The organism is Synechococcus sp. MW101C3 (genome assembly GCF_002252635.1).
Classification (GTDB): Bacteria; Cyanobacteriota; Cyanobacteriia; order PCC-6307; family Cyanobiaceae; genus MW101C3.
The window spans coordinates 1-55,090 of sequence record NZ_NQKX01000011.1 but is presented as its reverse complement, the minus strand read 5'-3'; the positions used below and the strand labels follow the sequence as shown (position 1 = coordinate 55,090).

The 55,090-nt window shown below is 68.0% G+C and carries 57 protein-coding genes and 2 tRNA genes (1 of these 59 cut by a window edge); 25 read left to right on the top strand and 34 right to left on the bottom strand.

Annotated elements, in window-relative coordinates:
- The 5 genes from CJZ80_RS13980 to CJZ80_RS13960 form a co-directional block, all read right to left on the bottom strand.
- A protein-coding gene (locus tag CJZ80_RS13980; protein ID WP_094514555.1) for a GAP family protein crosses the window boundary here: on the bottom strand, positions 1-465 show its 5' portion. Its footprint begins 240 nt before the window's first position; 465 of the gene's 705 nt are visible here — the first part of the coding sequence; the start codon lies at positions 463-465; the stop codon falls past the left edge of the window.
- Positions 466-897: 432 nt separating this feature from the next.
- Entirely contained in the window at positions 898-1,563 is a 666-nt protein-coding gene (locus CJZ80_RS13975; protein ID WP_233133124.1) for a class I SAM-dependent methyltransferase, read from the bottom strand.
- A 332-nt stretch (positions 1,564-1,895) separates the two neighbouring features.
- Positions 1,896-2,978: a class I fructose-bisphosphate aldolase gene (locus tag CJZ80_RS13970; RefSeq protein WP_094514553.1), complete on the bottom strand. Its 1,083-nt coding sequence runs from the start codon at positions 2,976-2,978 to the stop codon at positions 1,896-1,898.
- A 164-nt stretch (positions 2,979-3,142) separates the two neighbouring features.
- Positions 3,143-3,215 (bottom strand) — tRNA-Ile (locus tag CJZ80_RS13965).
- Between the two features lie 10 nt (positions 3,216-3,225).
- Positions 3,226-3,711, bottom strand: a complete 486-nt coding sequence (locus CJZ80_RS13960) for an occludin/ELL family protein (RefSeq protein WP_233133122.1) — start codon at positions 3,709-3,711, stop codon at positions 3,226-3,228.
- A 251-nt stretch (positions 3,712-3,962) separates the two neighbouring features.
- Here CJZ80_RS13960 and pyrE point away from each other — a divergent pair, with 251 nt between their 5' ends.
- Together pyrE and CJZ80_RS13950 are read left to right on the top strand one after the other, a co-directional pair.
- Positions 3,963-4,574: an orotate phosphoribosyltransferase gene (gene pyrE / locus CJZ80_RS13955; protein ID WP_094514623.1), complete on the top strand. Its 612-nt coding sequence runs from the start codon at positions 3,963-3,965 to the stop codon at positions 4,572-4,574.
- A gap of 58 nt (positions 4,575-4,632) precedes the next feature.
- The gene (locus tag CJZ80_RS13950; protein WP_198948323.1) at positions 4,633-5,607 is read left to right on the top strand and encodes a folate-binding protein YgfZ; all 975 of its coding nucleotides are present in this window, start codon (positions 4,633-4,635) and stop codon (positions 5,605-5,607) included.
- Here CJZ80_RS13950 and CJZ80_RS13945 read toward each other — a convergent pair.
- A complete protein-coding gene (locus CJZ80_RS13945) occupies positions 5,604-7,127 on the bottom strand; it encodes a TM0106 family RecB-like putative nuclease (RefSeq protein ID WP_094514548.1) in 1,524 nt (507 codons plus the stop codon). The genes CJZ80_RS13950 and CJZ80_RS13945 overlap by 4 nt on opposite strands.
- Before the next feature lie 103 nt (positions 7,128-7,230).
- Between CJZ80_RS13945 and CJZ80_RS13940 the strand changes: the two genes are divergently transcribed.
- From CJZ80_RS13940 to CJZ80_RS13915, 6 genes are all read left to right on the top strand, one after another.
- A complete protein-coding gene (locus tag CJZ80_RS13940) occupies positions 7,231-8,718 on the top strand; it encodes a phosphoglucomutase/phosphomannomutase family protein (protein WP_094514545.1) in 1,488 nt (495 codons plus the stop codon).
- Complete coding sequence (rdgB, locus tag CJZ80_RS13935; RefSeq protein WP_094514543.1) at positions 8,715-9,368, top strand: RdgB/HAM1 family non-canonical purine NTP pyrophosphatase; 654 nt, start codon at positions 8,715-8,717, stop codon at positions 9,366-9,368. The genes CJZ80_RS13940 and rdgB overlap by 4 nt, the downstream gene beginning before the upstream one ends.
- On the top strand, positions 9,368-9,757 hold the full coding sequence (locus CJZ80_RS13930) for a YidH family protein (RefSeq protein WP_094514541.1): 390 nt from the start codon (positions 9,368-9,370) through the stop codon (positions 9,755-9,757). Before rdgB ends, CJZ80_RS13930 begins: the two co-directional genes overlap by 1 nt.
- Before the next feature lie 603 nt (positions 9,758-10,360).
- Positions 10,361-10,864, top strand: a complete 504-nt coding sequence (locus CJZ80_RS15375; protein WP_158217487.1) for a hypothetical protein — start codon at positions 10,361-10,363, stop codon at positions 10,862-10,864.
- Positions 10,865-11,160: 296 nt separating this feature from the next.
- Positions 11,161-11,787 carry a hypothetical protein gene (locus tag CJZ80_RS13920; RefSeq protein WP_094514535.1) on the top strand — a complete coding sequence of 209 codons (627 nt, stop codon included), beginning with the start codon at positions 11,161-11,163 and terminating at the stop codon, positions 11,785-11,787.
- 59 nt (positions 11,788-11,846) lie between these two features.
- Complete coding sequence (locus CJZ80_RS13915) at positions 11,847-12,011, top strand: Nif11-like leader peptide family natural product precursor (protein ID WP_094514532.1); 165 nt, start codon at positions 11,847-11,849, stop codon at positions 12,009-12,011.
- Here CJZ80_RS13915 and CJZ80_RS13910 read toward each other — a convergent pair.
- The 3 genes from CJZ80_RS13910 to hisB are packed head-to-tail and all read right to left on the bottom strand — an operon-like array spanning position 11,989 to position 14,860.
- The gene (locus CJZ80_RS13910; protein WP_094514528.1) at positions 11,989-12,549 is read right to left on the bottom strand and encodes a DUF1499 domain-containing protein; all 561 of its coding nucleotides are present in this window, start codon (positions 12,547-12,549) and stop codon (positions 11,989-11,991) included. The genes CJZ80_RS13915 and CJZ80_RS13910 overlap by 23 nt on opposite strands.
- Positions 12,546-14,168: a carotenoid oxygenase family protein gene (locus tag CJZ80_RS13905; protein WP_094514525.1), complete on the bottom strand. Its 1,623-nt coding sequence runs from the start codon at positions 14,166-14,168 to the stop codon at positions 12,546-12,548. Before CJZ80_RS13905 ends, CJZ80_RS13910 begins: the two co-directional genes overlap by 4 nt.
- 47 nt (positions 14,169-14,215) lie before the next feature.
- Entirely contained in the window at positions 14,216-14,860 is a 645-nt protein-coding gene (hisB, locus tag CJZ80_RS13900; RefSeq protein ID WP_094514522.1) for an imidazoleglycerol-phosphate dehydratase HisB, read from the bottom strand.
- An 85-nt stretch (positions 14,861-14,945) separates the two neighbouring features.
- On the opposite strand from hisB, the gene CJZ80_RS13895 reads away from it, so the two are divergent.
- Complete coding sequence (locus tag CJZ80_RS13895; RefSeq protein ID WP_094514519.1) at positions 14,946-15,566, top strand: carbonic anhydrase; 621 nt, start codon at positions 14,946-14,948, stop codon at positions 15,564-15,566.
- Between the two features lie 13 nt (positions 15,567-15,579).
- Here the strand turns inward: CJZ80_RS13895 and fabI are convergent, their stop codons facing one another.
- Positions 15,580-16,362: an enoyl-ACP reductase FabI gene (fabI, locus tag CJZ80_RS13890; protein WP_094514516.1), complete on the bottom strand. Its 783-nt coding sequence runs from the start codon at positions 16,360-16,362 to the stop codon at positions 15,580-15,582.
- A 68-nt stretch (positions 16,363-16,430) separates the two neighbouring features.
- Here fabI and CJZ80_RS15965 point away from each other — a divergent pair, with 68 nt between their 5' ends.
- Positions 16,431-17,888 (top strand): FAD-binding domain-containing protein, encoded by a 1,458-nt coding sequence (locus CJZ80_RS15965; protein ID WP_198948322.1) that lies wholly within the window; start codon positions 16,431-16,433, stop codon positions 17,886-17,888.
- Between the two features lie 98 nt (positions 17,889-17,986).
- Here CJZ80_RS15965 and CJZ80_RS13875 read toward each other — a convergent pair whose 3' ends face one another.
- Entirely contained in the window at positions 17,987-18,514 is a 528-nt protein-coding gene (locus CJZ80_RS13875) for a hypothetical protein (protein ID WP_233133121.1), read from the bottom strand.
- Here CJZ80_RS13875 and CJZ80_RS13870 point away from each other — a divergent pair.
- Positions 18,477-19,322, top strand: coding sequence for a thioredoxin family protein (locus CJZ80_RS13870; RefSeq protein ID WP_369803101.1), 846 nt, complete (start codon positions 18,477-18,479; stop codon positions 19,320-19,322). The genes CJZ80_RS13875 and CJZ80_RS13870 overlap by 38 nt on opposite strands.
- Positions 19,323-19,341: 19 nt before the next feature.
- Entirely contained in the window at positions 19,342-20,586 is a 1,245-nt protein-coding gene (locus CJZ80_RS13865) for a DegT/DnrJ/EryC1/StrS aminotransferase family protein (protein ID WP_094514503.1), read from the top strand.
- 49 nt (positions 20,587-20,635) lie between these two features.
- On the opposite strand, the gene CJZ80_RS13860 is transcribed toward CJZ80_RS13865, so the two are convergent.
- From CJZ80_RS13860 to CJZ80_RS15485, 4 genes are read right to left on the bottom strand one after another with little or no spacing between them, the layout of a single operon-like run.
- On the bottom strand, positions 20,636-22,135 hold the full coding sequence (locus CJZ80_RS13860) for an FAD-binding domain-containing protein (protein ID WP_094514499.1): 1,500 nt from the start codon (positions 22,133-22,135) through the stop codon (positions 20,636-20,638).
- Positions 22,136-22,156: 21 nt separating this feature from the next.
- The gene (locus tag CJZ80_RS13855) at positions 22,157-22,717 is read right to left on the bottom strand and encodes an NUDIX domain-containing protein (protein WP_094514496.1); all 561 of its coding nucleotides are present in this window, start codon (positions 22,715-22,717) and stop codon (positions 22,157-22,159) included.
- The gene (folK, locus tag CJZ80_RS13850; protein WP_094514492.1) at positions 22,695-23,381 is read right to left on the bottom strand and encodes a 2-amino-4-hydroxy-6-hydroxymethyldihydropteridine diphosphokinase; all 687 of its coding nucleotides are present in this window, start codon (positions 23,379-23,381) and stop codon (positions 22,695-22,697) included. The genes CJZ80_RS13855 and folK overlap by 23 nt, the downstream gene beginning before the upstream one ends.
- Positions 23,382-23,389: 8 nt before the next feature.
- Positions 23,390-23,830, bottom strand: coding sequence for a hypothetical protein (locus CJZ80_RS15485; protein ID WP_198948321.1), 441 nt, complete (start codon positions 23,828-23,830; stop codon positions 23,390-23,392).
- A 178-nt stretch (positions 23,831-24,008) separates the two neighbouring features.
- Here CJZ80_RS15485 and bchD point away from each other — a divergent pair, with 178 nt between their 5' ends.
- Positions 24,009-26,123: a magnesium chelatase ATPase subunit D gene (gene bchD / locus CJZ80_RS13840; protein WP_094514489.1), complete on the top strand. Its 2,115-nt coding sequence runs from the start codon at positions 24,009-24,011 to the stop codon at positions 26,121-26,123.
- 48 nt (positions 26,124-26,171) lie between these two features.
- Here bchD and CJZ80_RS13835 read toward each other — a convergent pair whose 3' ends face one another.
- Together CJZ80_RS13835 and CJZ80_RS13830 are read right to left on the bottom strand one after the other, a co-directional pair.
- The gene (locus CJZ80_RS13835; RefSeq protein ID WP_094514485.1) at positions 26,172-27,233 is read right to left on the bottom strand and encodes an MlaD family protein; all 1,062 of its coding nucleotides are present in this window, start codon (positions 27,231-27,233) and stop codon (positions 26,172-26,174) included.
- A gap of 6 nt (positions 27,234-27,239) precedes the next feature.
- On the bottom strand, positions 27,240-27,983 hold the full coding sequence (locus CJZ80_RS13830; protein WP_233133129.1) for an ABC transporter ATP-binding protein: 744 nt from the start codon (positions 27,981-27,983) through the stop codon (positions 27,240-27,242).
- A gap of 263 nt (positions 27,984-28,246) precedes the next feature.
- Between CJZ80_RS13830 and yvcK the strand changes: the two genes are divergently transcribed.
- A complete protein-coding gene (yvcK, locus tag CJZ80_RS13825; protein WP_094514478.1) occupies positions 28,247-29,617 on the top strand; it encodes a gluconeogenesis factor YvcK family protein in 1,371 nt (456 codons plus the stop codon).
- A 17-nt stretch (positions 29,618-29,634) separates the two neighbouring features.
- Here yvcK and CJZ80_RS13820 read toward each other — a convergent pair whose 3' ends face one another.
- From CJZ80_RS13820 to CJZ80_RS13810, 3 genes are read right to left on the bottom strand one after another with little or no spacing between them, the layout of a single operon-like run.
- Positions 29,635-30,210: an NAD(P)H-quinone oxidoreductase subunit J gene (locus tag CJZ80_RS13820; RefSeq protein ID WP_094514475.1), complete on the bottom strand. Its 576-nt coding sequence runs from the start codon at positions 30,208-30,210 to the stop codon at positions 29,635-29,637.
- Positions 30,203-30,976 (bottom strand): NADH-quinone oxidoreductase subunit NuoB, encoded by a 774-nt coding sequence (gene nuoB, locus CJZ80_RS13815; protein WP_094514473.1) that lies wholly within the window; start codon positions 30,974-30,976, stop codon positions 30,203-30,205. Before nuoB ends, CJZ80_RS13820 begins: the two co-directional genes overlap by 8 nt.
- A 13-nt stretch (positions 30,977-30,989) precedes the next feature.
- Positions 30,990-31,352, bottom strand: a complete 363-nt coding sequence (locus tag CJZ80_RS13810; protein WP_094514471.1) for an NAD(P)H-quinone oxidoreductase subunit 3 — start codon at positions 31,350-31,352, stop codon at positions 30,990-30,992.
- Between the two features lie 123 nt (positions 31,353-31,475).
- On the opposite strand from CJZ80_RS13810, the gene CJZ80_RS13805 reads away from it, so the two are divergent.
- The 6 genes from CJZ80_RS13805 (at position 31,476) to CJZ80_RS13780 (ending at position 33,760) form a co-directional block, all read left to right on the top strand.
- Complete coding sequence (locus CJZ80_RS13805) at positions 31,476-31,922, top strand: rubredoxin (protein WP_094514468.1); 447 nt, start codon at positions 31,476-31,478, stop codon at positions 31,920-31,922.
- Positions 31,923-31,927: 5 nt separating this feature from the next.
- Entirely contained in the window at positions 31,928-32,923 is a 996-nt protein-coding gene (locus CJZ80_RS13800) for a photosynthesis system II assembly factor Ycf48 (RefSeq protein WP_094514610.1), read from the top strand.
- A gap of 102 nt (positions 32,924-33,025) precedes the next feature.
- On the top strand, positions 33,026-33,274 hold the full coding sequence (psbE, locus tag CJZ80_RS13795) for a cytochrome b559 subunit alpha (protein ID WP_094514466.1): 249 nt from the start codon (positions 33,026-33,028) through the stop codon (positions 33,272-33,274).
- 4 nt (positions 33,275-33,278) lie between these two features.
- Positions 33,279-33,416: a cytochrome b559 subunit beta gene (gene psbF / locus CJZ80_RS13790; protein ID WP_094514464.1), complete on the top strand. Its 138-nt coding sequence runs from the start codon at positions 33,279-33,281 to the stop codon at positions 33,414-33,416.
- An 8-nt stretch (positions 33,417-33,424) separates the two neighbouring features.
- Complete coding sequence (locus CJZ80_RS13785) at positions 33,425-33,544, top strand: photosystem II reaction center protein L (RefSeq protein WP_006173008.1); 120 nt, start codon at positions 33,425-33,427, stop codon at positions 33,542-33,544.
- A gap of 15 nt (positions 33,545-33,559) precedes the next feature.
- Positions 33,560-33,760 (top strand): photosystem II reaction center protein J, encoded by a 201-nt coding sequence (locus CJZ80_RS13780; protein WP_094514462.1) that lies wholly within the window; start codon positions 33,560-33,562, stop codon positions 33,758-33,760.
- Between the two features lie 101 nt (positions 33,761-33,861).
- Here the strand turns inward: CJZ80_RS13780 and CJZ80_RS13775 are convergent, their stop codons facing one another.
- From CJZ80_RS13775 to gcvT, 10 genes are all read right to left on the bottom strand, one after another.
- Complete coding sequence (locus CJZ80_RS13775) at positions 33,862-34,896, bottom strand: NAD-dependent epimerase (RefSeq protein WP_094514460.1); 1,035 nt, start codon at positions 34,894-34,896, stop codon at positions 33,862-33,864.
- 3 nt (positions 34,897-34,899) lie between these two features.
- Complete coding sequence (galE, locus tag CJZ80_RS13770; RefSeq protein WP_094514458.1) at positions 34,900-35,943, bottom strand: UDP-glucose 4-epimerase GalE; 1,044 nt, start codon at positions 35,941-35,943, stop codon at positions 34,900-34,902.
- On the bottom strand, positions 35,940-36,896 hold the full coding sequence (locus CJZ80_RS13765) for a UDP-glucuronic acid decarboxylase family protein (protein WP_255100317.1): 957 nt from the start codon (positions 36,894-36,896) through the stop codon (positions 35,940-35,942). The genes galE and CJZ80_RS13765 overlap by 4 nt, the downstream gene beginning before the upstream one ends.
- Positions 36,897-38,273, bottom strand: coding sequence for a nucleotide sugar dehydrogenase (locus CJZ80_RS13760; RefSeq protein ID WP_233133119.1), 1,377 nt, complete (start codon positions 38,271-38,273; stop codon positions 36,897-36,899).
- A 227-nt stretch (positions 38,274-38,500) separates the two neighbouring features.
- A complete protein-coding gene (gene hisS / locus CJZ80_RS13755) occupies positions 38,501-39,766 on the bottom strand; it encodes a histidine--tRNA ligase (RefSeq protein ID WP_094514602.1) in 1,266 nt (421 codons plus the stop codon).
- Between the two features lie 40 nt (positions 39,767-39,806).
- Positions 39,807-40,451, bottom strand: coding sequence for a 7-carboxy-7-deazaguanine synthase QueE (locus tag CJZ80_RS13750; RefSeq protein ID WP_198948325.1), 645 nt, complete (start codon positions 40,449-40,451; stop codon positions 39,807-39,809).
- A 48-nt stretch (positions 40,452-40,499) separates the two neighbouring features.
- Entirely contained in the window at positions 40,500-42,197 is a 1,698-nt protein-coding gene (locus CJZ80_RS13745; protein WP_094514454.1) for a CTP synthase, read from the bottom strand.
- A gap of 118 nt (positions 42,198-42,315) precedes the next feature.
- Positions 42,316-42,801, bottom strand: coding sequence for a Dps family protein (locus CJZ80_RS13740; protein ID WP_094514450.1), 486 nt, complete (start codon positions 42,799-42,801; stop codon positions 42,316-42,318).
- Positions 42,802-42,904: 103 nt separating this feature from the next.
- The gene (gene aspS / locus CJZ80_RS13735) at positions 42,905-44,728 is read right to left on the bottom strand and encodes an aspartate--tRNA ligase (RefSeq protein WP_094514447.1); all 1,824 of its coding nucleotides are present in this window, start codon (positions 44,726-44,728) and stop codon (positions 42,905-42,907) included.
- 85 nt (positions 44,729-44,813) lie between these two features.
- Positions 44,814-45,968, bottom strand: coding sequence for a glycine cleavage system aminomethyltransferase GcvT (gcvT, locus tag CJZ80_RS13730; RefSeq protein WP_094514445.1), 1,155 nt, complete (start codon positions 45,966-45,968; stop codon positions 44,814-44,816).
- A 203-nt stretch (positions 45,969-46,171) separates the two neighbouring features.
- Between gcvT and CJZ80_RS13725 the strand changes: the two genes are divergently transcribed.
- Together CJZ80_RS13725 and CJZ80_RS13720 are read left to right on the top strand one after the other, a co-directional pair.
- Entirely contained in the window at positions 46,172-46,363 is a 192-nt protein-coding gene (locus CJZ80_RS13725; protein WP_233133118.1) for a hypothetical protein, read from the top strand.
- A gap of 172 nt (positions 46,364-46,535) precedes the next feature.
- The gene (locus CJZ80_RS13720; RefSeq protein WP_094514594.1) at positions 46,536-46,895 is read left to right on the top strand and encodes a Crp/Fnr family transcriptional regulator; all 360 of its coding nucleotides are present in this window, start codon (positions 46,536-46,538) and stop codon (positions 46,893-46,895) included.
- Here CJZ80_RS13720 and speB read toward each other — a convergent pair.
- Together speB and speE are read right to left on the bottom strand one after the other, a co-directional pair.
- Entirely contained in the window at positions 46,889-47,764 is an 876-nt protein-coding gene (gene speB, locus CJZ80_RS13715) for an agmatinase (protein ID WP_233133127.1), read from the bottom strand. The genes CJZ80_RS13720 and speB overlap by 7 nt on opposite strands.
- Positions 47,765-47,856: 92 nt before the next feature.
- On the bottom strand, positions 47,857-48,750 hold the full coding sequence (gene speE, locus CJZ80_RS13710; protein WP_094514591.1) for a polyamine aminopropyltransferase: 894 nt from the start codon (positions 48,748-48,750) through the stop codon (positions 47,857-47,859).
- Between the two features lie 100 nt (positions 48,751-48,850).
- Between speE and arfB the strand changes: the two genes are divergently transcribed.
- Positions 48,851-49,288 carry an alternative ribosome rescue aminoacyl-tRNA hydrolase ArfB gene (arfB, locus tag CJZ80_RS13705; protein ID WP_094514438.1) on the top strand — a complete coding sequence of 146 codons (438 nt, stop codon included), beginning with the start codon at positions 48,851-48,853 and terminating at the stop codon, positions 49,286-49,288.
- A 13-nt stretch (positions 49,289-49,301) separates the two neighbouring features.
- On the opposite strand, the gene mazG is transcribed toward arfB, so the two are convergent.
- Both mazG and CJZ80_RS13695 read right to left on the bottom strand, forming a co-directional pair.
- Complete coding sequence (mazG, locus tag CJZ80_RS13700) at positions 49,302-50,216, bottom strand: nucleoside triphosphate pyrophosphohydrolase (protein WP_094514436.1); 915 nt, start codon at positions 50,214-50,216, stop codon at positions 49,302-49,304.
- A 35-nt stretch (positions 50,217-50,251) separates the two neighbouring features.
- Positions 50,252-50,785, bottom strand: coding sequence for a metal-binding protein (locus CJZ80_RS13695; protein WP_094514434.1), 534 nt, complete (start codon positions 50,783-50,785; stop codon positions 50,252-50,254).
- 61 nt (positions 50,786-50,846) lie between these two features.
- Here CJZ80_RS13695 and CJZ80_RS13690 point away from each other — a divergent pair.
- A tRNA-Val gene (locus tag CJZ80_RS13690) sits at positions 50,847-50,918 on the top strand.
- 503 nt (positions 50,919-51,421) lie between these two features.
- Positions 51,422-55,090, top strand: a 3,669-nt coding sequence (locus tag CJZ80_RS13685) for a DUF4347 domain-containing protein (protein WP_144037042.1), incomplete at its 3' end; no start/stop codon positions are given.

The window sequence follows — 55,090 nt, the reverse complement described above, 5'->3', positions numbered from 1 at the left end:
CAGCCCCTGTGGGTCATATTGCACGATCCGCTCCACAGCCGCGAGGTAGGGCACGGCGCCCGGAAGGCCCACCAACACCAAGCTGCCCCCGAGCACCGCCATGGCGGCCGGTGAATTGCCGGTTGCTGGGGCCTCCTGTGGTTTGGCGGTGGTTGATCGCTGCATGAGCCAGGGGGAGGCCAGCAGCAACAGTCCCACCAGGATCTGAATCACCAACTCCAGTGCCTGGGGTTGATTCCAGAGACGTGCAAGACCTGCACCGAAGTGCGCTGTGAAGGCTTCTGCTCCTAACAACAACAAAAGGCCAAAGCACACATACACCACATAAACCCCCGCCACAAACGAACCCGCAAGGGCCACGGGACGACGGCTACCAAGCGCCACCGTCATCGGCACCAGAGCCAGGGGAACCATCGACAGACTGTCAACCAGGCCGATCGCCACCAAAACAAGAAGCAGGCCCACGCTCGCACCGATCCAGCCGGGAGCTGGATTGTATGGGAGGAAAGTGAAAAGCCAGCAGGCTTTTGTTGGACGACTGAATCCTGAGCAGGAGGTGATGCTGGAGCGCTGAGATCACCATGGTCATGGTGTGGGGGAGATGGACCAAAGATAATCAGCCAGATGGTCGCTGACGATCAATTAGCAGCAGAGCCGATGTGTTCGATCCCGTGGTTCTCGCTGACAAGTGTGCAGGTATCCTCCCGATCGGACCGACCGTCGTGGAGCCTTCACAAGACCTGGGCTCAGCTCTGTGAAAAAACACCTGACCACAACGCGCCGCAACTCCGCGAAGCAATTTGAAGATCGATGATCAATTCAATGATCCAAGGAAAAGACCAACGATGCCACAAGACCAAAAGCCAGAAATTGGTCCCATCGCTTGAAGACGAAACATCATAATGGCTCTGTAATCGGCGCCTGCCTCGTACCTTGAGGTTGCTTTTCAAAGACGACCACACTGTCGTAGATCGAGATGCAGTCTGTGGTGCGGGTGAACGAGGAAATCGGCAAGGCACCCCGCGTATGCACGGCATTGATCTCATCAATCTTTCCCTTCGCGAACTCTATAAAGCTCCCCGATCTTCCAATTCCACCTTCATACTCATCCCAATAGCAAGTATGCGTATCTTCCACCATGTACACGCCTCTGGGATGAATGCGTTCATAAAGCAATTCAAACGAAGAGACCATGTGGCTCATCCGATGGCTGCCATCATCCAAGACAATATCGATTCGTGGATAGCGACTGAGGATCCGCTCGATCACCGCAGGATCATCCTGGCTACCAATGAAGATCTCAACACCTTCGCCCTCATGCTGCTTGCATTCTGGATTGATGTCAAGACCAAGAACCTGTGCGCCGGGACCGAAATACTCCTTCCACATAGCTAAAGAACCGCCACCAAAAACCCCGATCTCAAGGATCACCGGAGCGGCGTTGCGGAATCTTGAGAAATGTCGCTCATAGATATCAAAGTAATGAATCCATTTATGCATGAGCTTGGAAGAGTTTTCCAAGAAGTAGCGATGCAGGAATCCGCCGCAATCAACTGAGGCCACAACGAGATCAACTGATAGTGTTCAATCTTAGACTCTCTCCAGACGTTTGCCATCACAGCCAAGAGGGATCTGGGCGCTCCCACTGCCTTCTGCCACTCACGACAGCCAAACGCCATTGCCATCAACATCCTGCCTACATGGCCATCAAGGAAGAGCAGAACATCCATCTGCCACCCATTCGGCAGATGGGTGTCAATCAATACAGGAACTGACGACGACCTTATCCATGACCAGCGTCCAAGGTCTCAGGTCCTCGAACAGTCAACCGCTCAGATCGTCAGGCATTCAACCCCACAGCCCGGAACGCACCAACGTCGTATCAAAACCCACCCCTAATAGCTGTAATTCGCCTCAAACAACGGCGCACCATCGGAGGGTTCTGAGCCGGGCGCATAGAGGCCCTGAGACGCCAGGCCATTGGCCCGGGCACGCGCCAACAGCGCCTGCTGGCCGGAGGCCAGATCGTGGCCAGCCCAGTGCTTCAGGCACGACTGCTGCAGCGCACGGCCGTAGGAAAAGCCCAGGTGCCACGGCGCTGGCGTGGTGGCTTGATTGATGCCGTTGAGATACACACTCGCCTCCTCTTCGCTCAGGCCACCGGAGAGGAACAGCACAGCCGGCACACTCACCGGCACCGTGCGCTCCAGCGTGCGCAAGGTGTACTCAGCCACCAGGTCGGGGCTGGGCGGGGTGGCGCAGGCCATGCCCGGCAGGGTGAGCGACGGCTTGAGCAGGCTGCCCTCCAGGAACACACCGCAGTGGCTGAGGGCGCTGTACACCGTGCGCAGCACCCACTCCTGCACGGCGGCAGTGGTTTCGATGTCGTGGTCTCCATCCATCAGGATTTCCGGCTCCACGATCGGCACCAGCCCCGCCTCCTGCACCGTGCGCGCATAGCGGGCCAGGCCCCAGGCGTTCTCGCGCACGCACAGATCCGAGGGGGATCCCTCGGCGGAAATCTTCAGCACCGCCCGCCACTTGGCGAAACGGGCGCCGCGCGCATAGGCGTGCGTTGCCCGCTCCTGCAGTCCCTTCAGGCCGGTGCACCAGCTCTCTCCCTCCAGTCCGCCCGCCAGCGGCTCCAGACCCTGGTCCACCTTGATGCCGGGAACGATGCCGCTGCTGCGGAACAAGTCCACGAGCGGCGCACCTGGTTCGCCCAGCGCATTCACGCTGTCTTGAAACAAGGTTTCCTCAAACAGGATCACGCCGCTGATGTGCTCGTTGAGCTCAGGTGTGGTGGCCAGCAGGCTGCGGTAAGCGCGGCGGTTCGCCTCGGTGTTGTCCACACCGATGGCCTCGAAGCGTTTGCCGATCGTGCCGGTGGATTCATCGGCGGCCAGCAGTCCCTTGCCCCGGGCCGCCAGCGTGCAGGCTGTGCTGGCCAGTTCATCGCGAAAGCTCTCGAGGCTCATCGATTCCGGTGCGGGAAACAAACAGCAGAACCGATCGGCTCCGACCTCTCCTTAAGTGGGGCAGAGGGCGGTGTCAACGGCGCGGTGTGGAATGAATCCAGCTGGAGTCTGCTTCCGGAAAGCCGCACCGCTTGCGCCGCAATGAGCCGACGACAATTGTTTGATGGGGGTCCCGGGGATCGAACCCGGCTTAGGCGGATTATGAGTCCGCTGCATTCACCAGATTGCTAGACCCCCAGCGTGCCGCTCACCACAAGCCGCGGATCGGCCGTGACCACATCGACGGGGGTACTGCGCCATCATCCAGCTGATGCGGTGCCATCGATTCACCGGAACCCTGCAGACTGCCGGTGAACTGGCTGGGCAGGTCAGCTGTGCGAAACGGAATCGGCGAGCTGAGTTCTTCCATCGCCGCGTTGACGGTGTTGTTGATGGCGCTCCCATCCCAGATGATCGCCTGATCAGGAAAGCCCAGTCCCATCACGCGGTTGCCTTCCGGCCCACCCATCGCGATGCCGAGGATATCGGTGGCCTGATGAAGGATGTTCACCCCCGCCGCAAACGGTGAGCGCCAACTGAAGGCGCGCCGCATGAAGAGGGTGTCGGTGGCTTCCACCACGCCGCAGCGGGTGACCTCCACCGGCGCCGCGCGGCCTGGGCCCGAACCGGAGGCACCGGCCTCCACCGTTGTGGTGCAGACCACCGGGTCGGCCAACGCAGGGGCTGTGGTCATGACCGCCAGGCCACCAACCGCCACCAGCCATGCAACGAGACCCGGCCGCATCATGGAAGGCCACGCCAGGGATGCAACGGAGCGGGTGGGAGCCACAGCAGAAGGGGTGGGGCGGGTCATCGGAAGCACCAGAGACGCCCGTGCCCGTTGCAGGCAGGAGCTGGCTATTTGAGCGCAAACTAAGTCAGCAAGCCGGAAAGTTGCCAGTGTCCGCCGTTCCCGACTCCCTTGCCGCCGCTCCGGCCACCCCGCTGCCCCCCGCTGATCCGGCGGAACGGCGCCGCGCCCTGCTGCCGCTGCTGGCCGACCGCGCCTATCGCCATGGCCGTTTCACCCTGGCCTCCGGGCGCAGCAGCGACCATTACGTGAACTGCAAACCGGTGAGCCTCAGCGGTTACGGGCTGGCCCTGCTGGCGGAGCTGATGCTGGAGCAGGTGGAAGACGGCGCGCTGGCCGTCGCCGGGCTCACCCTCGGCGCCGATCCGTTGGTGAGCGGCGTCGCGTTGGCGGCGGCGCTGGTGGGACGGCCGCTGGATGCCTTGATCGTGCGCAAGGAGGCAAAAGGCCACGGCACCGGTGCCTGGCTGGAAGGCCCCCTCCCCGCCGCCGGCAGCACGATCACCGTGCTGGAAGACGTGGTCACCACCGGCGGGTCGTCGCTCAAGGCGGTGCGACAACTGCGGGAGGCCGGCTATGTGGTGCAGCGGGTGGTCACGATCGTGGATCGGCAGGAAGGCGGCCTCGAGGCGATGACCGCAGCCGGGCTGGAACTGCGCAGCCTGTTCCTGCTGGAGGAGATCGCCGCGGCCGCCAGCAACAACGAAGCAGCCGCAAGCAACCACTCCCCAACCACCAGCAACTGATCCCGCCCCGATCCCGGCGGTGATTTGCAAGGGTAAGGGCGCCGGATGCTCCCCCACCGTGACGCCCCATCCCCAGCCCGACCCATGGGCCTGGCAGCCGCCCCGCCCCAGCCGTCTGCAGCAGCCGGCGGTGCTGATCCGCCTGGAAGGGGCCGACACCCTGCGCTTCCTGCACGGCCAGACCAGCCAGGACCTGGAGCGGGCCCGGAGCGGCCAGTGCCTGGCCACCTGCTGCATCAGCCCCACCGGCCGTCTGCGCGCGCTGGCCGAGGTGCTGGTGGATGGCGCAGGCGCCTGGCTGCTGGTGAGCGCCGGTGATGGCGGCGCCGTGCATCAGGCACTCGATCGGGTGCTGTTTCCGGCCGATCAGGTGGTGCTGGGGGCGCCCCAGCCGGTCAGGTTGTTCACGCTGTTTGAGGCTCCCGGCCCCTTGCTGGCGCCCACCGGGCAATGGCAACCCCTCGGCGCGGCCGACGGCGCCGAGGGCTTTCTGCTGCCGGGCGGCCGGATGGTGCTGCCGGCCGAGACGCCGGAGCCAGAGGCGCTCCAGGCGCTGCCGGCCCTCTCTGCCGCCGAGGCCGAGCGCTGGCGGCTGCAGGGCGGCCACCCCGCCGCGCCCGCCGAGATCAACGAGGAGGTGAACCCGTTCGAGCTGGGCCTGGCAGGGCGGGTGAGCCTCTCGAAGGGCTGCTACGTGGGCCAGGAAACCCTGGCCAAGCTGGCCACCTACGACGGCGTCAAGCAGCAACTGCGCCGCTGGGTGTGCACGCCTCCCGCCGGTGGCCCGCTGCCGCTGCCGGGCGGCAGCCTGCACACCCCGGCGGGCGACCGGGCCGGGCGCATCACCTCGTGTCTGGAGCTGCCCGCCACTGCTCAGCAGCCGGCCTGCTGGCTGGGGCTGGCCCTGGTGCGGCGGCAGGCACTGGCGGAGGCGTGCCTGCAGGCCGAGGGCGGGCTGGAACTGGCGCTCTCCATCCCGGAGGCGTTCGTAACCCCGCCGGTGGGCGCCGGCGGCGGGGCGGGCAAGCTCTAAGCCAGTGGTGCCGGCGGGTCCTGGTGCGGGGGCGATTGGTCCTGCTCCAGCAGCCAGCGGGCCACCGCCCAGGTGGCTCGGACGTCGTCGTGGTTGTAGCGGAGGATCCAGCGCAGGTTGTGGTGGCTGCCGCGACCCGCAGCGGTGCCATCGCCGCGCCACTGGCGCCACCACAGCAGGCAGCGGGCCCCATCCACCCCCTTCTGGCTCCAACGGAAGCCGAGCCAGCCAGCCACCCCCTTGAGCCCGTAGCTGCTCACCGGCAGCAACCAGTGGCGCCGCAGGCGCACGTGCAGGTCCACCAACCGCGCCCGCAGCGCCGCCACCTCCCGTTCGCTGGCGCCCTGGCGCTGGGCAAGCCGCACCAGCGCCACCGCCTCGGTTTCGCCGTAGTGGAGCAGGGGCCACCCCGGGCTGCGCGCCAGCGCCCGCCGCAGGCGCTGCCACAGCAAGGCTTCGCCGTGCTCGTGCAGGGCCAGCAGCGGCTGGTAACGGCTGCCGGCGGCGGCGGCCGTGGGCCAGCGGCCATCGGCCTGCCGCTCGATCCGCAGAAAGCCGTGCAGAAAGTCGTCGCGGGCGTCCGGGTCGGATTCGATGTCGTAGACGAGCACGCCGGGGGCCGCGGCCAGCTCCGGCAGCGCCAGCAGAGGCTGGCCGGGGAGAGGCGCGATCCGTTGCGGAGCGCCGTCGCGCTGCACCCGCGCCTGGGCCACCAGCCGCTCAGCCACCTCACGGTGCTGCTCGCCGTGCACCTCCAGCGCATCGGCAAGGGCACCGGGGTCGGCCGCCGCCAGATCCGCCACCCCGCCCACATGGAGATCCAGCAGCAGCTCGCGGCGTTTGCCGCCGATGCCGCTCACTTCGCTGAGGTGGCCCTGCTGGGCCGCCTCCTGGTCGCACAGGCCCCGCCAGGAGCAGAGCACGCACTTTTTGCGGTCGTTGACCAGCGGTGGCGGCTGAGACCGTTGCAGATCGTCCGCCAGTTTCGGCAGGCTGTCGTCGAGCTGGCGCTGCAGTCCAGGGCCCAGCGCCAGGTGTTCCTGCTCCAGCCCGCGGGCGCCGTGGGCCAGCACCAGGCCCTCTCCCACGCTGGCGTCCTGGTGCTCCCCCAGCAGCCGGCCCCAGAGCGTCATCAGCAGGCGGTGTTCCCGCGTGAGCCGCCGGCCGTGGCGCGCCATCACCGGCAGATAGGCATGGGCGCCCCAGCGGCTGCTGCCGCTGGTGCGCAGCAGCAGGGGCGGGTGGGCCTGCAGCGCCAGCCCGCCCGGGCCCTCGCCGGCCAGCCGCAGCCCCACCACGGCGGGCGCGGCGTCGGCGCAACCCGCCTCACCCCGCTGGGGCTTGCGGCCCAGCAACTGCACAAAGCAGCGCTGCTGATCGTCCAGCTGCAGGGTGCGGTGGGCCGTCCAGAGTCGTCGCTCCTGGGGGCCATGGCGGTCGAGCCAGGCGCGGCGACGGCAGCGGACCCAGCTGCGCAGCAACCGGTCGGTGAGCACCCGATCGGGGTGGGCGGAAGGCATGCGGCCAAGCTAAAGGGAACGGTGGCCTGCCCAGAGGCCGGCACGCGCTCTGCCCCGCAGGATGCGTCACGCTGCTACGACCCTGGCACTTCCCCTCCCCCCCATGGCGTCCGCCCCCCTGCCCCTGGAGCCCAGCCCGATCCGGTTCGGCACCGATGGCTGGCGCGGCATCCTTGGCGTCGACATCACGGTGGAGCGGCTGTTGCCGGTGGCAGCCGCCGCCGCCCGCGAGCTGGAGCATTCCGCCCCGCCGGGCCTGCACAGCCGGGAGGTGGTGATCGGCTACGACCGCCGCTTCCTCGCGCCCGAACTGGCCGAGGCGATCGCCGCCGCCGTGCGGGGCGCCGACCTGGAGCCCCTGCTCACCGACACGCCCGTGCCCACCCCCGCCTGCAGCTGGGCGGTGGTGGAGCGCGGCGCCCTGGGCGCCCTGGTGATCACCGCCAGCCACAACCCACCGGAATGGCTCGGGCTCAAGATCAAGGGCCACTTCGGCGGCTCGGTGGAAGGCGACTTCACCGCCCGGGTGGAGAAGCGCCTGGAGGCCGGCGGCATCACCGTGCCGATCGCCGGCGACACCCCCCGCTTCGATGGCTGGGCCGGCTACCTGGCGGGGCTGCGCCGGCTGGTCGACACCGGCGCCCTGCGCCAGGGCCTGGCACGGCTGGGCATGGCGGTGATCGTGGATCCCATGCACGGCTCGGCCGCCGGTGGCCTGCCGGCGCTGCTGGGCCAGCCGCCTGCCGCTGCACCCCACCCGGCTGAAACCGGCGGCATCCAGGAGATCCGCTCGAACCGCGATCCGCTGTTCGGCGGCCATCCCCCCGAACCGCTGGAGCCTTATCTGGGCGAACTGATCGCAGCGGTGCGCGCCAGCACCGCCGCCGGCCAGCCGGCGCTGGGCATCGTGTTCGATGGCGACGGCGACCGCATCGCCGCCATCGACGAGCGGGGCCGCTACTGCAGTACCCAGCTGCTGATGCCACTGCTGATCGATCACCTGGCCCGCGCCCGCGGCCTGCCCGGCGCCGTGGTCAAAACCGTGAGCGGCTCCGACCTGATGCAGCAGGTGGCCGAAGGCCTCGGCCGGCGCGTGATCGAGAAGCCGGTGGGCTTCAAGTACATCGCCGCCGAGATGTTGAGCGGCGATGTGCTGATCGGCGGGGAGGAATCCGGTGGGGTGGGGCTGGGCATGCACCTGCCGGAGCGGGATGCCCTGTTCGTGGCCCTGCTGGTGGTGGAAGCGGTGGTGGAAGGGGGGCTGCCGCTGGGAGAGCGGCTCGATCAGCTGCGCGAGGCCCACGGCGGCGCCGGCACCTATGACCGCCTCGACCTGCGGCTGCGGGACATGGCCACCCGCCAGCGGCTGGAACACCAGCTGGCCGATGCCGCCCCCACGGAGGTGGCCGGAGCGCCTGTGCTGGAGGTGATCCGCACCGATGGCGTCAAGCTGCGGCTCGGCGCCAGCCACTGGCTGATGCTGCGCTTCTCCGGCACCGAACCGCTGCTGCGTCTCTACTGCGAAGGCCCCAGCCCCGAGCGGGTGGCCGCGGTGCTCGCCTGGGCGCGCCAGTACGCGGAGGCGGCATGACCCCCACCACCCCGCCCGGCTCTCCCGCCACCGTGCTGGTGCTGGCCAGCGGCAATGCTGGCAAGCTGCGGGAATTCAACGCCGCCCTCAACGGCGAGGCGGCCCGCGCCGCCGGCCTGCCACCGCTTGATGTGCGCCCCCAGCCCAGTGGCTTCGAGGTGGAGGAAACAGGCGAGAGCTTTGCCGCCAATGCCCGGCTCAAGGCTGAAGCCGTGGCATTGGCCACCGGCTGCTGGGCACTCGCCGACGACTCGGGCCTGAGTGTGGAGGCACTCGGCGGCGCCCCCGGCATCCATTCGGCCCGCTACGCCACCAGCGACAGCGAGCGCATCGCCCGGCTGCTGCGGGAACTGGGCGAACAAGCTGCAGCCCAGGCGCCCACCGCCAACCGCCGCGCCTGCTTCACCGCCGCCCTGGCTCTGGCAGATCCCAGCGGCCACACCGTGCTCACGGTGGAAGGGGTCTGCCCTGGGGAGATCCTCACGGCGCCGCGCGGCAGCGGCGGCTTCGGCTACGACCCGGTGTTCCTGGTGCCGGAGGCCGGCCTCACCTTCGCGGAGATGGACCTCGATCTGAAGCGCCGCCTCGGCCACCGCGGCCGGGCCCTGGCGGCGCTGCTGCCGCAGCTCGGGCCGCTGCTGCAGCCCTGATGGCAGTCAATCTCACCAACGAGCTGGCCAAGGAACGCAACCGGGCGGCGGCAGAGCGCACCTTGATGGCCTGGATCCGCACCTGCCTGGCGCTGATCAGCTTCGGCTTTGGTCTCGACAAGATCATCGGCGCCATCAACACCAATCGCTTCGAGCGGCCCGTCCATGCCGGCCTCGGCGTGCGGCTGGTGGCGATCGGCTTCGTGCTCACCGGCATCCTGGCCATGGCCGCCGCTGCGCGGGAACACCTGCGCACGCTCAAGCGACTCCAGCGTGACGACTTCGTCTATCTCGACCAGACCTCGATCGGCATCGCCACCGCCATGGCCCTCACCCTGATCGGCAGCGTCGCCCTGATCCTGTTGATCACCGGTGCGAGGCCGATGTGAATCCGGCCGTGGCGCTGGCGCTGCCCTTTGTGCGCTGGCGAAAACGGCAGCGGCTGCGGGCCTGAATCGGATGGCACAGGTCAGGATGCGCGTGGGGTGGTGAAGGCGATCGAGATGCGCCCATCGGGGCGGCGAAGACATCTGCCCATTGAAGGTGTCGCGCGCCACCCTTTCCAGCAGGCTGGGGGCGAGGCGTTGCCTGTGGCCTTTCTTCACGAGAACAACGTTCTCCTGCCAAAGGAGGGGACGTCGCCGGAGTAGTTGAAAGCCCGCGCTGCAAATACGATTCTTTGGGCGATGCGCACAACCCGGACGCTGTGGAGATCGGCACTCACCCATACCCTCAACACCATCATCAGGCAGGGAGTTGACTCCAAGTTGGATTCAGCGAGAGACCGGGGCTCAAGCGGATCATGCCAACAGGTTTCACGTACCTTCAGGGACCCACCGTGTCCACCAACCCACGTCCTCGCCTGGGTTCCGAAGATCGGCGCCGCTGGATGTGAGTCAGAATGTTGCGGACCCATTCGCTCCGTGGCGGCGATGTAGTCGTCCCAGCCACAGTGAGGCAACACCTACCTCCACCCTGCGGTTGTCCGCAGGGTGAAGCCTTCCACCCCAATGCCCCAGAAAGCGATCGTCCTGTTCAGCGGAGCTCTGGCGAGCTGCGCACTCGCCCTGCTTGCGGCACCGGCCTGTGCAGAGTTGCTCTACAAGCTTTCCACCAGATGCAGCCTGGCGGGAGCGGATCCCCAGGCCTGCACAGTTGAAGCCGAGGATTTCGGCAGCGTCACGTTGTATCGACACCGCATCGGCGCAGTGACCAAAACGATCCGTGTGACCGACTCCCCTCTGAAAATGGAGCTCTACAACGCCGAGCGCAAGAAGTGGGAGACCCTGCAAAGCGCGTCGGCACGGTTTTCAGCCAACACGGTGTGCTTCAACGGCCGGGATCTCTGCGTCGTCAATCCCAACTACCTCAACAGCGTGCAAGAGAACCGACCCGATCTGATGACTGGGCGGGATCTGGTTCGCGTGCACTTCGACAGCAGCGGGCGCACCAACGCGAGCTGCTACGACGACGGATGTGATCTTGTCCTGAAATGAACCAACTCTCCGGATTCGCCCTTGTGTTGGCTGGCATGGTCACACTTCCCGCTGGTGCCGGCTTCGCTTTTGATTCCTCAACGGCAACTGCCTCCCCTCCCACACAACTGATCGCTCGGGGAGGTGGTGGTGGCTCCCGCGGCGGCGGCTCCCGTGGTGGTGGAGGTGGTGGGGGTGGTGCCTCACGGGCCAGCCTTGGATCCCAGGGCGGCAGCAGGGGCAACACAGGCTTTGGCAACGCCAGTAGCGGTCTCAGCCGTGGATCCTCCAGGCCCAGCGGCGGCTGGAGCAACCAAGTGCGTCAACCCGGCCTAAACCCCTCGCTCAACCGGCCCAGCGGCAACACCGTGGCCGGCAACCGCAACCTGAACCGCGACACCAACCGTAGTGTGAATCGCAATCTGGACAACAACTGGAACGTGAATCGGGAGGTGAATCGCGATATCAACAGAAACGTCAACGTGAATCGCACCGCCAACGTCAACTGGGATCGGCGCGTCAACATCAACAACGTGAACGTCAATGCCGGCTGGGCGCGGCCAGGCTGGGGCGTGGCGCGGCCGTGGAACTACGGCTGGTATGGCGGTTGGAGCACCCCAACATGGGGCTGGTGGGGCGCCCGCGCCGCCACCTGGGGCATCGCCACCCTCGCCACTGCTTCAATCATCAACAACGCCGTCAATTCAGCCATCAGCGCCAACCAGACCTACATCCTGGTGCCGAACAGCAGCTACCAGCTGATCTTCGCTTCGGTGGTGCCAACCAGCAGCTCGGTGGTGAGTTTCGCCGTTACCGCCGACGGCGGCACCTACCAGCTCACGGCCGACTGCAACGCCGGCCTGCTGGATGGCCGCCAGCCCCAGTCCGCCGCGGAGGCGGAACTGCTTAATGCCGCCTGCCAGGTGGCCTTCGGCAACGTTTGAGGCCCGGGGCGCTCAGCGCCCCCGAGTAGGACGGAGTCAGGCCTCCGCCGTCAACGACCATGTCCAAAGCCCAACTGAACGCGTTCCTGCTGCAGGTGGAAGGCGATCCCGCGCTCAAGGCCAGGGTGGACGGGGCCGCCGATCCCGCTGCGGTGGTGCTGATTGCCGCCGAGCTTGGTCATGTGTTCTCCGCCGCCACCCTCAGCCGGCAGCAGCGGGGCTGATCCCGGCATCGAGGGCCTGCTTCAGGCTCTCCAGCCGAGCTCGGTTCACCCCCAGGTCTGAATCCCCGAGGCGTGAGGCCGAGCGCACCTGCAGCACGCCACTGCGGGCATCGGCCGCCAGTTCGAGGTCGTCGATGAAGCCGAACAGGCGGCTTTCCGCGGTGGCGTGGAGATAGGCCGCCTCCGGCTCCTCCTCGAAGCGCTCCACCCTGATCCCCGGCGTGGCCTTCAGCACCGGCAGCAGCTGGCGCAGACCGTCCAGCGGATCGGCGAGGGGCCAGTCCTGGCGAACGCAATGGCTTGGCGCCGTGCAGGTGGAAAGGCGCCCGTCGTGCAGGCCGAGCTCCACCGGCACCGGCCCCACCAGGTGGAACAGCGCAGCAGCAGCGGCCGCCGGCTGAAGGGCGAGCGGAGCTGCGACGGCCAACAGCCACAGACCGGCCGTCACCAGCACCCGTCCCAGACGCAAAAAGAGCTGCGGCGCCAGGCCAGAAGCGGCGCTGGAGGCGGGGCCAGTGGCGTGCGGGTGCGCGTTCATGCCGCACTCCAGCTGCCATGCAGCCCGTGGGGGATGGCCAGGGGCAGGGGAATCACCGCCTGCTCGGTGAGGTCGTCGGCCCGCAGGATCACCAGGTCACTGGCCGAGCGGGCACCGTTCCAGACCACGCAGAGGATCCAGCCGTCGTCTTCCGCCGGAGCGGACCCGGCGCCAACGGCCGGCCGGGGCACCATCAGCGGCTCGCTGACGAAGCCGCGCGGCGCCGCACTCCACACCCAGCGTTCGCCGGAGTGGAGGTCAAGCTTCTCGATTGCCTGCAGCGGGTCGTTGCCCCGCTCCCGGTGGGTGACCGCCATCCAGGCGTAGCGGGCATCCAGCCCCACGCGGGCGGGGTTCACCATCGCGAATTCGCAGCAGCGCTCCTCCAGCCGCTCGCTGCTCACCGTGCCGGTGGCCAGATCGATGCGGCAGCGGTGCAGCTGGCCCACCGGCAGGGTGCTGAAGTCGACAGCACGGAAGTCGGTGTCCGGGCCGATCGTGGGGAAGTCGTCGTAGTAGATCGAATCCACCACCACCTGGCCGGCGGCGCCGGCGCCGGGGTCTTCGAAGGCGTTGAGGTGGTGGAACACGAAGCCAGCCGGCGCCTGCACCTGCAGGGGCTCGCCTTCTCCGGAGCGGGGAATCAGCCAGAACTGACCCTGCTCGCCGGGCTTGGAGGCCAGGCACTGGGCGGCCCCCTTCAGGCCGAACACGAAGCCCAGCGGGTTGAAGGCCATGGCGTTCTGCAGGAACACGGCCCAGTTGGGGGTGATCGCGAAATCGTGCAGAAAGGCGAACCCCATGAAGCTGCGGGTCTGATCGGCCAGCAGGCGGCCACTGCCGCGCGTGACGCTGCCCTGGTGACCGCTGCTGTGATCGCCGCTGGTGCCGTGGCTGCTTGGGTCCTGGCTGGTGATGGCCTCGCCGTTGCTGGCCTGGCTGGTGGAGGCGTCGAACTCCATCAGCCGGATCGTGCTGCGGGGCCCCGCCTTCACGCCGAAGGTGACCATGCGCGGGCCGCCCCGGTGACCGGGATCGAAGCGGGGGTGGGCGCTGAAGGCCTCCCCGGCGGCAAGCACGCCATCCAGCCGCTCGAGGCCGGTGGTCTCCAGCGTGTCGGGATCGAGGCCGTGGGGCAGGCTCGCCTCCCAGAGCGCCAACAGGCGGTCGCCCAACCGCACCACGTGGGTGTTGGCGATGTTCTTGAGCCGCAGATCGAAGGCATTGGCGAGGGGACCGCCGGGCTTCTGGGTACCGAACACGCCGCGGTACACGAAGCTGCCCTTCTCCTCCTCCGCCAGCCAGCCCTCGGTGCGCACGAAACGGTTGGTGAGACTGGCGCCGCCACCGTCGAAGCGCACGGCGGTGATCATGCCGTCGCCATCAAAGGGGTGGTGCACCCACTGGCCGCCGCGCTCCAGCCGACCCGGCCCGTTGCGGTAGAGGGTGCCGCTGAGCTCACTGGGGATGGAGCCCTTGCTGGCGGTGAGCGGCGCCGCCGTGAGTTCGCTGCCCACGTTGCGGAACGCACTGGCCCAGTCGGCACGGGCGTAGGTGGTGGGGCTCGCGGCGGACTCCGGTGCGTCCGGATGGTCGGGGCGGCTGGCGGCCAGGGTCATGAACGGGCGAGCGGACGGCGTTCCTCCCATCATCACGTAAAGGAGTGTTAAGCGGCGCCTGCCTGCTCCAGCACCCCCTTGCTGCTGGGTACGGCACCGGCCCGGCGCGGGTCGATCTCCACCGCCAGCCGCAGCGCCCGGGCAAACGCCTTGAAGCAGGCCTCCACGATGTGATGGGAGTTCAGGCCATCGAGCTGGCGGATGTGCAGGGTGAGGCCCGAGTTGTTCACCACCGCCACGAAGAACTCCCGCACCAGCTCGGTGTCGTAGGTGCCGATCCGCTGGGCCGGAATCGTGAGCCCGTAGCTGAGGTGGGGGCGACCGGAGCAATCAAGCGCCACCTGCACCAGCGCTTCATCGAGCGGCGCCACGAAATGGCCGAAGCGATGGATGCCGCGGCGGGAGCCCAGGGCCTGCGCCAGGGCCTGGCCCACGGCGATGCCCACGTCCTCGTTGGTGTGGTGGTCGTCGATGTGGGTGTCGCCGTGGGCGCTGATCTCCAGGTCGAGCAGGCCATGGCTGGCCAGCTGATGCAGCATGTGATCCAGGAACGGCACCCCGGTGCTCACCTGGCAGGCGCCGCTGCCATCGAGATCCAGGCGCACCCGCACATCGGTTTCCCCGGTGACCCGGTGGACACGGCCGCTACGGCCTCCCGGACTGCCGGGATCGAGGTCCGGATGGAGGGACACGGGCTGTGGGGCGGGAAAGTACCAATCATGCCGAACCCGAAGGCCTGACTCGGTCCACAATCGCCAGCACCGATCCGGCCCCTGCGTGAAAAACTGTCCCCTGACGGTGCTCGCCGAACTGCGAGAGGGCCACCGGCGCTTCCTTGACGGTGAATCGCTCCATCCCCACAGCAGCCGCGAGCGCATGCTCGAAGTGGAATCGGGCCAGCATCCGGCTGCGGCGGTGCTGGGCTGCGCCGATTCCCGGGTGCCGGTGGAGCTGCTGTTCGACACGGGCTTCGGCGACCTGTTCGTGGTGCGCAACGCCGGCACCCTCTCCACCACCGCGGCGATCGCCTCGCTGGAGTACGCCGTGGCCCACCTAGGCGTGCCCGTGATCGTGGTGCTGGGCCATGAGCGCTGTGGCGCCATGGAAGCGGCCTTCAACCCGGCGCTGATCCTCACCCCGAGCCTGGCCCAGGTGGTGGGGCAGCTGCGCATGGAGCTGCTCCACCTCGGCGGCCATGACGACCTGGATCAGGCCGCCCGCCACCACACCCTCAACGCGGCGCGCAACCTGGTCGACTCCAGCGTGCTGCTCACCGATCTGATGCGCAGCGGCCGCCTGCAGGTGGAAGCCGCCTTCTACAACCTGCACACCACCACGATCGACTGGATGGGATCGGTGATGCCGATGCGCTCGGACGAGCTGATGGGTGCACCGTGAGGCGGGAGGGCGCTCACATCCCCGTGATGCAGTAGCCGCCGTCCACATAGATCACCTGGCCGGTGATGCCCGAGGCCAGCGGGCTGGCCAGAAAGGCGGCGGTGGCGCCCACTTCGTCCTGGGTAACGGTGCGCCGCAGCGGGGCCTTCTCCTCCACGTTGTGGATCATGTCGAGGATGCCGCCGATGGCGGAGCTGGCCAGGGTGCGGATCGGGCCGGCGCTGATGGCGTTCACCCGCACCTGGTTGTCGGGGCCCAGTTCGGCGGCCAGGTAGCGCACCGAGGCCTCAAGGGCCGCCTTGGCCACCCCCATCACGTTGTAGTTGGGAATCGCCCGCTCGGCGCCCAGGTAGCTGAGCGTGATCACGCTGGCGCCAGGATTGAACAGGGGCTTGGCATAGCGGCAGAGCGGCGCCAGCGAATAGGCGCTCACCTCCAGCGCCCGGCCGAACCCTTCGGGGGTGATGGCGCTGTAGTCGCCCACCAGCTCCTCCTTGCCGGCGAAGGCCAGGCAGTGGATCAGCACATCGAGGCTGCCCCACTGCTCCTGGATCGCGGCGAAGGCGGCCTCGATCTGCGCGGGGATCTGCACGTTGAGCGGCAGCACCAGGCTGGGGGCCAGCGGGGCCGTGAGCTCACGCACCTTGCCCTCGAAGCGGCCCTTGTCGTCGGGCAGGTAGGTGACCGCCAGCTCGCAGCCCGCCGCGGCCAGCTGCTGAGCGATGCCCCAGGCGATCGAGCGGTTGTTGGCGATGCCGGTGACCAGGGCCTTCTTGCCGCGCAGATCGAGAAGCATGTCCGGGGAGCGAGCTGGCAGCGATTCTCCCGCAGCGCTGGCGCCCTGCCCGCGCCACGATCGGTGCCATGGAGCCCGCTGTCCCCCTCGCCTGGCCGCCTGCCGCCGGCGATCTGCCCCGCACCTTCGCCGATCGGCACGAGCTGGCCGTCGAGCTGCAGGCCCGTTTCGGCCAGCAACCGGCCGCCCCGGATGCCGAAGACGCCCCACCGCTGAGCCCGATGCGCGGTGGCCGGGCAGCGGCGCTGGCGGCGCTGGCTGCGCTCGACCCGGTGGCCTACGCCACCAGCCGCAACCATCTCGATGGCGCCGTGACCCGCCTCTCCCCCTACATCCGCCACGGGGTGCTCACCCTGGCGGAGATGCGGCAGGCGGTGTTCGCGGCCCTGGCCGCCCGGGGGCTGGGCCGCAGCGCCGGGGAGAAGCTGATCAACGAGCTCGGCTGGCGTGACTACTGGCAGCGCGTCTGGCAGCAGCTGGGCGAGGGCATCTGGGACGACCGCGAGCAGGGCGCCAGCGGCCTGCCGCCCACGGCCTACCGCGCAGACCTGCCCGACGACATCGCCGGCGGCAGCACCGGTCTGGCCTGCATCGATGCCTTTCGCCACCAGCTGGTGCACGAGGGCTGGCTGCACAACCATGCCCGGATGTGGCTGGCGGCCTACCTGGTGCACTGGCGGCGGGTGCGCTGGCAGACCGGCGCCCGCTGGTTCCTGCGCCACCTGCTCGACGGCGATCCGGCCAGCAACAACCTCAGCTGGCAATGGGTGGCCGGAACCTTCAGTGCCAAGCCCTACCTGTTCAACCGCGCCAACCTGGAGCGCTTCAGCGGCGGCCGCTTCTGCCGCGCCTGCCCGAAGGCGCCAGCCGGCGGCGCCGGCCGGCCGGGTGGCTGCCCGTTCGAGGCCAGCTACGAACGGCTGGGCGAGCGGCTGTTCCGCAGCGAGGCGCCGCTCAGCCTGCCGGAACCGCCGCTGCAGGACCAGACCCTGCCGCCAGCCCCTACCGCCGGCAGGTCAGCCGCTGGCCCACCCGAGCAGGCCACCGTCGCTCCAACCGGCCTTTTGCAGCGGCCGGTGCTCTGGATCCACGGCGAGGCGTTGGGGCAGGCCAACCCCGCCTGGCGCGCCCATCCCGGTCGACCGGCCCTGTTCGTGTTCGACCGGGCCCTGATCGAGGGAAGCGCCGGCCAGGGCCCGGCGATCAGCCTCAAGCGGCTCGGCTTCCTCTACGAATGCCTGCTGGATCTGCCGGTGGTGCTACGGGCCGGAGCTGTGGCGGAGGAGTTGCTCGCTTTCGCCGCTCGCCATGGCGCCGACGGGGTGGTGACCAGCCGGGCGGTGGATCCCCGCTTTGCAGACCTTTCCGCGACGATCGGCGCCGCCCTGCCGCTGGTGGTGCTGGAGCCCGAGCCGTTCGTGCAGCTGGAGGGCCCCGTGGATCTGCAGCGCTTCAGCCGCTATTGGAAGCGGGCCGAGCGGGCGGTCTGGGCCGGTTTCGAGGGGCCACGCCTCACCGCCGCTTGAGCACGCCTGCACCACTGCAGGCCTGGTCGGCGGGGGTCTGGCCCTGTCCCGCTTCAAGGCCGACGAGGGAAAGGGCTGAGCGCGCCGGGAGACAGGGACTAGGGCGCAGCCTCCGGTGCTGCAGACGGTGCCGGGGCCTCAGCTCCAGCTCCCTGCTCCAGCGCCTCCTCACGGGCCCGCACCTCGTTGGGATCGGGCAACAGATCCTCCTCCTGCAGCATCGGGAAGCTCTCCTGCTTCACCTGATCCGCACGGCGGGGCGGATCGGTCCACTCCCAGCGGCTGCGCGGGGCGCGCGCCTGGCAGAGCGCCTCCAGTTCGCGCTGCAGCGCCCGGCGCACATCGCCGCGGGCCACCACCTCAAAAAACTCCTGGCGGGTCGCCAGGCCAGAGCTGAACGGCGCACTGCCGTTGCCGTTGAACAGACGGGGCGGATCCGGCAACCAGCGCGGCCGGCAGACCCCCCGCTGGCGGGTGTCGGTTTCGAGCCACAGGTGCACACCGAAACCGTCGGGCTGGTTGACCACCGCCAGGCCGTCGTGGGGCTGACGGCGCTGCAGGGGGAAGATTCGCCAGCTGGCCCTGTTGGTGGCGGGAACACAACTCGCCAGCAGGGAAGACGTCACCAGCAGCGTCACCACCACCAGCGCCGACGGCCGCAGCAAGGGCCGCCTTGGCGACCAGCGCGCCGTTCGCAGCCGCGCCGGCAACGCCACAAGGCGGCGCCATGAAGACAAACGCCAGGAAGACTTCAAGGGGCTCTCGCAGGCGAACCGGGGGGCGCCGATCCTGCCCCAGTGGCGGCGCCGGCGCGGACGCCACAATCACAGCGGAAGTCCCGCCGCGGAGCCTGGCGCCATGGCCCTCACCCCCTCCACCATGCTGCCGCTGGGCACGGCCCTGCCCCCGTTTCGGCTCGCCGATCTCGATGGCCGCCTCCATGACAGCACCGCCCTGCCGCCCCAGCCGCTGCTGGTGCTGTTCCTCTGCGCCCACTGCCCGTTCGTGAAGCACATCGAACCGGAGCTCACGCGGCTTGAGCACGACTACCACGACCGGGTGGTGATCCTGGCGATCGCCAGCAACAGCGTCCGCACCCACCCCGGGGATGGCCCTGAGGGGCTGAACGACCAACGCCGGCGGCACGGCTGGCGCTTCCCCTACCTGCTGGACAGCGACCAGAACGTGGCCCGGGCCTTCCACGCCGCCTGCACTCCAGACCTCTATCTCTACGGTGCAGACCACCGGCTTGCCTACCGCGGCCAGCTCGATGCCAGCCGCCCCGGAACGGGCCAGGCCGCAGATGGCAGCGCCCTGCGAGAGGCGCTCGATGCGGTGCTCAGCGGCCAGGCCCCGGACCCCGATCAGCGGCCCGCCATCGGCTGCAACATCAAGTGGCACCCTGGCCAAGCGCCCCCTGGAACCGAAGGCTGAGGGGATTAAGGTTGCCCGCATGCAGGTGCCCCCCTTCGATCTCACCGAGCAACTTCATCAGCTTGGTGAAGGCCTCGAAGACGCCGTTCTGCAGGTGTTGCGCAGCGGCCAGTACATCGGGGGGGCCCGGATTGCGGCCTTCGAGCAACAGTTCGCCGCTGTCTGCGCCAGCCCCCATGCCATCGGCTGCAACAGCGGCACCGACGCCTTGGTGCTGGCCCTGAGAGGCCTGGGGATCGGTCCGGGTGATGAGGTCATCACCAGTTCGTTCAGCTTCTTCGCCACGGCCGAAGCGATCAGCAGCGTGGGGGCCACGCCGGTGTTCGTGGATGTGGAGGAAAGCTCCTATCTGATCGATCTCGATCGGATCGAGGCGGCGATCACGCCCGCCACCCGCGCCCTGATGCCGGTGCACCTGTTCGGCCGTCCAGTCGACATGGAGCGGATCACCGCGATCGCCTCGGTGCATGGCCTGAAGGTGATCGAAGACTGCGCCCAGGCCACCGGCGCCAGCTGGGCGGGGCAGCCGGTGGGCAGCTGGGGGGATGCGGGCTGCTTCAGCTTCTTCCCCACCAAGAACCTCGGCGGTGCCGGCGATGGCGGCGCTGTGCTCTGCAGCGACCCAGAGCTGGCCCAGCGCATCCGCGAGCTGGCCGTGCATGGCATGCCGGAGCGCTATCTGCACACGTCGCTGGGCTACAACAGCCGCCTCGATGCTCTCCAGGCCACGGTGCTGGCCGTGAAGCTCCCCCATCTGGAGCGCTGGATCGAGCGACGCCGCCAGCTCGCCGCCACCTACCAGCGTGAGCTGGCGGGCCTTGCTGGAATCGCCCTGCCCGAGGCGGGTCCCGACGGCCACAGCTGGAACCAGTTCGTGGTGCGCGTCCCGTTCTGCCCAGCGGGCGCGAACACCTGCGGCGGCAGCTGCGCCCCCTCCAGCACCAGCGCCACTTACGGCCTGCCCGAAAGCTGCTGCCGCGACTGGCTCAAGCAGGAGCTGGCCGCCGCCGGCGTCAACACGATCATCTACTACCCGATTCCGATTCACCGCCAGCCGGCCTACGCCCAGCTGGGCTATGGCCCCGGCAGCCTGCCGGCCACCGAGCGGCTCACCTCCCAGGTGCTCAGCCTGCCGATCTTCCCCGAACTCACTTCCGAGCAACAACAAGCTGTGATCACTGCCTTGCGCCAGCTCGCAAGCAGCTCAGCGGCTGCAGCGCCCGCCTCTGCCCCTGCCGAGTCCCGCGCCCAGGTGCGGGTCTGAGCCACGGCCGCCGGCCAGATCCTCCCCACCGACGCCAGTCTCGGCCGGCTCAGGCTAGCCCTGCGTAGAGCCCCTTGAAGCGCGCCTGCTGCTGCTTGTGGTCCACGATCGGTGCGGGGTAACCCCGCCGTTCCAGGGGCGCGATCGCCCCGCTGATCAGATCGGCAGTGGCCACGTGCGCCAGTTCCGGCAGCCAACGGCGGATGTACTGAGCCTCGGGATCGAAGCGGGCCGCCTGGGTGTAGGGATTGAAGATGCGCAGGGGTTTGGGATCCATGCCGCTGCTGGCGCTCCACTGCCAGCCCCCGTTGTTGGCAGCCAGATCCCCATCCACCAGCAGGCGCATGAACTGGCGTTCGCCCCAGCGCCAGTCGCAGATCAGATCCTTCACCAGAAAGGAGGCCACGATCATGCGGCAGCGGTTGTGCATCCAGCCGCTGGTGTTCAGCTGCCGCATCGCCGCATCCACGATCGGCACGCCGGTGAGGCCCGCGCACCAGGCCTCGAAACGGCCCGTGTCGTTCTCCCAGGGAAAGCGGCGCCACTGGGGGCGATAGGGCCCGTCAGCCAGCTCGGGAAAGTGAAACAGGGCCTGTTGGTAGAACTCGCGCCAGGCCAGTTCCTGCTCCCACACCGTGATCGCCTGCAGGTCCTCGTCGCTGCGGGCGCGGGGCCGCTGCTGCTGGGCCGCCGCCCAGGCCTGCCGCGGACTGAGCGTGCCGAACTTGAGGGCCGCACTCAGGCAGGAGGTGCCCGCTTCGCCTGGCAGGTTGCGGCCGGGTTCGTACCGCAGCAGGGCGCCATCGGCGAAAAGGGCCAGCTGATCGGCGGCAGCGGCTTCTCCCGGGCGGCAGGGGCAGAGATCGGCGCCGGCGAAGCCGGCATGGCCAAGGGAAGCGGCGCTGTCGCCGGTCGTAGGCACGGCGTCCAGGAGCGGCAGGCGCGCCCAGAGGGCCTGGCCGCGGCCGGGCAGGGCGGTGGGATCAAGAGCCAGCAGGCCGCTGGGAGCCGCTACCGGCGCCAGCTCCAGCCCGCCAGCACCGGCGGCCGCCGGCCCGGCCGGCTCCAGCCGGCGCCGCCAGGCACGGAAGAACGGCCCATACACCCGATAGGGAGCGCCACCGCCGGTGAAGAGGCTGTCGGGGGGAACCAGCAGCTGATCCCAGCCCGCCAGCACCTTCAGCCCGTCCTGCTGCAGCGCGGCGGCGACGCGGCGGTCGCGCTCGCGGCCGAAGGGTTCCACATCGCGGTTCCAGGCGACCACCTCCGCGCCGATCGCTAGCGCCAGCTGGGGCAGCAGCTCGGCTGGATCCCCCCGAAGCAGCAGCAGCTGGCTGCCGGCCTCACGCCAGCGCTGCTCCAGCTCCCGCAGGCTTTCCAGCAGAAACCACAGCCGCGCCGGGGCCAGGTCGCTCGCCTCCAGCAGGGCCGGATCAAGCACGAACACGCCGGTCACGGCGGGCGTGGCGCGAGCGGCTGCCGCCAGGCCGAGATTGTCGGCCAGCCGCAGGTCACGGCGGTGCCAGAACAGCCAGCGGGGCGGGGTCATCGCAACCGTTCCTGCACCGCTTCAGCAACCCAGCAGCTGACGGGCGCGGAACCAGGCGGTCACGCTCTTGCCATCCAGGGCCTCATCGCCGCTGGCCAGGGCCGCATCGAGGGCCTGCGGCTCCATCAGCAGCACCTCCATGTCTTCATCGTCATCGCCAGCGGGCTGCTGCTGCAGGAGCGTGAGGGCGCGGGCCAGGAACAGGTGGATCACCTCATCGGAATAGCCGGGGCAGGGCAACATCAGGCCCAGCGAATCCCAGCGGCTGGCGCTGTAGCCCGCTTCCTCCGCCAGTTCCCGCTGCATCGAAGCCAACGGGTCCTCGCCATCTTCCAGAGTGCCGGCGGGGAATTCAAGGATGCGCCGTTCCACCGCGAAGCGGTACTGGCGCAGGATCACCACCCGGCCGTCGTCAAGCACGGGCACCGCCAGGGACGCGCCAGGGTGGCGGATGATCCCGTAGGTGCCTTCCACGCCTTTGGGCAGCACCACGCGGTTGAGCTCAAAGCGGATCTTGCGGGCATCGAGAGCCCCCACCGTGGCCAGACGAGTGGAGGGCTCAGGGGGCGGCAAGGGGGCCATGCACGGCGCGCTTCGGGCTTCCAGTGTGACCGTCTGCCGCCACGGGCGCGGTGTCGGGCCAGCCCGGTACCCCCGCCAGCGCCAGCGGCGGGGGCTCGGCGCCACAGAGCAGGGCAGCAGCCAGCAGCTCCGCCGCCGTGACCGCCCCGCCAGGCGGGATCAGCAGCGGATCGAGGGCCGCCAGCGGGGCCAGCACGAAGGCCCGCTCGCGCAGGCGCGGGTGGGGCAAGGTGAGTGTGGCGGTGCAGCAGACCTGGCGGCCGCACCAGAGCAGGTCGAGGTCGAGGGTGCGCGGCCCCCAGTGCACCGAGCGCTCACGGCCGAAGGCGGCTTCCAAACGCTGCAACCGCCGCAACAGCTCCTCGGCAGCGGGCCAGGTCGCGTGAGCGGCGGGCGCTGTGGCGGGCAGAGGGCTGTGGTGAACCAGCAGCACAGCATTGAGATAGGGCGGCTGACCAGGCGGTCCCCCCACCGGCGCAGTGCGAAAGAGCGGCGACCAGTGCAGTTGCAGCCCGGCCTCCGGCGCCCCCAGCGGGGAGGTACCGGCCCAGGCCACCAGTTCGGCGGCCAGCAGGGGTCGCACCGCCGCCAGGGTGGCGCCGGGGTCGTCGAGATTGGCCCCGAGCGCGATCGCGAGCGTGCGCTCGAACGGGCCGCACGGCACGCGGGGGATCAGTAGAAGTCCGAGCGGCGGCGCTCCTCCGGCCGCTCCAGCGGGGTGTCGCCGTCGCGGCCGAGCAGCAGATCCCGGGCGCCGTTCACCAGCTGCATGGTGTCGTGGGCGCCGCCGCGATCGGGGTGGTGCTCGGCTGCAGCCAGCTTCCAGGCCCGGTTCACCTCCTCCACGCTGAGGCGGCCGGACAGGGGCAGATGCAGACGCTGGCGGGCCACGATCGCGTCCACATCCGGGTGCTTGCCGAGCGGGCCCCAGTCGGCGCGGCTGAGCCCCTTGCGCCGCTTGTTGCTGCTGCGGGAAGCCTTGGTGGTGGCACCAGCGCCGGTGCCACCACCGAAGCCGCGCGCCGCAGCGGCGCCAGCTTCGGCGGCGTTCCGGCGTGACGCCTTGGATTCACTGGTGCGGCCAGGACGATCGACCCGGGAAAACAACACCATGACGGGGCCGCAGCGATAGCAGAAAGAAATGCCAGGCGTGCGGAAACACCGCCCGGCCTCGTTGCAAAAGTGTAGGTTCTGCCGGCCACAAGGCTGTTCGCCCCAGCACCCCCAGCCGCCGCCATGGGTGGCGCAGCACCGTCAGCGAGACTGAACCCCCTTCTCCAGCCTCTGCCCCATGGTCGTCAGCGGGTCCGCTGCCACTCCGGCCGCCGCCGGCGCCGCCGCACGCGCCTTTCCGCTCGCCGCGATCACCGGGCATGGCACCTTGAAGCTGGCCCTGCTGCTGGCGGCGGTGGACCCGGGGCTCGGTGGGGTGGTGATCGCCGGGGGCCGCGGCACCGGCAAGTCGGTGCTGGCCCGCGGGCTGCATGCGCTCCTGCCGCCGATCGACGTGCTCGATCTGGGCGAGGGGGTGAGCAGCCGCAACGTGGATCCCCAGCGGCCCGACGACTGGGATACCGCTATTCATCAGCGCATTACAGCGCGCGGGGGCGATCCCAGCGGCGCCGATCCCACCACCCTGCTTCCCACCCGGGTGATTCCCGCCCCCTTCGTGCAGGTCCCCCTCGGCGTCACCGAAGACCGGCTGCTGGGGGCGGTGGACGTGGCCGCCTCCCTGAGCAGTGGCACGCCGGTGTTCCAGCCGGGGCTGCTGGCGGAGGCCCACCGCGGCGTGCTTTACATCGACGAACTGAACCTGCTCGATGACGGCATCACCAACCTGCTGCTGGCGGCGGTGGGATCCGGCATCAACCGGATCGAGCGCGAGGGGTTGAGCCTTGTGCACCCCTGCCGCACCCTGCTGATCGCCACCTACAACCCCGAGGAGGGGGCGGTGAGCGATCACCTGCTCGACCGCTTCGCCATCGCCCTGTCGGCCAATCAGCTGGTGAGCACGGAGGAACGGGTGACGATCACCCGCTCAGCCCTCGACCACGGCGAATCCAGCGAGGCGTTCCGCTCCCGCTGGCAGGAGGAGACCGACGCCCTGGCCACCCAGCTGCTGCTGGCCCGCCAGTGGTTGAAGGATGTGGTGATCGAGCGCGAGCAGGTCCGCTATCTGGTCACCGAGGCGATCCGTGGCGGTGTGGAGGGGCACCGGGCCGAGTTGTACGCGGTGCGGGTTGCCCGGGCCCATGCGGCGCTGAGCGGCCGCGACCGGGTGGAGGCCGACGACCTGCAGGTGGCGGTGCGTCTGGTGATCGCCCCGCGGGCCCTGCAGCTGCCGCCGCCCGATCCCGACCAGCCGCTGGAGCCGCCGCCGCCGCCCCAGGCGGAGCAGCAGCCCCAGGAGCCGGAACCGCCCGAACCCCCCGAGGCCAGCGACGACGACGCCCCGGAAGAAGACCCGCCCGAAGACGACGACGACAGCCCCGACGACCAGGCGCCGCCATCGATTCCGGAGGAATTCCTGCTCGATCCGGAGGCCACCGCCATCGACCCCGACCTGCTGCTGTTCGCCGCCGCCCGCTCCCGTGGGGGCGGCAGCGGCAAGCGCTCCCTGGTGCAGAGCGAGTCGCGCGGCCGCTACGTGAAGCCGATGCTGCCGCGCGGGCCCGTGCGACGTATTGCCGTGGATGCCACCCTGCGGGCGGCGGCACCGCATCAGAAGAGCCGCCGTGAGCGGGAACCGCACCGCCGCGTGATCGTCGAAGACGGCGACCTGCGCGCCAAGCAACTGCAGCGCAAGGCGGGCGCCCTGGTGATTTTTCTGGTGGACGCCAGCGGCTCGATGGCGCTCAACCGCATGCAGAGCGCCAAGGGCGCCGTGATCCGGCTGCTCACCGAGGCCTACGAAAACCGCGACGAAGTGGCTCTGATCCCATTCCGTGGCGAGCAGGCGGAGGTGCTGCTGCCGCCCACCCGCTCCATCACCGCCGCACGCCGTCGGCTGGAGCAGATGCCCTGCGGCGGCGGCTCACCGCTCGCCCATGGCCTGTCCCAGGCGGCGCGGGTGGGCGCCAATGCACTGTCCAAGGGCGATCTGGGCCAGGTGGTGGTGGTGGCGATCACCGACGGCCGCGGCAACGTACCGCTGAGCCGCTCCCTGGGCCAGCCCCAACTGGAAGGGGAGGAGCCGGTGGACCTGCGCGAGGAGGTGAAGGGGGTGGCGTCCCGCTACCGCGCCCTCGGCATCAAGCTGCTGGTGATCGACACCGAGCGCAAGTTCATCGGCAGCGGCATGGGCAAGGAGCTGGCGGAGGCGGCCGGCGGCCGCTACGTGCAACTGCCCAAGGCCAGCGACCAGGCGATTGCGGCCATCGCCCTGGAGGCACTGAACGCCCCCTGAGTGCGGGGCGGCGCCGCTGCTCGCCAGCAACGGCTGAAGGCCAACGGCTCAGGGATCGAGCCGGCGGGGAGCCTCTGCCGGTAGCCGGGTGCCACCCGCGGCGCCCTGCCTGCCACCACCGATCGAGCCGCTGCCTGGCTTCTCCGTGCTGACCTTCTCTGGCTTGTCCTTGGCTGCTTTGTCTTTGGCCAGGCCCGTCTGGGCGGGATAAAGCTCATCGAACAACTGGCCCAGGCCGATGGCCAGACTGCGTACCCCATCCATGAAGCGGGGGTCACCGGTGAGCTTGCTCACATCGCCGCCCACCGCATCGATCCGTGCTGTGAGCCTCTCGGCGTTGCTCACCGTGGCCTTGAGCTCGGCCAGAGTGCGGGGGTTGTCGAGGGCGGCCGTGAGGTTGCGCACGTGGCGGCTGGCGGCCGCGGCATCGGCGCTGGCCGTGGTGAGCGACGCAAGCATGGGGTCGGCCTTTCCGGCCACCACGTTGAGCTGGCGGATCAGCACGTCCAATTGAACGGCGATCTTCTGGGATTCTTTGAGGAAGCGGGTCGCCTCCTTGGAGGTGGCATCAAAGCTCTTGGTAGTGCTGGCGATCTCGGGCACCAGGTTCTGCTTTTCGGCCTCGAGCAGCAGGCTCTGCATCAACTCGGTGACGCTGCTCAAGCTGGCGGAGCTGACCCCTTCGAGCGAGGAGCCGTTGCAGACCATGCGGGTGTTATTGCAGACCTTGTCGCCTGGCCGCGGAGCCGATGCGGGCAGCGGCGGCCCGGAGCTGATCAACGCCACCTGGGCGTCACCGCCCAGCAGCGAGGCCGACTGCACCTGGGCCACCACCGGCCGCGCCAGCTGCAGACTTGGATCAGTGATCTCCAGTTCGGCTACCACGGCCGATGAGGTGGGCGAGATCCGCCGCACATTGCCCACCTGCACCCCACGGAACACAACCGCGGAGCGGTCGGCCAGGCCGGCGGCATCGGCGAAACGCACCGTCAGCGTCCAATTGCTGCGGCCCAGCGAAACACCCCGCAGCCAGAACCAAAGGCTGAGCCCACCGATCACAGCTCCCAGCAGGGTGAAACCCACCAAGGCCTCGCGGACGCTACGACGCATAGGGTGTCAAAGCTCCGCCGGCTGCATCGGGCCGTTCAGGCTACCGGTACGGAACTGCACGACATAAGGATTGTCGGTGCGGCCGAAGTCTTCGGTGGATCCGCACCATTGGATCTGCCCGTCGTAGAGCATGGCCACGCGCTGGGCCGAGCGCACGATCGTGCTCATCACGTGGCTCACCACCACCGAACAACCGGCCGCCACCTGATTCGCCTTCACGATCAAATCCTCGATGCGGGTGCAGGCCACCGGATCCAGCCCCGCGGTGGGCTCATCAAACAGGAGCAAGGGATGCTGGCCGGAGGCCTTGCTGGGATCATCGATCAGGGCGCGCGCAAAGCTCACTCGTTTCTGCATGCCGCCGCTGAGTTCACCGGGCAGCTGGTCTTCGATGCCGTAGAGGCCCACCGCCTCCAGTGCCCGCTGCACCCGCTGACGGATTTCTGGCTCCGGCAATTTGCTGTGGCGGTAGAGCAGAAAGCCCACGTTCTCCGCCACCGTGAGCGAGGCCAGCAAGGCAGGGTTCTGGAAGACCAGGCGCACATCAGCGGGGCGGCGCTGATCCAGGCGCAGGTATCGCTGTGGAACGCCATGCAGGCGGAAGGTTCCGCTGGTGGGCAACAACAGGCCCGCCAGAATGCGCAGCACGGTGGATTTGCCGGTGCCTGAAGGCCCCACCACCGCCAGCCGTTCCCCCTCCAGCAGGGTGAGGTGGATGCCCTCCAGCACGGTGCGCGAACCCCAGCGCATGGAAATGTCGTGAAGTTCCACCACCGGCACAGCCGACGGCAGAAGGCCAGTGGTGGTGGACGAAAGGGTTGACGACACGGACGACGGTGGTGAGGGCCTGCAGGCGTGAGGAGGAGCCTCGCTGGGTTCTGGTTCGCCGACACCTTTCATCCTTACAGTTCCTACAGCTCCGTGCTGTGGCGTAACGCCCCTTCGGCTTGACTTCCCAGCGCCCTCTCCCGCCACGACGCCTCAGCACACGGTCAGCCCGGCGCCCTGGCTGGATGGGTCGCGGGGATCTGCGCCAGAAAGACCTGATGAGCCGCTCGCGGCGGGCGGTGCGCTGGCTGCAGCCGGGGCTGGTGGTGAAGCGCTGGATGCTCACCTCCGGCCTGGGCCTGCTGCTGGCCCTGCTGGGAGCCGCGATCCTGGCCGATCTCAAGCCGATCTACTGGTCACTGGAGTCGCTCAACTGGGTGCTCTCGAACATGACGCGGGTGCTGCCGCGCGGCGTGACCGGCCCGCTCGTGCTGCTGGGTGGCGCCGCCTTGGTGGTGTGGGGCCAGAGCCGCAGCTTCGGCTCGATCCAGCAGGCGCTCGCCCCTGAAAAAGACACCTTGCTGGTGGAGGCACTGCTGGCCCAGCGCCGGCTGAACCGCGGCCCCAACGTGGTGGCGATCGGCGGTGGCACGGGCCTGGCCACCCTGCTGAGCGGCCTGAAGCGCTACAGCAGCAACATCACCGCGATCGTCACGGTGGCCGATGACGGCGGCAGCAGCGGGGTGCTGCGCCGTGAGTTCGGCGTGCAACCCCCCGGCGACATCCGCAACTGCCTGGCGGCCCTGGCCCGCGAGGAACCGCTGCTGACCCGTCTGTTCCAGTACCGCTTCCGATCGGGCAGTGGGCTGGAGGGGCACAGCTTCGGCAACCTCTTCCTCACTGCGCTCACGGCCATCACCGGCAGCCTCGAATCGGCGATCACCGCCAGCAGCCGCGTGCTGGCGGTGCAGGGCCAGGTGGTGCCGGCCACCAACGCCGATGTGCGCCTCTGGGCGGAGCTCGAGAACGGCGACCGCATCGAGGGAGAATCCCGCATCGGCCATTCCCCCAGCCCGATCGTGCGGCTGGGCTGCACCCCCGAGCGGCCACCTGCGCTGCCGCGCGCCCTGGAGGCGATCGCCAACGCTGAGCTGATCGTGCTTGGGCCCGGCAGCCTCTACACCTCGCTGCTGCCGAATCTGCTGGTGCCGGAGCTGGTGCAGGCGATCAGCCGCAGCAAGGCGCCACGCCTCTACATCTGCAACCTGATGACCCAGCCCGGCGAAACCGACCGGCTGGATGTGGAGGGCCACGTGCGGGCGATCGAGGCCCAGCTGGCCAGCCTGGGGGTGACCCGGCGCCTGTTCACCGCCGTGCTGGCTCAGGAACCGATCCACGATGTAGCCCTAGTGGATCACTACCGCGCCCGCGGCGCCGAGCCCGTGCAGTGTGATGTGCGCAGCCTGCGCGCCAAGGGTTACGAGGTGATGGTCACGGCGCTGCAGGGGGCCCGTCCCACCGGCACCCTGCGCCATGACCCACGCAGCCTCGCCCTGGCGGTGATGCGCTTCTACCGCCGGCACAAAGGCGGCCGACCGGTGCTGGAAACAGTCTGAGAGCGGGCCTGCCGGATTCAGTAAGCGTCCTGCATCTCGTAGAAGTCCGGCTGCACGTAGTCCTTGCGCAGCGGGAAGCCCTTCCAGTCTTCGGGCATCAGCAGCCGCTTGGGATGGGGATGGCCTTCGAACACGATGCCGTACATGTCGTAGGTTTCGCGCTCCTGCCAGTCGGCACCGCGGAAGAGGCGGTAGAGGCTGGGAATGGTGAGGTCGCCGTCGCGGGCGAGGAACACCTTGACCCGCACTTCCTGCGGCTTGCTGTCAGGGGCGGGGCAGGGATCGGCGCCAGCGCCGAGTTTCACCAGGTGATAGAAGCTCACCAGCCGGGCGCCCGGACCTTCGTCATAGCCGCCCTGGCACTGGAGGTAATCGAAGCCATAGGCCTTGAGCGCCGCGGCCACCGCCGGCAGGAACAGGGGCTCCACGGCCAGCATTTCAATGCCGCAGTGATCAGACTCCAGCGGCTGGTGGTCGAAGCCCTGCTGGCTGAGCCACTGGCTCACCGGGCCGATCACCGGTGCGGCGAGGGTGGTGGCGGAGTCGCTGGCGCCGGATGGGGCGCCCTCGGGGGCGGGGGTGGGATCAGGCATCGCTGGAGGCGCTGGCTGTGGGGATCGGTTCGGCCGCAACAACCTCCGATGGAGTGGAGGTGTCGAGGGGGAGAGCGGTGGGATCGGCGAGAGCGGCCACCTGGGTTTCGGCCTTGAGATAGGCCCCGGTGACGATCGGCGCCACCGCTTTCATGGCGTGGCCGATGGTGAGGTAGCGGTGGGTGGGGAGGTTGTTGCCCCGCTCGGCCAGAGCTTCGTTGCCCACCTTCTTGCGCAGCTTGATCACGGCATCGAAGATCGCCTCGGGCCGGGGCGGGCAGCCGGGGATGTAGAGGTCCACCGGAATCAGCTTGTCGACGCCGCGCACTGCCGTGGTGGAGTCGGCGCTGAACATGCCGCCGGTGATCGTGCAGGCGCCCATGGCGATCACGTACTTGGGCTCGGGCATCTGCTCATAGAGCCGCACCAGGGCCGGGGCCATCTTCATGGTCACGGTGCCGGCCGTGATCAGCAGATCAGCCTGGCGGGGGCTGGAGCGGGGCACCAGACCGAAGCGGTCGAAGTCGAAGCGGGAGCCGAGCAGTGCCGCGAACTCGATGAAGCAGCAGGCCGTGCCGTAGAGCAGGGGCCAGAGGCTGCTGAGCCGTGCCCAGTTGTGCAGGTCGTCGAGGCTGGTGAGGATCACGTTCTCGGAAAGATCCGAGGTGATCTGCGGAGCACCGACCGGGTTGCAACTGGACGCCCGCAGATCGCGCAGGGCGTCGATCGAAGGGGTGCTGGAGGCGGAGGTGGGAGTGAGGGTCATGGTGGAAAGGGCGTCAGCTCCACTCGAGGGCGCCCTTGCGCCAGGCGTAGGCGAGGGCAACCACCAGGATGGTGATGAAGATCAGGGCCTCGATGAAGGCGAGCAGGCCGAGCCGGCTGAACGCCACGGCCCAGGGGTACAGAAACACCGTTTCCACGTCGAAGATCACGAAGACCAACGCGAACATGTAATAACGGATGTTGAACTGAATCCAGGCACCGCCGATCGGCTCCATGCCGGATTCATAGGTGAGTCGGCGTTCGCCGTCACGCGATTTCGGCGACACCAGTTTGTTGGTGACCAGGGCCAGGACCGGAACCGCTGCTGAGATCAGCAGAAAGCCCAGGAAGGCGTCGTAGCCAGGTAAGACGAACATCGCGAGGCTGAACCCGGCGCAGAGTCTGGCATCCGCGCCCGTCAAACGGTCGCTGCCGCCAAAGGTGCTGCCGCGACAAGGGCCTGGATAGAGTTTCTTTTCACGGCAGCGGGGCCCAACGCCATGGTCAATGGCCAGGACACTGATCAGGACGTTGGACCAGATCAGGACGTTGGACCAGCCGCTGCGCAGGACGCGCCGCCAGCCGGCGACCAGCCGGTGGGCGAGGCGGCGCCCGAGAGCGCCGGCACCGATCCCGACACCCACCGGTTCGAGTGCCGCAGCTGCGGCTTCGTCTACGACCCGGGCGAGGGGGTGCGCAAGCTGGCGATTCCCGCCGGCACGCCCTTCAGCAGCCTTGATCCGGTGGGCTTCCGCTGTCCGGTCTGCCGCAGCCGGGTGGGGGCCTTCAAGGACATCGGCCCCCGCAACAAGCCGAGCGGCTTCGAGGAGAACCTCAGCTACGGCTTCGGGGTGAACACCCTCACCCCCGGCCAGAAAAACGTGCTCATCTTCGGCGGCTTCGCCCTGGCCTTCGCCTTCTTCCTGTCCCTCTATTCCCTGCGTTGACCCCCGTGAAGCGCCTGTTCTCTCCCCTGCTGGCCGTGCTGATCACGCTCGGCCTCAGCTTCGGCCTCGGCGGCTGCGTCACCACCGGCCTGCCCGTGGCCGCCACCAGCCCCTGGCAGCCCGTGGCGCTGTCCACCAGCGCCAACCCTCTCGATGTGGCCTTCACCGATGCCAAGCACGGCTTCCTGGTGGGCAGCAACCGGCTGATCCTCGAAACCGACAACGGCGGGGCCAGCTGGGAGGAGCGCTCCCTTGATCTGCCCGATGGGGAGAACTTCCGTCTGATCAGCATCGACTTCAGCGGAGCCGAGGGCTGGATCGTGGGTCAACCGGGCCTGCTGTTGCATACCGCTGATGCCGGCAGGAGCTGGGAACGCCTGCTGCTCGACACCAAGCTGCCTGGCGATCCCTATACCGTCACCGCCACCGGTCGGGGCAGTGCGGAGCTGGCCACCACCGTGGGGGCGATCTACAGCACCGGCGATGCGGGCGTCACCTGGCAGGCGGAAGTGAGCGATGCGGCCGGCGCCGTGCGCGACCTGCGCCGCTCCTCCGACGGCCGCTACGTGAGCGTGTCCAGCCTCGGCAACTTCTTCGCCACCTGGGAGCCGGGCCAGGCGGTCTGGCAGCCCCACCAGCGGGTGAGCAGCCAGCGCCTTCAGAGCATGGGCTTCCAACCCGACGGCCACCTCTGGATGGTCACCCGGGGCGCCCAGCTGCGCTTCAACGACGATGCCACCGATCCGGAGGCCTGGAGCAAGCCGGTGATCCCGATCACCAACGGCTTCGGCTACCTCGACATGGCCTGGGGGCCGAATGGTGACGTGTGGACAGGCGGCGGCAGCGGCACCCTGCTGGTAAGCCACGACGGCGGCAGCCACTGGGAGCGCGATCCGGTGGGCGCCGTCCAGCCCACGAACTTCACCCGGATCAGCTTCACCAGCGACGGCAAGGGCTTCGTGCTGGGCGAACGGGGCAACCTGCTGCGCTGGGTGGGCTAGGGCCAGCCGGCCCAACTGCATCCCTGTGTAACCAACCGCCGCTCCGCCTCTCGCCGGTCACAGCCCGACCCTTAAGATTCCGTAGCTGATTTGCCCGCTGCTATGGCTGCCGGCTCCACCGGGGAACGCCCGTTCTTCGAGATCATTACGAGCATCCGCTACTGGGTCATCCACGCCGTCACCTTGCCGGCGATCTTCCTGGCCGGATTCCTCTTCGTCTCCACTGGCTTGGCGTACGACGCCTTCGGAACGCCTCGCCCCGATGCCTACTTCCAACCCCAGGAAGCCAAGGCACCGGTGGTGAGCCAGCGTTACGAGGGCAAGAGCCAGCTTGACCTGCGCCTCAAGTAACGCCATGACCCAGTCTTCTGTCTCCACCACGCCACGCAACTACCCCATCTTCACGGTGCGGTGGTTGTCGGTTCATGCGCTGGGCATCCCCACGGTTTTCTTCCTGGGAGCCCTGGCGGCCATGCAATTCGTCCGCCGCTGATTTCCGCCATGCAGCGCAATCCCAACCCGAACAATCTGCCGGTCGAACTCAACCGCACCAGCCTTTATCTGGGCCTGCTGTTTGTGTTCGTCATCGGCGTTCTGTTCACCAGCTACTTCTTCAACTGATCGGGAGATTCAGCCATGAGCGGCAAGAAATCCGCACTACCTGACGGTCGCATTCCCGATCGCCTGCCTGACGGCCGACCGGCCGTGGCCTGGAAGAGCCGCTGGACCGAAGGGGTTCTTCCCCTCTGGTTGGTGGCCACCGCCGGCGGTATCGCCGTGATCTTCGTGGTCGGCCTGTTCTTCTACGGCTCCTATGTGGGTGTGGGTTCGGCCTGATTCCCCCTGCTCGGCTTCAAGCTTCGCGGGCCCGAGGGCCCGCTTTTTTTGTTGTGCTTTTCCTTCCTGCGCCTTTCTTTGGGCGGCTCCAGCGGAACCGCTCAGGCCTGGTAGTAGCTGCGGTACCAGTGGGCGAAGCGGGCCACACCCTCTGTGATCGGGGTGTGGGGCGCAAAGCCCACCCAAGCCTCGAGGGCGGCGGTGTCGGCAGCGGTGGCCTCCACGTCTCCAGGCTGCATCGGCTCCAGGCTCTGGATCGCCGGGGTGCCGAGTGCCGCCTCCATCACCCCGATGAACTCGAGCAGAGGCGTGGGCTGGCTGTTGCCGATGTTGAACACCCGGTGGGGCACCGCCGCGGTGGCGGGATTGGGGCCCAGTGGGTCGAAGAGCGGATCGGCGGTGGCCGGTTTATCGAGGCAGCGCACCACCCCCTCAACGATGTCGTCGATGTAGGTGAAATCCCGCTGCATGCGGCCGTGGTTGAACACCCGGATCGGCTCGCCGGCCAGGATGGCGCGGGCGAACAGCATCGGGGCCATGTCCGGCCGGCCCCAGGGGCCATAGACGGTGAAAAAGCGCAGACCGGTGGCGGGCAGCCCATAGAGGTGGCTGTAGGTGTGCGCCATGAGCTCGTTGGCCTTCTTGGTGGCCGCGTACAGGCTCACCGGATGGTTGACCGCGTCCTGCTCGCCGAAGGGCATGCGGCGGTTGCCGCCATACACGGAGCTGCTGGAGGCATACACAAGGTGGCCGGCGCCGTGATGGCGGCACCCCTCCAGGATGTGGCCGAACCCCACCAGGTTGCTCTGGATGTAGGCGGCGGGGTTCTCCAGCGAGTAGCGCACCCCCGCCTGGGCGGCCAGATGCACCACCCGTGCGGGGCGCTCGGCCGCGAACAGCGCCGCCATGGCCTCCCCATTCTCCAGATCCAGGCGGTGAAACCGGAAGCCATCGCTGCGCTCAAGCCGGGCCAGCCGTGCCTGCTTGAGGGCCGGGTCGTAGTAGCTGTTGAGGTTGTCGAGGCCGATCACCCGTTCGCCACGGGCCAGCAGGCGCTCGCAGAGCGCCGCGCCAATGAACCCGGCAGCGCCAGTCACGAGGATGGGTCCAGCTGGAGGCAACACGGGTGACGCCATGGTTCAGGGGGTGGGTCCGGTGCGCTGGTGCCACGCCCAGGCGTGGGCGATGATCTCGCGCAGATCCGGGTAACGGGGCTCCCAGCCCAGCACCTGCCGGGCCTTCTGCGCGCTGGCCACCAGGGTCGGCGGATCGCCAGGCCGGCGCGGCGCCACCACGGCGGTGAGCGGGCGTTGCGTGACCTCCTGGGCCGCGGTGAGCACCTCCTGGACCGAAAAGGCCGTGCCCGTGCCGAGGTTGAAGATCAACGGCTCAACCGGCTGGTGCGCCCCGCCGGCCAGAAGATGCTCAAGGCCCAGCACATGGGCGTCGGCCAGATCACTGACGTGGATGTAATCCCGCAGGCAGGTGCCATCGGGGGTGGGGTAATCGGTGCCGAAGATCTTGATGCTCTCGCGCCGGCCGGAAATCGCATCGAGCACCAGCGGGATCAGGTGGGTTTCGGGGTCGTGGTCTTCGCCGAGGTCACCGTGCGGATCAGCGCCGGCCGCATTGAAATAGCGGAAGATCACGCTGGGCAGCCCATAGGCGGCCGCGAAATCTGCCAGCATCTGCTCCACCATCCACTTGCTGCGTCCATAGGAATTGATCGGCCGCTGGGGGGTGTCCTCCGTGATCGGCACCGTCTCCGGGCTGCCATACGTTGCGCAGGTGGAGGAGAACACGATCGGAATGGCCGGCCCTTGGCCGGTGCGCACCGGCTCCACGAGCGCTTCGAGCAAGGTGAGGGTGTCGCCGAGATTGTTGCGGTAATACTTGGCAGGATCCAGAACCGATTCGCCCACATAGGCATAGGCGGCGAAATGCAGCACAGCACGCACTGGCACACCGCCGCAGGCGGGATGGCGGCCGCTGAGCAAGGCCTCAATCAAGGCACGATCACCCACCTGGCCCTGCACCAGCGGCACTCGCAGCACCTCTTCCACGATGGAACGGTGCCCATACACGAGGTTGTCGAGCACCACAGGCCGGTGGCCCGCCTGCTGCAGGGCACGCACCGTATGGCTGCCGATGTAGCCAGCCCCTCCAGTCACAAGCAGGGTCATGAATCGAGCCCCAGGCTGCGGCGAAAGTAGGCGATCGTGGGGTCCAACCCCTCTTCCAAGGACACCTTGGGTTCCCAGCCCAGTTCGCGGCGGGCCAGGTCGATCACCGGCTGGCGCTGGAGCGGGTCATCCTGCGGCAGCGGCAGATAGACAAAGGGCAGCGATGGGTTGATGCGAGCGCGCACCAGATCAGCCAGCTGGCGGATGGTGAATTCACCTGGATTGCCGATATTGATCGGTCCATTATGGTTCGCGTTCATTAAGCGAATCAATCCTTCCACAAGATCATCGACATAGCAGAAGCTGCGGGTCTGGCTTCCGTCGCCGTACAGGGTAAGGGGTTGACCGCGCAAGGCCTGGACCACGAAGTTACTCACCACACGGCCATCATCAGAAAACATGCGCGGTCCGTAGGTGTTGAAGATGCGCGCCACGCGAATCTCCGTGCCATGCATTCGGTGGTAATCGAAGCAGAGCGCCTCGGCAATGCGCTTGCCTTCGTCGTAACAGGAGCGAATGCCGGTGGTGTTCACGCAACCGCGATAACTCTCGGGCTGTGGATGCACTTCCGGATCGCCATACACCTCGCTGGTGCTGGCCATCAGCAAGCGGGCTCCGACCCGGCGGGCCAGACCCAGCATGTTGTAGGTGCCGAGAAAACTCGTCTTGGCGGTCTTGATCGGGTTGGCCTGGTAGTACCGCGGCGAAGCGGGGCAAGCCAGGTGCCAGATCCGGTCAACCTCCAGCAGGATCGGCTCGGTCACGTCATGGCGAATCAGCTCGAAGCTGGGATGCCCGATCCAGCGGGCGACGTTGACCTTGGTGCCAGTGAAGTAGTTGTCGAGGCAGATCACCTCCTCGCCAGCTTCCATCAACCGGTCCACCAGGGTGGAACCGAGAAAGCCGGCGCCACCGGTCACCAGGTTGCGCCTTGAAGCCACAGGTGCCGTCACTCAGCCCTTGCCCACGGACCACACTTGCAGACCAGCCTGTCGTGCCGCTGCGGTGTCGGTGATGTCACGCACGTCGAACAGCCAGGCCGGCCGTCGCATTGCGGCGGCGATCGCCGGCCAGTCAAGCGTGCGGTAAGCGCCCCATTCAGTGAGCACGATCACCGCATCGGCGCCCGTCACGGCCTCCAGTGGGGTTTCCGCCCGCTGCCACTTGCCGTCATCGGCAAAGCCACGCTCGCAGGCATCGGGTGGGCGGCCCAGATCGGCGCTGATCTGGGTGGTGGCCACCTTGGGGTCGTGAATCACCAGGTGAGCCCCTTCCTCAAGCAGACCACGGCAGATCGCAATGGCCGGTGACTCGCGGGTGTCGTTGGTGTCGGCCTTGAAGGCGAAACCCAGCACCGCCAGGCGCTTACCGCTCACGGTGCCGAACAGCCGGCTCACCACAAGTCGGGCAATGCGCTGCTGCTGCCAGCTGTTGAAAACCACCACCTGCTCCCAGTAGCTGGCAGCGTCGTCGAGGCCGTAATGGCGGCAGAGGTAGACAAGGTTGAGAATGTCCTTCTGGAAGCAACTGCCGCCGAAGCCGGGGCCCGCGGCGAGAAACTTCATGCCGATGCGCGAGTCGCTGCCGATTGCCCGCGCCACTTCGGTGATGTCAGCGCCAGTGGCCTCGCACAGCGCACCCACGGCGTTGATCGAAGAGATGCGCTGGGCCAGGAAGGCGTTGGCGGTGAGCTTGGAGAGCTCGCTGCTCCACAGGTTGGTGTGCAGGATGCGCTCCGGGTCCACCCAATGGCCATAGATGGCCGACAGCGCGGCGATCGCTGCAGGGTCTTCGCCACCGATCAGCACCCGGTCGGGATGCTCAAGATCGCGAATGGCGGTGCCCTCTGCCAGGAATTCCGGATTGGAGAGCACCGAGAAGGTTTTCGCCTCCAGGCCGGACTCGCCGCCCGGACTGGCACCGCCGGCCAGGCTCTGGGATCCCATCAGGATCTGCTTGATCGTTTCGGCCGTGCGCACCGGCAGGGTGCTTTTCTCCACCACGATCGTGTGGCCCGTGGCCTGCGCCGCCACCTGGCGGGCCGAAGCTTCGATCCAGCGCAGGTCGGAGGCCTGCCCCGCTCCCAGACCGCGGGTCTTGGTGGGGGTGTTCACCGAGAGGAACACCATGTCGGCGCTGGCGATGGCGTCATCCACCTCGGTGGTGAAGTGCAGATTGCGACCGCGGCAGCGGCCCACCACCTCCGCCAGTCCCGGCTCATAGACCGGCAGGTTGGCGAGATCCGGGTCGTTCCAGGCGGCGATCCTGGCGGCGTTGAGGTCCACCAGGGTGACCTGGAGGTGCGGGCAGCGATCGGCAATCACCGCCATCGTCGGCCCGCCGACATACCCGGCACCGATGCAGCAGATGGAGCGAACCTCGGGCGGATGCACTACGTCCAACGGCTCACCCTGAATCCATTCATCCTGTTCCGGAAATTATCCCCGCTGGCCGGGCCTCTTGCCGTTGCGGAGTCAACTTGCTGATCCGGTCGCTCTGGTGTTCAGGTCGACGGGGTGATCCGGGCCGGCGGGCACTGGTGAACCGGCTGATCCAGTCAGCCGGCGGATCCGGCGAGCTGGGCAAGAACGGCCGACGGGCTGAGCCGCTGCTCGGCACCGCCGCCCAGCAGATTCTTCAGCAGCACCAGGCCCTGTTCCGCTTCGCTTTCGCCGATCACCACCGCCCAGGGGGCGCCGGAGCGGTCGGCGCGCTTGAGCTGCCGCGCGAAGGCGGCACCGGAGAGATCCAGCTCCGCCGCCTGGCCCCGGCGCCGCAGCTGCGTGGCGAGATCGAGCGCCATCGCTTCCGCCAGGGGCCCGCGGCTCACCACGTACACCGCCGGCACCGGCGCCGCGGCGCCGGTCGCACCGGCACGCTCCAGCAGCACGACCAGCCGCTCCATGCCGATCGCCCAGCCGATCGCCGCTGTGGCTGGCCCGCCCAGCTGCTCCACCAGCCCGTCGTAGCGGCCGCCGCCACAGACGGTGGCCTGGGCACCCAGCTGATCGCTGGTGATCTCGAACGCCGTGTGGGCGTAGTAGTCGAGCCCGCGCACCAGGCGGGGGTTGAGCTGGTAAGGAATCGCGAGGCGATCGAGCAGCTCGCGCACCTGCTCGAAGCGCTGGCGGCTCGCCGCGCTGAGGTGGTCGATCAGCAGCGGCGCGTCCGCCAGGACGGCCTGGGTGGCCGGGTTCTTGCTGTCGAGGATGCGCAGCGGGTTGGTGGCGATGCGCTCGCACGCCTCCGGGTCGAGCTGCTCGCGCCGCTGCTCCAGCCAGCCCACCAGCGCCTGCCGGTACGCCGCCCGGTCGCTGGCATCGCCCAGGGAGTTGAGCTCCAGCGCCAGGCCGCTGACGCCCAGGGCGGTGAGCAGATCCCAGGCGATCGCGATCGCTTCGGCATCGCTGCGGGGATCGGTAGCACCGAGAAACTCCAGGCCGATCTGGTGGAACTGGCGCTGACGCCCGGCCTGGGGCCGTTCGTAGCGGAACATCGGGCCGCCGTACCAGAGCCGCTGCGGGCCCTGGCTGAGCAGGCCGTGCTCCAGCACCGCCCGCACCACCGAGGCGGTGCCTTCCGGCCGCAGCGTGCAGCGGCGCTGACCCCGGTCTTCGAAGCTGTACATCTCCTTGCCCACCACATCGGTGGCCTCGCCGATGCCCCGGGCGAACAGCTCGGTGACCTCCAGCAGCGGCGTGCGGATCTCACTCAGCCCGGCACGGCGGAAGTGATCGCGGGCCACCGCCTCCACGTGCTGCCAGACCGGCAGCTGCGCCGGCAGCAGATCCACCATGCCGCGCAGGCTCTGCAGTTTCTCCACGCCCATGTCCAGGTCTGGGGACAGTTTGCGGGATCGCCGCTCAGCGCACCCCCAGCCACTTGTGGCTCTGCAGGCTGAGCCGCCAGTCGGGACTGGCGCGCACGAACTCCAAGGCCAGCGCCCGCCCCTGGCTGCTCTGCCAACCGGGTTGCAGCAGCAGCTGGGGCGGAGCCGTGTGCCGCTCCTGCCGGGCCGCCGCGGCCATGGCGGTGGCGAAGGCGAGGTCGTCGGGCTCGTGCACCACCACCTTGAGCTCGTCGCAGCAGCTGAGCAGCTCCTGCAGCGGCGGCCGGTGGCGTTTGGGCGAGAGGGTGATCCAGTCGAAATGGCCGCTGAGGTGATCGACACCGCTGGTTTCCAGGTGCAGGGGCAGCGGCGGATCCACGGCGCCGCGCAGCTGGGCGCACAGGGCCGTGAGGTCGTGGTGCAGCGGTTCTCCGCCGGTGATCACCACAAAGGCCGCTCCGGCCGCCGCCGCCGCGGTCATCTCCGCCGCCAGCGCCGCCAGGGGCTGCAGCGGATGGGCCTGCTGCGGCCAGGAGCCCTTGGTGTCACACCAGGGACAACCCACTGTGCAGCCCGCCAGCCGCAGGAAGAACGCACTGCGACCAGCGTGGCTTCCTTCCCCCTGGATCGAGTGGAAGGTTTCCACCACCGGCAGGGCAGCGGACGCCGGCGGAGTCATGGCCACGGGCAGGGCAAGGCTCAACGGGAAAGGCTCAGGAGAACAGACTCAAGGGGAAACGGGCAGACCGGCAACTGGGTCGGGCTGGGAACGCTCCAGGGCGGCAAGAGCCGCCTCGCTGGCCGCGGCCTCACTGGCGCTGCCGGCGGCATGGCGCAACTGGGCCGCTTCCACGAGGCCACGGAAGAGCGGATGGGGGCGGCCGGGCCGGGAGAGGAACTCGGGGTGGAACTGGCAGGCGGTGAAGAACGGGTGGCCTTCCAGCTCGATCAGCTCCACGAGGCGGCCATCAGGCGAGGTGCCGCTGATGCGGAAGTTGGAGTCGAGGAACAGATTGCGGTAGGCGTTGTTGAACTCGTAGCGGTGGCGGTGCCGCTCGTACACCACCGCTTCGCCATAGAGCCGTTCGGCCATGGTGCCGGGCTGCAGGCGGCAGGGATAGACGCCGAGGCGCATGGTGCCGCCCAGGTCGACCACGTCCTGCTGTTCGGGCAGCAGGTGGATGACGGGATGGGCTGCATCGGCATCGATCTCGGCGCTGGTCGCCCCTTCCAGGCCCGCCAGGTGGCGCGCCCACTCGATCACGGCGCACTGCATGCCCAGGCACAGCCCGAGGAACGGCACGCGCTGCTCTCGCGCCCAGCGGATCGCCGCCACCTTGCCATCGACGCCGCGGTTACCGAAGCCGCCGGGCACCACCACCGCATCCATGCCCTGCAGCAGCGCATCGGCCCCTTCGGTTTCGATCTGCTCGGCGCTCACCCAGTGCAGATCGAGGGAGGCGTCCTGCTCCAGGCAGGCGTGGCGCAGCGCCTCCACCACCGAGAGATAGGCATCGTTGAGCTGCACGTACTTGCCCACCAGGGCCACCTTCACCGGTGGGCCGGGGTTGCGCAGCTTGCGCACCAGTTCCTCCCAGCGGGCCATGTCGCTGCTGTGGTCGTCGAGGCCGAGCACATCGAGCACTTCGCGGCAGAGCCCCTCGCGCTCCATCGCCAGCGGCACCGCGTAGATGCTGTCGGCATCCAGGGCTTCGATCACCGCGTGGGTGGACACGCCGCAGAAGCCGCCGATCTTGGCCTTGAGCTCCTCGCTGATCGGCCGGTCGCTGCGGCACACCAGCAGATCGGGCTGGATGCCGATCGAGCGCAACTCCTTCACCGAGTGCTGGGTGGGCTTGGTCTTGAGTTCGCCGGAGGTGCCGATGTAGGGCAGCAGGGTGACGTGCACGTAGGCCAGGTCGTGGCGGCCCACATCGCCGCGGAACTCACGGATGGCCTCCAGGAAGGGCAGAGATTCGATGTCGCCCACGGTGCCGCCGATCTCTGTGATCACCACATCCACGCCGCTGTCGGCGGCCAGCCGGTGGATGCGTTCGCGGATCTCCCGGGTGATGTGCGGAATCACCTGGACGGTGCCGCCTTCATAGTCGCCGCGGCGCTCCTTGTTGATCACCGCCTGGTAGATGGAGCCGGTGGTCACGCTGTTGAGGCGTGACATGGCGGTGTCGGTGAAGCGCTCGTAGTGGCCCAGGTCAAGGTCGGTCTCAGCGCCGTCCTGGGTGACGAACACTTCGCCGTGCTGGTACGGGCTCATCGTGCCCGGATCCACGTTCAGGTAGGGGTCGAGCTTGAGGATCGAAACGCTGTAGCCACGGGATTTGAGCAGCCGCCCGAGGCTGGCCGCCACGATGCCCTTGCCGATGCTCGACACCACCCCGCCGGTCACGAACACGAACTTCGCCATGGGGGTGGAGCAGGCACTGGCGGACACATCAATCTATCGAGCGTCCTCCGCCCGCACTGAAGCCGCCGCCACCAGGCCCGCTGCGCGGGCAACACGGCCTGCGCCACCACCGCGAGACTCAGCCCTCCAGCAGGCTGCGCAGCATCCACGCGGTTTTCTCGTGGATCTGCAGGCGCTGGGTCAGCAGGTCGGCGGTGGGTTGGTCATTGGCCTCATCAGCCACGGTGAACACCGAGCGGATCGTGCGAGCCACCGCTTCGTGGCCCTCCACCAGCTCGCGCACCATGGCGAGGGCGGTGGGCACACCTTCGGTTTCGGGGATCGAGGAGAGGCCCGCATAGGTGGCGCCGCCGTAGGGGGCCGGGCAACCGAGGGCACGGATCCGCTCGGCGATCAGGTCGAGGGCCGTCCACAACTCCGTGTACTGGTCCATGAACATCAGGTGGAGCGTGTTGAACATCGGCCCGGTGACGTTCCAGTGGAAGCCGTGGGTCTTGGCGTAGAGCACGTAGGAATCGGCCAGCACGTTGCCGAGGCCAGCGGCGATCTGCAGCCGCTGGCTCTCAGGAATGCCGATGTCGATCGGAGGAGCGGTGACGGCCATGGGGGCGTTCGGGGGAGAGGTGGGAACCTCGTTCTAGCCGTGGGGATACGGCCTGCGGCAACAACGCCACAGCCCGTGGGAAACATTGGCGGCCGCTGCGGGCTCAGCCCTCCTCCGCCACCCAGGTGCTGGCCACATGCAGCTCGTCCAGCTGCTTCATGGACACGTCGGCCGGGGCCTGGGTGAGCAGGCAACGGGCCTGCTGCGTCTTGGGGAAGGCGATCGTGTCGCGGATCGACTCCTCACCCGCCAGCAGCATCACCATGCGATCGAGACCGAAGGCGATGCCGCCGTGGGGCGGGGCGCCCATGTCGAGCGCTTCGATCAGGAAGCCGAACTGCCGCTCGGCCTCTTCCAGCGGCAGGCCGATCGTCTGCAGCACCTGTTTCTGCAGGGCGGCGTCGTGGATGCGCAGCGAACCACCCCCCAGTTCCAGGCCGTTGAGCACCAGGTCGTAGGCCTGGGCGCGGGCGGTGGGCAGGGCCGTGGACCAGCCGGCCGGATCGGCGCCGAGATCGGTGGCATTGGGCGCGCAGAAGGGATGGTGCAGAGCCTCAAGCCGGTTCTCCTCAGCGTTGAACTCGAACATCGGGAAATCCACCACCCAGAGGAAGTTCCAGGCGCCGCCGGCGCCGCTGGCGGGCACCAGACCCAGCTCACGGGCCAGGAACTGGCGCACCCGGTCGAGCGCCTTGTTCACTGTGGCGGTGTCGCCGGCACCGAACAGCAGCAGGGTGCCGGGCTCGGCGCCGGTGCGGCGCAGCAGCTCGGCCTTGCCCTCGGCGCTCAGGTTGTCCTTGATGGCGCCGATGCTGTCGATCTCGCCCCCCTCCCGCACGCGGATGAAGGCCAGGCCCCCGGCGCCGGCGGTGGTGGCTTCAGAGAACACGTCGCCGCCGGGCTTGATGCGCACGTTGCTGATCGCGTCGTTGCCGCCGGGGATCGCGATGCATTTCACCGCTCCACCGGCGGCCACGGCGCCGGAGAACACCTTGAAGCCGCTGGTGGCCACGATGTCGCTCACGTTGGTGAGCTCCAGGCCATAGCGGGTGTCGGGCCGGTCGGTGCCGTAGCGGTCCATCGCCTCCTGCCAGGTGAGCCGGGGGAAGGGGCTGGGCAGCTCGATGCCCTTGACGGCACGCCAGATCGTGGCGATCAGCCGTTCGTTGAGCTGCAGGATCTGCTCCTGCTCCATGAAGCTCACCTCGATGTCGAGCTGGGTGAACTCCGGCTGGCGGTCGGCGCGCAGGTCTTCGTCGCGGAAGCAGCGGGCCACCTGGTAGTAGCGCTCGATGCCACCCACCATCAGCAGCTGCTTGAACAGCTGGGGCGACTGGGGCAGGGCGAACCACTCCCCGCCGCACACCCGGCTCGGCACCAGGTAGTCACGGGCACCCTCGGGGGTGGAGCGGGTGAGCACGGGCGTTTCCACCTCGATGAAGCCCTCGGCCTCGAGGAAGCGGCGGGCCGCCTGGATGGTCTGGGCGCGCAGGCGCAGGTTGCCGTTCATGCGCTCGCGGCGCAGATCCAGATAGCGGTGGCGCAGGCGCAGTTCCTCCCGCACCGGCGTGTCGTCGTGCACCGACACCGGGAAGGGCAGATTGCCCCGCACCTCGTTGAGCACCTCGATCGCGGCGGCCAGCACCTCGACGGCGCCGGTGGCGAGCCGCTCGTTGCGGGAGTCGGCGGGGCGATCGCGCACTGTGCCCGACACCTTCAGCACGGTTTCGTTGCGCAGCCGCTCGGCCACGGCGAACGCGGCGGGGGAAAGATCGGGATCCACCGTGATCTGCACGGTGCCGCTGCGGTCGCGCAGATCGATGAAGATCACACCGCCGTGATCACGCCGCCGGTCCACCCAGCCGCACAGCGACACGGCCTGGCCCGTGGCATCGCTGCGCAGGTCGCCGCATCCGTGGCTGCGCATGGGGGAAATCGAGGGGAAGGGCGAGTTTCCCACAGGGCCTCAGGCGCCAGGCCCCCAGCGGCTCGCGCGCCAGTGCCCGGGCGGCTCAGGGACGCCGGTAGAACGGACGTCGCACCACCACCGCCGGCTCCTGGCGGCCGCGGATCTCCACCGTCAGCGCCGTGCCGGGCCGGGCCGCGTCGGCGGGTACATAGGCAAGCGCGATCGCCTCGGCAAGCGTGGGCGACCAGGTGCCGCTGGTGACCTCGCCCACCACCTGGCCGTCGCGCAGCACCGGGTAGCCATGGCGGGCGATCGCCCGGCCCTGCAACTTCAGGCCCACCAAGCGGCGGCTCACCCCTGTGGCGGTCTGGCGTTCGAGCACATCGCGGCCGATGAACGCCGCCGGCATCTCCAGGTGCACCAGCCAGCCCAGCGAGGCCTCCAGGGGGGAGGTGGTGGCGTCCATGTCGTTGCCGTAGAGGTGCATGGCCGCCTCCAGGCGCAGGGTGTCACGGGCACCGAGCCCGCAGGGGGTCACCCCTTCGGCCAGCAGTTGCTGCCACAGGGCCTGGCCGGGGCCGGCCGCCAGCAGCAGCTCGAAGCCGTCTTCGCCGGTGTAGCCGGTGCGGCCCACGAACGCCATGGCGCCACGTGCTGCCCCCGCCGCACTGCCCGCCAACGGCAACGTGCGGTGACCAAAACGGGGCAGGCCGGTCAGATCGGCGCCGCTGAGGGCGGCCAGCCGGGCTTCGGCCTCCGGGCCCTGCAGGGCCAGCAGCACCCCCTCCCCCTTGCGGTCGGCCACGACGATCCCGTGTGGTTCCAGCTGGGAACGCAGCCAGGTGGTGTCTGCCTCGGCGCAGGCGGCGTTGATCACCAGCACCAGCACATCGGCGTCGCCCTCCGGCCCGGGCTGGCGCCCGCAGTCGTAGACGATCAGGTCGTCGCGGATGCCGCCGGCCGCATTGAGCAGCACCGTGTAGCAGGCCTCGCCAGGGCCGATGCGGTGCAGGTCGCTGGGCACCAGCGCCTGGAGGGCGTCCTTGACGCCGTCCCCCCGCAGGGTCAGCACCCCCATGTGGGAGATGTCGAAGACACCACAGTGCTGGCGCACGGCCTGGTGCTCCGCCACCAGCCCCGAGAACTGCACCGCCATCTCCCAGCCGGCGAAGGGCACCATGCGCCCACCGGCTCCGCGGCAGGCGTCGGCCAGGGGCGTGTGCCTGAGGGGAGCGGCGGGCACGGAGGGATCGGCCATGGGCTGTCGCCTCGCCAGGGAAAGAAGTGGCGCGATCCTATGGAGACGCGTCTGCAAATCCGAAGACTTCCCGCTGGTTCGGTTCTTTCTCTGTTAATGCGCTGCAGCAGTCATTACCTTGAGGAACCAAAAATCGGCCAGCAATGGGCCAGCGTTCCTCCTGCCGCAGCTGTCGGCACTGCAGCCCCCCCAGCGCTGAGGCCATGGGCTGGTGCCATCTGCGCCGCCTGGAGATCCATCAGGAGCTGGCCTCTGATCTCTGGTGCCACCACTGGACGGCACGCAGCCCGCGGCTGCCCGTGTCAGAAATTCTTCCCTACAGCCATCCACACCCCGGGGCGGCACCGACCATCCGCCAACTGGCCCTCACCGACCTGCTGCCCGCTTCGGTGTAGCCGAGCACATTCCGGCGGTTTCACGCTTGATTGCGTGTGAGTTGACGTTACGCTCTTGGGCTGTCACTGCTGCCAGCAACGGCCTGCGCCGCTGCTGAAAGGGTGGCTCTTTCCCCCGATTTCAGGAGGTAGATGATTGCTCACTCTTGCCAGCACGACCCCGGTTGACCTGATGGCCCGACAGGTGGACGGAGACATCCTCACGCTCCCCACCGGATCTTCGATTTTCAAACGCGGTGACACCGCCAGTGCCATCTACGCCGTCCGCAAAGGGATCGTTGAGTTGATCGATCCCAGCGGCGAGCGGCTCTGTTACCGCCCCGGCGAACTGTTCAGTTACCAGGACATCGTCTGGCGGGGGGGCTTCTTCCGCAACGAGGCCCTGGCACGCACCCCGGTGGAGCTGGTGCGACTCGGTCGCCTGCGCTTCCTCAACCTGCTCCACAACCACCCCACCCTGGCGGTGGTGTTGATCGGTCAGCAGCACGAGCGATTGCGCGAGCAACGCACCAGCGGCTCCTATTGCTACTGACCCGCACTGGGGCGTTCGCGCCCCAGCAGCAGCAGCAGGCTGCGGGTCACCTTGGCGGCCAGCACGGCGCTGCAGCCGCTGGGGTCAAGCATCGGCGCCAGTTCCACCACATCTGCCGCCACCAGATCGTGGTGGCGCAGCTCCTCCAGCAGGGCGGCGAAGTGGCCCCAGAGGAAGCCGCCCGGTTCCGGTGTGCCGGTGCCCGCCATCACGGCCGGATCGAACCAGTCAAGGTCGACGGTGAGATACAGCGGCCGGCCGCGCAGCGGCTGCAGCGCTGCGGCCAGATCCGCCTGCAACAGCTCCGGTGCCAGGCCGCAACCGCCGGCGCGGCCCACCAGGCGGCCGGTGCGGCGCAGCTCGCTGAACTCCTCGCGTGTGCCGCTGCGGATGGCGATCTGGCGCAGCACGCCACTGGGAAGCACCTCCAGACAGCGGCGCATGGCGCAGGCATGGCTGTGGCGTGTGCCCAGCCAGCTGTCACGCAGATCGGCGTGGGCATCGAGCTGCACCATCACCAGATCCGGATGGCGGCTGGCCACCGCCGCCACCGCGCCGCTGCTGATCGAATGCTCGCCGCCCAGCATCAGCGGGCGCAGTCCGTGCGCCAGCACCGCCTCGGTGGCCTGGCGCACGGCCGCCACCACCGGCTCGGGCGCTCCGAAGGGAATGTCCACGGCGCCGAGATCGGCGAAGGCCAGATCCTCCAGATCCAGGTCCAGCTGCGGGTCGTAGGTTTCCAGCCCGCTGCTCACCTCCCGGATCGCCGCCGGCCCGAAGCGGGTGCCGGGGCGGAAGGAGGTGGTGCCGTCGTAGGGCACGCCGAACAGGCCGACGCGGCAGCCAGCCGGATCCCGCCGGGCCGCCATGAAGATCGCCCCCTCGGTGGCGAAGAGCTCGGCAGCGGAAGGCTCGCTGCTGGAAGGATCGGCGGCGGACAGCTCGATGGGAGAGGCGTTGCTCATGCCTGCAGCTCCCGTTCGATCGCGGCGGGTACCGCCTCGAAGGCACCGGCCTGCCAGCGGGGGCTCCAGATCGAGCAGCCCTCGGCCACGGACGCGGCGCGCTCCGGCAGGGCCCGGCGGTAGCGGGGTCCGTCGGTGGCAGCGAAGGTCCAGCTCCACCAGCCGCTGGGGTACATGGGCACCCAGCCATAGAGAGGATCGGCATGGCCGAACACCTCCCGCAGCAGCCGCACCGTGGCCACGTGCACGGCGCGGAAGGCCTCGGGCGATTCGCTCTGGGTGGCGAACACGCCACCGGGCCGCAGCAGGCGGCGGCAGTGCTCGAAGAAGGCGCGGTTGAACAGACCCTCGGCAGGGCCGGCCGGGTCGGAGCCATCCACGATCACCACGTCGTAGCTGGCAGTGGCGGCGGCGGCCACCCAGGCGATGCCGTCGCCGATGGTGAGCCGGAAGCGGGGGTCGCTCCAGGCGCCGCCCCCCAACCCAGGCAGATGCTGCCGGCAGAGCTCCACCACCTCCCCGTCGATCTCGACCATGTCGAGCTGCACCACGCCCGGGTGGCGCAGGCATTCGCGGGCCGTGCCGCCATCGCCGCCACCGATCACCAGCACCCGCTCGATCCGCTCAGCGGCGCAGAGGGCAGGGTGCACAAGCGGTTCGTGGTAGTGCCGTTCCTGCCGCTCGGCCGTCATCCAGCAGCCGTCGAGCAGCAGGGCCTTGCCGTAGGTGCGGCTGTCGATCACGGTGATGCGCTGAAACGCACTGGAGCGCTCCACCAGCACCTCGGCCTCCAGGCCGTAGCGGACGCCCTGGTGGATCTCATCCACCCAGCCGGGGCCGGCAGCCGCGCTGGAACTGGGCGTGGGATCGAAGACGACGGGATCGGGCATCGCACAGCGGAGCATTGCTTCCCAGCTAAGCGTTCCGTGGCGGTGTCGCGGCGCACCTGCCCGCCCGGCGCCCCCTGCCGGGTTCTGGCAGCCTGGGGCCATGGCTTCTGATCTGACCGTGACAGCGTCGGTGCGGATTCCGGCCGCCGAACTGAGCTGGCGCTTCTCGCGCTCGGGCGGCCCGGGGGGGCAGAGCGTGAACACCACCGATTCGCGGGTGGAGCTGGTGTTCGCCCTGGCCTCGTCGAGCGCGCTGACGCCCGTGCTGCGCCAGCGGGCCCTGCGCCGGCTGGAGGGGCGCCTGGTGGATGGGGTGCTGGTGATTGCCGCTTCCGAACACCGCTCGCAGTGGCTGAACCGCCAGGCCGCCGAACGCCGGCTGGTGAGGCTGCTGGCGGAGGCGATCGCCCCACCGCCGCCGCCCCGTCGCCCCACCCGGCCGGGCCGCGGGGCCGTGGAGCGACGGCTCACGGCCAAGCGGCTGCGCAGCGCCATCAAGGGCCAGCGCCGTTCCCGCCAGGGGCTCAGCGACGACTGAGACGCCAGCGGCTTCAGCTGTCCTGGGCGGCGCGGATCTGCGCCTTGGCCTGCTGCCACAGCCCCTCCAGCCGTTCGATGCTCTGGCCACTGAGGTCCCCGCCCAGGGCCGCTTCCACGCGGGAGAAACGGTCGAGGAAGCGGCGGTTGGTGCCCGCCAGGCCCTCGTCGGGATCGAGCCCGCACCAGCGGGCCACATTCACCAGCGTGAAGATCACATCGCCCAGCTCCGACTCGGCATGGGCGCGATCGCCGCTGGCCACCGCCTCGCGCAACTCGGCCAGTTCCTCTTCCACCTTGGCCCACACGCCCGCCATGCTTTCCCACTCGAAGCCGGCGGCGGCGGCCTTGCGCGAGAGGGTCATGGCGCCGGCCAGCGCCGGCTGACCACGCAGCTTGCGGGCCAGGCGGGCACTGAGCGGCGCCGAGCCGGGCTGGCCGGTGAACGGCTCACCAGTGTTGGGCTCACTGCTGGCGGCAGCGACCTGCTCTTGTTGCCGGTGGTGCTCCTGTTCCTTCTCCTCGGCCTTGATCGCCTCCCAGCTGCGGCGCACGGCGGCACTGTCGCCGGCCAGGCCCCGGTTGGCCTCAGCCGCGGCGGCGAACACATGGGGATGGCGGCGCACCAGCTTGTGGCGCAGGTCGCGAGCGATCGCGGCCAGATCGAAGCGCCCGGCCTCGCTGGCGATCTGCGCATGCAGCAGCACCTGCAGCAGCAGGTCGCCCAGTTCCTCCTGCAGGTGGGCGTCGTCGCCGTGGCGGATGGCGTCGGCCACCTCGTGGGCCTCCTCCAGCACGTAGGGGATCAAGGAGCTGTGGGTCTGCTCCAGGTCCCAGGGGCAGCCCTGCACGGGATCGCGCAGGCGCTCCACCACGGCGATCAGAGCCGCGACTTCACGCGATGCGCTGGGATCGGATTCAGCTGGCATGGCGAGGCATGAGGGGGGCGCAGCGCCCTTGCCCCTCACCGTCTCACGGACCGGGCGCTGACGCCGCGCGGGCGCCGGCGCTGGCGACGCCAGCGGCGCGGCAGCCGCACATCGGGGTCGCCGTCCTGGAGCAGATGCAGCCAGCTGCTGGCTTCCAGCCCGGCCAGGCCCACCAGCACCAGCGGGCCGTGGACGTTCCATAACGTCTGCAGTCCAGCGGCGAGTGTGCGCGGGGAGGGGGCGCCGAAGGGCTGCAGCAGCAGGCTGAGCACCAGCAGCCACACCGCCAGGTAGGCCAGGCGCAGGGCGGTGCCCAGCAGCGGACCGTGGGAGGCGATCGAGCGGTGCCGCAGGCAGCGGCGATAGGGATACCAGAGCACCGCCAGCGGCCCCCAGCGGCGCAGCGGCCGCGAGACGGTGTCGAGGTCGGGGGAGAGCCACAAGCCCCCCACCAGGAAGCCGCTGCAGCCGCTCACCACCCCGGCCAGACCCAGCCACGGCCACCACAGCAGCCCGAAGGGCACGCATAGCCAGCAGATGGCGCGGTCGTGGCTGCGGCCACTGGCCATCGAGGTGCGGGCGCCGGATGGTTGCCAGCATGGGGGGTGACACGGCCAGAATGCGCACCTGGGGCGATTAGCTCAGCGGTAGAGCGCCTGCCTTACAAGCAGGATGTCGCTGGTTCGAAACCGGCATCGCCCATCCCAGAAAAGCCAATCCCAGAGAGGAAAGAGCCAGCGAAGACGTGGCCGGTCGTGGGCGCCCCCTGGCAGGTCGGTGGCAACCCGGCGAGCTGTCAACCTGGCCACACTGCCGGGCGCTGTCAATGGTGCCTGAGGCCTGCCTGCTGATCGATGCCGAAAGAGCTGCCAGCTGGACCTGGCCGCTTCGAAGGCCACTCCCGAGGGTGAAATCCTTGGCCATCTGCAGCCCGAGCGCCTGCAGCGACTGATCGAGCAGCTGCACGAACGGCTGGCAGGGGAGCAGATGCAGCGCAGGACCTAGTGACCCGGTCTCGCCCAGCTGGAGACCACCGCGATCGTGCGCCGCTGGCCGAACAATGAGGCCTTTCTGAGCGCCTGCCTGCGGTGTTGGCCGCACATCCGCTCTGCATCATCCCAATCGCATCGGGATCACGTTGTCTCGCCATTTCCTCGCTTAACGGAAGATGGCTTAGATCTAACAGCTTGGTGAGGTTTTGCTGCATGTATGGTGAGGATGTTTTGGCAGTGCCCATCCAGATGCAGACCCGTTCGTTGGTGCAGTCAGCCGTCGCCACCAAATCCCTGATCGTGGCGGATGGTCTATGCCCCCGAATCGGCGAGCTGCTTCCGAGCGCCCTGCACGATCTGGTGGCGCTGGGACATTGCCACAACCCGCTACGAACCATCAGCGAAGAGCTTCGCCATCGCCGGCTTAAGTCTCAGCCGGTGGGCACCCTGCACGTGGTGGGCCACGGCCGGCCCGGCGCCATCCAGATCGGCGGCCATTGGATTGATGCGGCCAGCCTGATGGCCAATGCTGATCTGTTGAACCAGTGGCAGATAGGCACCATCGCCTTGTGGAGCTGCGAGGTGGGCGCTGACCGTGGCTTCGTGGCGCTGCTGCAGGAACTCACAGGAGCCAAGGTCGCAGCAACCTCGCGGCGAATTGCAGGCATGAACCTTGAGTCCTGGTCGGTCAGCGCAGCGAACGACGGGACAGACTCGCTGCCACCCATCTTCAATCCAAGTCAGTTAGGGACGTGGCCATGGAGCCTCGGCGGGTTCATCGACGTAGCAGGGCAGCCTCTTGACTTCAGCGTCAACGATCCAAGCGCCACCGGTGATCACCGCATCGCAGGATCCGCCAACACAGCCGGCGAAACATGGTTGTACAGAAATGTAATCACGATCGAAGGGCAGGTCGTCGACGCAATCGTCACCTTCAACTCGATTACATCGGGCACCATGACTGCGTTCGACAGCAAATCGAACCCATACAGCACATCCGTCCTCGGCGGAACGCCAGCCAGATTCCTTCAGCCAAACTTCAACTGGAACTCCAGCGGGGGTTCAGCTTCGTTCAGGGTCAGATTCATTCAAGGCGGTAGCTACAGCGACGGCACAAATCCGAAGGGCACAGCCGTCACCCTTAGGAATGTCATTGTCAATTCATATGGCCTTGGCAGCTCAAGCAACAGCCCAACTGGCAGCGGCGGCAATCGCTTCATTTCATTTGCCGATGTCGACGGCCTCGAGCTCAGCAGCTCAACGGAATTGGTCGTTTCAGTGAATGGCGCGACCACAAGCTTTGCCCCAAACCCAGCCAACATCCCTGGGATTATCACTGCGCTCCCAGGAACAACGGCTGGCGACAACTATCGTGTACGTGTCAATTTTGATGAGGTGTCGGAATTAACCTACACCGTAGGTGCCGGCAATGGTTCAGGTACTGCGTTCTACGCGCTCGATTTCAGCCAAGGCCCAAGGTTCACCAACGTGGTGAGCAAAGATCTCGTGCTCACGGGAGGCCCTCTCACAACCAATGAATCCGGCACATCGGCAACGTTGAGTCTGCAGCTGTCAGCTCAACCATCTGCAACCGTCACCGTCACGCTCACAGGCCTAGACGCCACCGAAGGCAGCCTGAGCACCACTACCCTGAAATTTACAACTGCCAACTGGAACTCACCCCAGGTTGTAACCGTCACTGGCGTCGACGACATCATCCATGACGGCAACATCACCTATACGATCACAGCAAAGAGCAGCTCGTCCGACCTTGCCTTCAATGGCCGCAAGGCTCTCATTGACATCACCAACACGGACGATGACAACGTCGTCACCGTCACCAGCCCCACCGTCAACGAGGCCTCTCCCTTCATCGTCTTCACCGTTGATGGCGCATTCGGGCAAGACGTTTCCCTCTCCCTTGCCAACGGCGGCTCCGCGGCCTCCGGCGCTGACAGCAATGTCACCAGCACACTGGAAGTCTCCGCTGATAACGGCAACACCTGGGCTGCCTACTCCACTGGCTCTGTCGCTCTCAATGGCAACGAAGGCACTCTCCTAGTCCGCGTTCCCATCCTCAACGTCGCCACCTTTAAGGGATCTACAACCTTCACGCTGTCCGCCACTCCCACTGGCGGCAGTGCCACCTCAGGCACCGCCACCATTGTCGGCGATGGCACCGGTACCATCTTTAATCCAGACGGTACAGCCATAAACAACGCAGCCAAAGGTGTTGATCGCGCCGTTTCTGTTAACTCTATCTCGGTCGACGAAGACGCACCCTTTGCCGCCTTCTCCGTCTCTGCGACTGAGAGTCAGTCTGTTTCCCTCGCCGCCTCGTTCATCGACGTTGCAGGGCAACCTCTTGACTTCAGCGTCAACGATACAAGCGCCACCGGCGATCGCCGCATCGCAGGATCCGCCAACACAGCCGGCGAAACATGGTTGTACAGGAATGTAATCACGATCGACGGACAGGTCGTCGACGCAATCGTCAGATTCAACTCGATTACATCGGGCACGATGACTGCGTTCGACAGCACCTCGAACCCCTACAGCACATCTGCTCTCGGCGGAACCCCAGCCAGATTCCTTCAGCCAAACTTCAACTGGAACTCCGGCGGGGGTTCAGCCTCGTTCACGGTGGGATTCATTGAAGGCGGGAGTTATAGCGCCGGCACAAATCCAAATGGCACAGCCGTCACTCTTAGAAATGTCTTTACTAATTCATATGACCTTGACAGCACAAGCGGCAGCTCCAGCGGTAACGGCGGCAATCAGTTCACTTCGTTTACCGATGTCGGCGGCATCGAGCTCAGCAGCTCGACGGCATTAGCCGTTTCAGTGAATGGCGCGACCACAAGCTTTGCCCCAAACCCAAGCAGCAGCCCTGGCAATATCACCGATCTCCCAGGAACAACAACTGGCGACAACTATCGCGTGCGTGTCAGTTTTGATGAGGTGTCGCAACTCACCTATACCGTAGGCGCCGGCAATGGGTCAGGCACTGCGTTCTACGCGCTCGATTTCAGTCGAGGTCCAACGTTCACCAACGTGGTGAGCAAAGACCTCGTGCTCACGGGAGGTCCGCTCACAACCAATGAATCCGGCACATCAGCAACGTTTAGTCTGCAGCTCTCAGCTCAACCATCTGCAACCGTCACCGTCACGCTCACAGGCCTGGACGCCACCGAAGGCAGCCTGAGCACCACGTCACTGACCTTTACAACAGCCAATTGGAACTCACCCCAGATTGTAACCGTCACAGGCGTCAACGACGTCATCCTTGACGGCAATATCACATATACGATCACAGCTACAAGTAGCTCGTCCGATGTTGCCTTTAATGGCCGCAAGGCCGTTATTGACATCACCAACATAGACAATGACGGCGCCATCTCTGTTGACAACATCTCCGTCAACGAAAACTCGCCCTTCGCGGTCTTCACCGTCTCTGGCACTGGCGAGCAGCCCGTTACTCTTGCTCTGCAGAATGATGCCAACGGTGCCACCAATGACGCCGCTCTTGGCACCGACACCGATACCCAGATCCAATACTTCAACGGCTCCGAATGGGTCGACTACACCTCCGGCACCGTTAACCTGATCGACGGCTCCCTTCTCGTTCGTGTTGCCATCAACGATGACGACACCTTTGAGGGTCCGGAAACCTTCCAGCTCGCCGTCACACCAACCGGTGGCTCACTCTCCACTGGCACTGCCACCATCCTTGATGACGGCACCGGCAATATCTACCCGGATAACAACACCGGTAACATCGATCCAAACGCTCTCAAAGACGACGATCGCGCCATCTCTGTTGACAACATCTCCGTCAACGAAAACTCGCCCTTCGCGGTCTTCACCGTCTCTGGCACTGGC

What these genes read in the sequence shown, in the direction of transcription:
- CJZ80_RS13970 (WP_094514553.1), bottom strand. Translation starts at nt 2,978, where the DNA reads ATGAGCCTCGAGAGCTTTCGCGATGAACTGGCCAGCACAGCCTGCACG.
- CJZ80_RS13960 (WP_233133122.1), bottom strand. Translation starts at nt 3,711, where the DNA reads ATGACCACAGCCCCTGCGTTGGCCGACCCGGTGGTCTGCACCACAACG.
- CJZ80_RS13945 (WP_094514548.1), bottom strand. Translation starts at nt 7,127, where the DNA reads ATGCCTTCCGCCCACCCCGATCGGGTGCTCACCGACCGGTTGCTGCGC.
- CJZ80_RS13940 (WP_094514545.1), top strand. Translation starts at nt 7,231, where the DNA reads ATGGCGTCCGCCCCCCTGCCCCTGGAGCCCAGCCCGATCCGGTTCGGC.
- rdgB (WP_094514543.1), top strand. Translation starts at nt 8,715, where the DNA reads ATGACCCCCACCACCCCGCCCGGCTCTCCCGCCACCGTGCTGGTGCTG.
- CJZ80_RS13930 (WP_094514541.1), top strand. Translation starts at nt 9,368, where the DNA reads ATGGCAGTCAATCTCACCAACGAGCTGGCCAAGGAACGCAACCGGGCG.
- CJZ80_RS13915 (WP_094514532.1), top strand. Translation starts at nt 11,847, where the DNA reads ATGTCCAAAGCCCAACTGAACGCGTTCCTGCTGCAGGTGGAAGGCGAT.
- CJZ80_RS13910 (WP_094514528.1), bottom strand. Translation starts at nt 12,549, where the DNA reads ATGAACGCGCACCCGCACGCCACTGGCCCCGCCTCCAGCGCCGCTTCT.
- CJZ80_RS13905 (WP_094514525.1), bottom strand. Translation starts at nt 14,168, where the DNA reads ATGACCCTGGCCGCCAGCCGCCCCGACCATCCGGACGCACCGGAGTCC.
- fabI (WP_094514516.1), bottom strand. Translation starts at nt 16,362, where the DNA reads ATGCTTCTCGATCTGCGCGGCAAGAAGGCCCTGGTCACCGGCATCGCC.
- CJZ80_RS15965 (WP_198948322.1), top strand. Translation starts at nt 16,431, where the DNA reads ATGGAGCCCGCTGTCCCCCTCGCCTGGCCGCCTGCCGCCGGCGATCTG.
- CJZ80_RS13865 (WP_094514503.1), top strand. Translation starts at nt 19,342, where the DNA reads ATGCAGGTGCCCCCCTTCGATCTCACCGAGCAACTTCATCAGCTTGGT.
- CJZ80_RS13860 (WP_094514499.1), bottom strand. Translation starts at nt 22,135, where the DNA reads ATGACCCCGCCCCGCTGGCTGTTCTGGCACCGCCGTGACCTGCGGCTG.
- CJZ80_RS13855 (WP_094514496.1), bottom strand. Translation starts at nt 22,717, where the DNA reads ATGGCCCCCTTGCCGCCCCCTGAGCCCTCCACTCGTCTGGCCACGGTG.
- CJZ80_RS15485 (WP_198948321.1), bottom strand. Translation starts at nt 23,830, where the DNA reads ATGGTGTTGTTTTCCCGGGTCGATCGTCCTGGCCGCACCAGTGAATCC.
- bchD (WP_094514489.1), top strand. Translation starts at nt 24,009, where the DNA reads ATGGTCGTCAGCGGGTCCGCTGCCACTCCGGCCGCCGCCGGCGCCGCC.
- CJZ80_RS13835 (WP_094514485.1), bottom strand. Translation starts at nt 27,233, where the DNA reads ATGCGTCGTAGCGTCCGCGAGGCCTTGGTGGGTTTCACCCTGCTGGGA.
- CJZ80_RS13830 (WP_233133129.1), bottom strand. Translation starts at nt 27,983, where the DNA reads ATGCGCTGGGGTTCGCGCACCGTGCTGGAGGGCATCCACCTCACCCTG.
- yvcK (WP_094514478.1), top strand. Translation starts at nt 28,247, where the DNA reads ATGGGTCGCGGGGATCTGCGCCAGAAAGACCTGATGAGCCGCTCGCGG.
- CJZ80_RS13820 (WP_094514475.1), bottom strand. Translation starts at nt 30,210, where the DNA reads ATGCCTGATCCCACCCCCGCCCCCGAGGGCGCCCCATCCGGCGCCAGC.
- nuoB (WP_094514473.1), bottom strand. Translation starts at nt 30,976, where the DNA reads ATGACCCTCACTCCCACCTCCGCCTCCAGCACCCCTTCGATCGACGCC.
- CJZ80_RS13810 (WP_094514471.1), bottom strand. Translation starts at nt 31,352, where the DNA reads ATGTTCGTCTTACCTGGCTACGACGCCTTCCTGGGCTTTCTGCTGATC.
- CJZ80_RS13805 (WP_094514468.1), top strand. Translation starts at nt 31,476, where the DNA reads ATGGTCAATGGCCAGGACACTGATCAGGACGTTGGACCAGATCAGGAC.
- psbE (WP_094514466.1), top strand. Translation starts at nt 33,026, where the DNA reads ATGGCTGCCGGCTCCACCGGGGAACGCCCGTTCTTCGAGATCATTACG.
- psbF (WP_094514464.1), top strand. Translation starts at nt 33,279, where the DNA reads ATGACCCAGTCTTCTGTCTCCACCACGCCACGCAACTACCCCATCTTC.
- CJZ80_RS13785 (WP_006173008.1), top strand. Translation starts at nt 33,425, where the DNA reads ATGCAGCGCAATCCCAACCCGAACAATCTGCCGGTCGAACTCAACCGC.
- CJZ80_RS13780 (WP_094514462.1), top strand. Translation starts at nt 33,560, where the DNA reads ATGAGCGGCAAGAAATCCGCACTACCTGACGGTCGCATTCCCGATCGC.
- CJZ80_RS13775 (WP_094514460.1), bottom strand. Translation starts at nt 34,896, where the DNA reads ATGGCGTCACCCGTGTTGCCTCCAGCTGGACCCATCCTCGTGACTGGC.
- galE (WP_094514458.1), bottom strand. Translation starts at nt 35,943, where the DNA reads ATGACCCTGCTTGTGACTGGAGGGGCTGGCTACATCGGCAGCCATACG.
- CJZ80_RS13760 (WP_233133119.1), bottom strand. Translation starts at nt 38,273, where the DNA reads ATGGCGGTGATTGCCGATCGCTGCCCGCACCTCCAGGTCACCCTGGTG.
- CJZ80_RS13750 (WP_198948325.1), bottom strand. Translation starts at nt 40,451, where the DNA reads ATGACTCCGCCGGCGTCCGCTGCCCTGCCGGTGGTGGAAACCTTCCAC.
- CJZ80_RS13745 (WP_094514454.1), bottom strand. Translation starts at nt 42,197, where the DNA reads ATGGCGAAGTTCGTGTTCGTGACCGGCGGGGTGGTGTCGAGCATCGGC.
- CJZ80_RS13740 (WP_094514450.1), bottom strand. Translation starts at nt 42,801, where the DNA reads ATGGCCGTCACCGCTCCTCCGATCGACATCGGCATTCCTGAGAGCCAG.
- aspS (WP_094514447.1), bottom strand. Translation starts at nt 44,728, where the DNA reads ATGCGCAGCCACGGATGCGGCGACCTGCGCAGCGATGCCACGGGCCAG.
- gcvT (WP_094514445.1), bottom strand. Translation starts at nt 45,968, where the DNA reads ATGGCCGATCCCTCCGTGCCCGCCGCTCCCCTCAGGCACACGCCCCTG.
- CJZ80_RS13725 (WP_233133118.1), top strand. Translation starts at nt 46,172, where the DNA reads ATGGGCTGGTGCCATCTGCGCCGCCTGGAGATCCATCAGGAGCTGGCC.
- CJZ80_RS13720 (WP_094514594.1), top strand. Translation starts at nt 46,536, where the DNA reads ATGGCCCGACAGGTGGACGGAGACATCCTCACGCTCCCCACCGGATCT.
- speB (WP_233133127.1), bottom strand. Translation starts at nt 47,764, where the DNA reads ATGGCGGCCCGGCGGGATCCGGCTGGCTGCCGCGTCGGCCTGTTCGGC.
- speE (WP_094514591.1), bottom strand. Translation starts at nt 48,750, where the DNA reads ATGCCCGATCCCGTCGTCTTCGATCCCACGCCCAGTTCCAGCGCGGCT.
- arfB (WP_094514438.1), top strand. Translation starts at nt 48,851, where the DNA reads ATGGCTTCTGATCTGACCGTGACAGCGTCGGTGCGGATTCCGGCCGCC.
- mazG (WP_094514436.1), bottom strand. Translation starts at nt 50,216, where the DNA reads ATGCCAGCTGAATCCGATCCCAGCGCATCGCGTGAAGTCGCGGCTCTG.
- CJZ80_RS13695 (WP_094514434.1), bottom strand. Translation starts at nt 50,785, where the DNA reads ATGGCCAGTGGCCGCAGCCACGACCGCGCCATCTGCTGGCTATGCGTG.